The organism is Acidisoma sp. L85 (assembly GCF_009765865.1).
Lineage (GTDB): Bacteria > Pseudomonadota > Alphaproteobacteria > Acetobacterales > Acetobacteraceae > Acidisoma.
This window is the reverse complement of record NZ_LMUQ01000026.1, coordinates 65,751-110,862: the sequence shown is the minus strand read 5'-3', so window position 1 is coordinate 110,862 and position 45,112 is coordinate 65,751. Positions and strand designations below refer to the sequence as shown.

The window sequence follows — 45,112 nt, the reverse complement described above, 5'->3', positions numbered from 1 at the left end:
CCCCGCCGCATTGGCGCTTCTGGAAGCGGCACGGACCGAGGGCATCGATATCAGCTTCGACATGTATCCCTATCCCGCCGGCAGCAGCTATGTGCTGCAGCTTCTGCCGCCCTGGGCGCTGGAAGGCGGTGTGGCACAACTGCAATCCCGCCTCGCCGATGCGCAGGCCCGCGCCGAATTGCGAAAATGGGTCGAAGAGGGCAGCGGAGATGCCCATGCCCAATCCAAAATCGCGCTGATCGGCTGGGGTAATGTGCTGATCTCGGGCGTCGGCAATCCATCCCTCAAGGCTTTGGAGGGCCAGCGCATGGACGCCGCCGCCCTCAACCTCGGCATCACGCCCTTCGATCTTCTGGCGCGGCTGGTGGAGGAGGATGATGGCCAGACCGCCATCGTCATGTTCCAGCAGGACGAGACCGACCTCCGCACCGCTTGCTGCCATCGGCTGCACATGGTCGGTTCGGACGGTTTGCCACGCCCCGGCACGCGGCCCCACCCCCGTGCTTTCGGTACCTTCCCGCGCATCCTCGGCCCGCTGCGCCGCGACGCCCATTGGTACACGCTGGAGGATGCGGTGCGCCGCATGACCTCCGTCGCGGCACAACGTTTTGGCCTGACCGATCGCGGGGTAGTCCGCGCCGGCATGACCGCCGACCTCGTGCTGTTCGAGGAGTCCGTGACGGACCGTGCGACTTTCGAGGATCCGGTACAATCACCGAGCGGCATCACCCATGTCTGGGTCGCGGGCGAGGCGGTGGTGGCCGACAGCCACGTCACCGGCGCGCGCCCTGGCCGCGTTATCGGCGGCGCGGCAACAAGATGAACAACTCAAGCGGGAGAGACGGCATGCGCAAAGCAGTGATGGTGGCGGGCGCCGCGCCTGCGGGAGGGCACTACTCTCATGCCGTGGTGGCGAATGGCTTCGTCTTTGTCTCCGGCCAAGGCCCCGTTGATCCCGCGACCGGCCAGAAGCCGGACGGTTTCGCCGAGCAGGTGCGCAAGACGCTCACCAATCTCCGCACGATACTGGATGGTGCCGGCAGCGGCATGTCCCAGGTCGTTAAGATCAACGCCTATCTCAGCGATGTCACGCGCTTCGCCGAGTGGAACAAGGTCTATACTGAGTTTTTTCCCGAGGCCCCGCCTGCTCGCACAACCGTCGGCTGCCAGCTTGTCGGCATACAGGTCGAGGTCGATTGCATCGCAGTGCTGACCGATGCAGGTTGAAATGCTCGTCACCGATCTGGAAACGCCAGTTCCTGTCATCGACCTGGATCGGGTCGAGCAGAACATCGCACGGATGCAGGCCTATGCCGATGATCACGGCCTGGCGCTGCGGCCCCACATCAAAACCCACAAACTGCCACGCTTCGCGAAGGCGCAGATGGCAGCAGGCGCCACTGGCATCACCTGCCAGAAACTCGGCGAGGCGGAGGTGATGGCGGATGCCGGGCTCGCCGACATCCTCATCTCTTTCCCGCTCATTGGGGCCGCCAAGGCGGCACGGCTGGCGGCGCTCGCCGCTCGCGCCAAGATGCGGGTCGCGGTCGATAATCCGCTCGCGCTCGACACAGCCGCCGAGGCTGCACAGCGGGCTGGGCGGCCCATCGGCGTGCTGGTAGAATTCGACAGCGGCATGAAGCGTACTGGTGTTACCTCGATCGAGGACGCCCTCGCGCTGCTGCGCAAGGTGCGGGACACGCCATCACTTCGTTTCGACGGGCTGATGACCTATCCAAGCAATGCGGCGACCGCCGAATTCCTCAGGGCAATTGCCCCGCTTATTGCCGCGGAGGGTATGGCGGCCGCTGTGGTATCCGGCGGCGGCACGCCGGGTTTCGCGCATGCCCACGAGATCACGGGCGTCACGGAGTTGCGGGTCGGCACCTATATCTACAACGACCGTATGATGCTGGAAGCTGGCGCCGCGAGCCTCAATGATTGCGCTCTAGAGGTTCATGCGACGGTGGTCAGCCGTCCGTCCCCGGATCGCGCCATTCTCGATTGCGGCTCGAAGACACTCGCGATGGACCTGTTGCCGCGCGGCGGCGTCGCCGCCGGCTACGGCATGCTCCTCGACTACCCGGATGCTGTCATCGAGCGGCTAAGCGAGGAACACGGCATGGTTGATCTCAGCCGGTCCGACCGTGCCCCTGCCCTGGGCGAGCGGGTGCGGGTGCTTCCCAACCATGTCTGTGTCGTCACCAACCTTCACAACGATGTCGTGCTGGCTCGCGCGGGAGTTGTGGACTCTATCCTGCCAGTAGCAGCGCGAGGTCTCACGCGCTGAGACAATGGTAACGATTGCTTGCAAACCATTGCTACGCCTTGGCGCTTGTGAAACTCTCCGGACGCGCGGTGCAACCGCGTTAAAAAAGCACGGGAGAACAACGACATGAAGATGCTGCTTGCAGCGCTGTTGCTGACCGGAACCGCCAGCGCGGCCTTTGCCCAGACCGCCACGAACACCATGGCGCCTCCCGGCACCATGGCGCCAAAGGGACTGGACGAAGCCCATGCGCGCTACGCCGCCGAGGCGGCCGGCTATTCCAACGTTTCGAACCTCACCTCCGACAAGAAGGGCGACTGGATGGGCGCCGGCACCAAGGGCAATTTCATGATCGACACGTCGGGCAAGGTCACGCCGCAGAATTAGCCGCGACAAACCAAGCGAGGCGGGTCCGCCTCGCTTGGTGAGGTCCAGAGCGCCTGGTGCTAAAGCCGGGCGGACGCTAGGGCAGGATGTTTTCGAACCGTCTCATTCCACCATGTCATGCTCGGCGAAGGCCGAGCATCCACGCCTTTCCTTCGTGAGGTGAGCAAAGGCGTGGATGGCACGCCTTCGCGTGCCATGACGAGTGTTTGGATCGCCGCTCAAGCCAATGACGTCGCGCCCTAAAGCGCGCTCACCACGACCGGTGCCGTCGCCGCTTGTTCCATCTGATTTCGCAACGGCCTGCCGAATTCCGGGACGTCGATCTCGAACCGGTCGCCGGGCTTCGTCTTCACTCCATGAGCACAGCTCAATATCGCGGCGCCAAAGAAATAGGCGTGGAGATCGCCAGGGCGGCGGAACATCGGGTAGCGGAAATGGTAGTGCTCGAGATTGCGGATCGCGTGCGACATATTGTCCTCGCCGCTGAAGAAGTCGCCCTCCCAGACCAGCGCATCCTCACGCAGCACCCGAACCTTGCCGCGAATATCGCCAGGCAATTCGCCGAGCCTCAGCTCCGGCCCGATCGAGCAGGCCCGCAGCTTCGAATGCGCGAGATACAGGAAATTCAGCGCCTCCGTGACCTGATCCGAAAATTCATTGCCCAGCGCATAGCCTAGGCGGCGCGGATTGCCCTCCGCGTCGATCAGATAGAGCCCGACGATCTCGGCCTCCTCCCCGCCGGCGAGCGCGAAATCCGGCATGGGCAGCGGGTGCTCGGGCGGCACGACGCAGGTGCCGACGCCTTTGAAGAACCATTCGGGCTGCACACCGATCTCCCCGGGCGCCGGCTTGCCCCCTGTCAGACCCATGCGAAAGATCCGCATGGAGTCCGTCATCGCCTCCTCCGGCCCATTTTGCTCGATATGCATCTTGTCGCGCGCCTCGGCGCTGCCGAGATGGGTGAGGCCCGTGCCGGTAATCCAGAAACGCGCGGGCTCCGGATGATCGACGGGCGGCAGCAAACGGCGCTCAGCGACAAGAGTGTCGTAATCGGCGGTCCCAGTGCCGATCGCGCCGCGCGCCGTCACCGCGATGCTGGCGCCGCGCCCGATCGCGGCCTCGGCCAGAGCATATACGGAGCTATAGCCATCGATCACACGCACCGTCGCTTCATCGCCATTGATCGCGCCGACGCAGCGCGTGCCTGCGTCGTTCAGGAATTGTATCAGACGCATCATGGTCTCCGTTTGGCAGCGTGGCCGGGGCTTGCCCGAAGGCGCGGTTACAGAATTCCATAGCGGGAGAAGACCTCGCGCAGAGACGCGCCCTCGCGCAGTTCCGCCAAGGTCGTTCGCTCGCCGCGCAGTTTTTCCTCAGCGGCGCGCAGCACTTCTACCTCGACACGCTGGGGAATGACCACGAGGCCATCCGCGTCGCCGAATAGCAGATCGCCCGAGCAGACCCGCACGCCGGCGCAGCTAATCGGAATATCGATCGCCATCACCCGCGCGCGGCCCTTAGTGTCGAGCGGCGCGATGCCGCCGTGAAAAACCGGGAAGCCGGCCTTACGGATTGCCCTCGTGTCACGCACGCAGCCATCCATGACCGCTCCCGCCGCGCCGCGCGCCATCGCCGCGGTCGAGAGCAGATCGCCCCACGGCGCGACACGCCCAGAGTCACCGCAAGCAAAAACGGGAATCTCATCCGGCCTGAGGCTGTCGACGAGATCCATTTCCAACTCATAGGGGTTGGTGCCCTCCTCGACATGCCAAACTTCCATGAAAGCCGCGGTACGTGCGCGCCCGACCATGACGAGGCCGTCGTCAAGCGGCCGGATATGGAAGGGCATCGCCTTATCGCGCTCGCCGGCTGCATCGAGACAATCGGAAAGGAGTGCTGTGAAGAAGTCCTCGCGTATGCGTGCGATATGCTCGCGATCCGTCATCTGACTCTCCCGCCCGCCGCGCGGCGCAACCGCGCCACTTCCAGTTTCACCTTGCCCGCCCGCGCGGCCCTGGCTTCCGCCACGTCGCGCTCCGAGGCATCGACCAGTCGCAGCATGGCGGCGGATGCTTCCTCAGGCGCGCGGCGCTCCAAGGCAACAAGCACCGCCTCGTGCAAAGGCAGGGACTGCTGCTGGCCCTTCGGTGCATCGAGCGCCATCCGCAAGGTAATTTCGAGCGCCACCATCACTGTCTGCGCGAGCGCCAGAAACAGCGAGTTTCCGACCGCGCCCAAAATAGTGCGGTGAAAACGGCCGTCCGGCTCGAAGAACAACACCGTGTCCTCGCCCGCCCTCGCCATGGCTTCGTAGGCGTTCCGCAATTCGACAAGTTGCTCATCGGCGATACGCGCAGCGGCAAGTCCTGCCGCCGCAGGCTCGATAGTCCGCCGCAACTCGAATAATTCAGCCGCGAAGACGTCCTGATCCTCGCCATGGCCGTGCCACGAAAGAATATCCGGATCGAGCAGATTCCACTCCGACCGCTCGCGCACGCGACCACCGAGGCGGGAACGGATGGTGATGAGGTTCTTGCTCACCAGCACGCGCAAACCCTCGCGAAGCACGCTACGGCTGATGCCCAGCTGCTCGCACCATTCGGTTTCATTGGGCAAGGCGACGCCCGGCCGGAAACGCTGCGAGACAATGTCCTGCCCGATCCGCTGCACGACGCGATCGACCAATGTCTGGCCACGCAGGGAAGATGATGTGTCCTTCATGCGGAAGCCCGGCGATAGAGGCCCATGAGTGGCACCGAGACAAGGGCGATCACAACCAGCAACACGACACCAACGGTCGCGCCCATGCCGAAATCGGTCTGACCGAAAGCGAGACGGTAGATGTAGAACTCCATCGTCGTCGTGCTGAAACCGGGTCCGCCGCCGGTCATCACGAAGATCAGGCTGAACAAGGCTGTGAAGGCAGCGATCAGCGTGATGATCGTGGCGAAGATGATGAAGCGCGTCATGAGCGGCAGGATGATCGTCCGCACCGCGCTGAAGAATCCTGCGCCGTCGATAGTCGCCGCCTCCAACACGCTCGCATCGATGCTCGAAAATCCGATCAGGAAGATCAGCGTATTCTGCCCGATCTGCGACCAGACGAAGGTCAGTGCGATCGGGATGATCGCGGTATGCACGCTGCCGAGCAAATCCATCTGCAACCCGTCGAGTCCGATCGCTCGCAGCCCGGCATTCAGCATTCCGTCGGAGGAGAAAACACGCAGCCAGACGATGCCCGTGACGACCCAGGACAGCGTGGCCGGCAGAAAGATCAGCGCCCGGACCCAGCGCCATCCTGGCGGTTCCGCCGCGATAATCAATGCGATGAAGAACGGCACCATCACGGCAAAGGGGACTGACAACAACAGCAGCGCGTTGTTGATCAGCACATTGGCGAAATCCGCGCTGTGCAGCAGCGTGAGGTAGTTGCCGACGCCATTCCAGACCGCCGACAGCCCATCCCACTGCATGAGGCTGTAATACATCGTCTCGATGATCGGGACGATGAGGAACAGCCCCCATAGCAGGATGAGCGGCGCCAAAAACAGGAGCCCAGCGAACTGGCGCCCCTGCTGATGGCCACGCCGCCGCGCTCCGGGGAGGGAGCGCGCGGTCATGTCAGATCCTGCTCACTTCTTTTCCGAAGCCGGCAGATTGTCCCAGGTCTGCTGCATCTTCTGCATCGCCGCCGGTACCGGTGTCTGACCCGCGAAGGCAGTATTGAGAACGCTCTGTCCGGTATCGACCAGCGGACCCTGGATGACGTTGTCGATCATCGGATACTTCGTGTAGCCCTGATCCGACAGACCGAGCAGCCCGGCATAAAGCGGGTTGGTTGCCTTATATCCCTCGCGCGCCGGGATCAGCCCAGCCTTGGACAGAATGTTCTGACCGTCGCCGCTCATCATGAAAGTGAGGAAAGCCGCGGCGTCTTTCTTGTTGTCGGAGGATTTGAGCACGGAAATACCGTCGCCCGGCATCTGCACCACGCCCTTGATCGGTGTATCGGAGAAGGGCAGCGGGAAAACACCCAGATCCGGGCCGAGCTTGTCGTAAAGCTGCTGCAGGTTCCAGTTGCCATCGATAATCATCGCGGCTTTTCCGGCATCGAACTTGGTCAGGATGTCGGTCGAGGTCAGCACGTCAGGATTGGTGCATTTCGAGGCGTGCAGATTGGCCCATTTCGTGACCTGGGAGACAAGCTTCGGATCTGTCCAGGGGATCTTGCCATTGGCGAGGCCGGGCAGATCACCCGCCGGGTAAACTCCGGCCACGAGATAGCTCAGATCATAGAAGGGATAGAACTCGGAACTCAGCGCTTGGCTGTCGCTGCCGTAAAGCATCGGCAGGATGCCGGCGGCGCGGAGTTTGGTGCAGGCATCGGCAAGCTCGGACCAATCGGTCGGCACGGCATCGACGCCGGCTTTCTTGAACAGCGCCTTGTTGTAGAAACCGATATAGAACTGGTCCTCGAAAGGCACCAGATAAAGCGCCTTGCTGGTGTCGAAATCCTCCGATGCCCACTTCAAGCCCTTCATCTGGGCGAGATCTGAAGCAGCCAGCAGCGGCTTCACGTCGGCGAGGAGATGGGCGTATTTCTGGTCGAAGAGGCCCGTCCACATCACCGCGAGATCCGGCGCCTTATGCGAGATCGAGGCGGCGGTCAGCAGGGCGAAATAGTTGTCGGCGGGCTGGCTGACGACATTGACCTTGATGTCCGGGTTCTTCGCCTCGAAGGCGGTAACCAGCGCATTGAGCGCTGTGGCATTCACCTCGGTTCCGTAATTGTGCCAGATGGTGATGTCACCGGCCTGAGCGGCCGCGGTCCCCAGACATCCAACGGCGCTGAAGATTGCCGCCGCTAGAAGCGACTTTAAGCGGCGCGGCTTCCGGGCCGGAACGCGAGCCATGGCATCCTGATGTCGAGACACGGGATCTCTCCTTCGCTGCAGCGGTTGCGCCCTTCCCGGCATCGATCTGGCAAATCCACCAAATCGGCCTTGGAAAAATCATACGATATGTTTTAATGACTGTCGCCCGCTGTCAACGAAAATCGTCGGCAAGCCGCCGGACCGAAGGACTTTCATGGAAACGACGGACACGCGCTACCCCAGCCTGAAGGGCCGTTCGGTCATCGTGACGGGTGGCGCCTCCGGCATCGGCGAGAGCATCGTCGAGCATTTCTGTGCCCAGGAGGCGCGGGTAACGTTCCTCGACCTTCAGCGCGACGCGGGGGAAGCAGTGGCGGACCGCATCGCCCAAACGGGCTTGGAGCGGCCAAATTTCATCGCCTGCGACCTGACCGATCTCAATGCCTTGCGCGCCGCTGTTCGCAGCGGCACCGAGCGAAACGGACCGCCAACGGTGCTGGTCAATAATGCGGGTAACGACGATCGCCATCTGGTCGCCGATGTCACCGAGGAATACTGGCAGAACCGGATGGACACCAATTTGCGCCACCAGTTCTTCGCGGCGCAGGCCGTGCGGCCGGGGATGCAGGCGGCCGGTGGCGGCTCCATCATCTGCTTCGGCTCCATCGCCTTTCTCGCTGGTGAGGCTGGCTATATCGCCTATACCACCGCCAAGGGTGGCATCGCGGGCATGGTGCGCGGCCTTGCGCGGGAACTGGGGCCTGAGCGCATCCGGGTCAATTGCGTCGTTCCCGGCTGGGCAATGACAAAGCGGCAGGTCGATCTTTGGCTGAACGAAGAAGGCGAGCGCCAGATCCGCGAGCGGCAGTGCCTGCCGGACAAGCTCATGCCGGCGGATCTCGCGCTTATGGTGCTGTTCCTTGCGTCTGACGACAGCCGCATGTGTACCGCACAGAATTTCATTGTCGACGCCGGATGGGTTTGATCCCCGTCAGGCTGGCCTAGCCCATGCGCGTTTTTCTGGGTCCGACAGCACGGCGGCTGCTTTCTGTTGTGCTCACGCTGGTTTTGGTCGTGATGCTGTTTCCGTTCTATGTCATCGGCCGCAGCGCGATGCAGGTCGTGGGACCAACCGGCGAGCCGGAGTTTTCCTGGCGCAACTGGACCGTCCTCTTCGCGCATTTGCCGGTTGTGCGTCAGCTCATCAATTCAACCATCATCACACTGGGCTCTGTCGGCGTCATTTTGTTGGTGAGTTCGCTTGCCGCCTTCGCACTAACGAAACTGCGGGTTCGCTTCGGTGGTCCGCTGCTGGGCGCGGTCGCCGCCAGCATGATGATTCCGATGCAGTCCATCATCCTGACGGAATTCATCAACTTCGCGGGCTTCGGCCTGTCCGACAACTTCATTTCCGTCATCATCACCTATGCGGCGTTGGGCATTCCCTTCGGCACATTCCTGATGACGTCCTTCATGCGCGACGTGCCGGATGAGCTGGTGGAGGCCGCGCAGATCGACGGCATGTCCTACTGGCGCATCTTCCTCAACATCATTCTGCCACTCAGCACCCCGGCTCTGCTCGCCGTCGCCGTGCTGCAATTCATCCAAATCTGGGACGACCTGCTTGTCGCCCTGATCTTTCTGCAGGAACCGGCGGTACGCACGATCACCGTGGGGCTGGCGGTGCTGCAATCGGGGCGCGTGCTCGATATTCCCGTGTTGCTCGCGGGATCTTTGCTCAGCGCCCTGCCCGCCATGCTCGCTTATCTGCTGTTCCAGCGCTACCTCATCGGCGGGCTTATGCTCGGCATCGGCAAGTAGCCAGGAGTCCAAGCCATGACGAACAAACCCCTGAGATCGCAATCCTGGTTCGGCGGCGAGAGCAAGGATGCGATCATGCATCGCACCTGGATGAAGAATCAAGGTTTCACAGCGGACTCATTCGATGGCCGCCCGGTCATTGGAATTTGCAATACCTGGTCGGAACTCACGCCCTGCAACGCCCACCTTCGCGGCCTCGCGGAGCGCGTGAAACATGGCGTTTTGGAGGCTGGCGGCTTCCCGCTCGAATTTCCGACAATGTCACTCGGCGAGTCCAATCTGCGGCCGACCGCCATGCTGTATCGCAACCTCGCGTCCATGGATGTCGAGGAATCCATTCGCGGCAATCCAGTCGATGGCGTCGTGCTGCTTGTCGGCTGCGACAAGACGACGCCCGCGCTGGTGATGGGCGCTGCCTCATGCGATCTGCCGACGATCGTGCTGTCCGGCGGCCCCATGCTGAACGGTCGCGTGCGGGGCGAAACTGTTGGCTCCGGCACTTCCATCTGGCGCTACAGCGAGGATGTGAAAGCGGGGCGTATGACTCTCGCCGATTTCATGGGCGCGGAATCCGGCATGAGCCGCTCGGCCGGAAGCTGCAACACCATGGGCACCGCCTCCACCATGGCGAGCATGGTCGAAGCGCTCGGCATCGCCTTGCCGGAAAATGCCGCACTTCCCGCCGTTGATGCGCGCCGCTTCGCCCTTGCGCAGCTCACCGGACGCCGCATCGTCGATATGGTGCGGCAGGATATGCGGCTGTCCTCGATCCTCACACCCGCGGCTTTCCGCAATGCCATCCGCGTCAATGGCGCGATCGGCGGATCCACCAATGCTGTGCTGCATCTGATCGCGATTGCCGGGCGCATCGGCGTGAAGCTCGACCTAGAGGATTGGGATGAACTCGGGCGTGGCGTGCCGACGATCGTGGACCTTCAGCCGTCAGGCCGCTTCCTCATGGAGGAGTTCTGCTACGCGGGCGGCCTGCCCGTGGTGATGCGCGCACTCGCCGAACACGGGTTGCTGGAGAGGGATGCGCCGACCGTCACCGGTAAGACAACCTGGGAAAACGTCGCCGAGGCCGAGAACTTCGGACCGGAGGTTATCCGCGACTTCGACAACCCGCTGACACCCGAAGGCGGCATCGCCGTCCTGCGCGGCAATCTGGCGCCCGATGGCGCGGTGCTGAAACCCTCCGCCGCGACGCCGGCGCTGATGCGGCATCGCGGCCGCGCCGTGGTTTTCGACAATACGCAGGAATACAAGCGCCGCATTCTCGACCCCGATCTCGATATCGATGCGGACAGCGTCATGGTCCTGCGGAATTGCGGGCCGCGCGGTTATCCCGGCATGGCGGAAGTCGGCAACATGGGACTGCCGCCGAAACTTCTTGCTCAGGGCATCACCGATATGGTGCGCATCTCGGATGCCCGCATGTCCGGCACCGCCTATGGCACCGTCGTCCTGCATATCGCACCCGAGGCGGCGGCCGGTGGCCCCCTCGCCCTGGTCCGCGAAGGCGACATGATCGAGCTAGACGTGCCAGCACGCAGCCTGGTGCTGGATGTGCCGGAGGCGGAACTGGAGCGGCGCCGCGCGGAATGGCGAGCGCCCGTTGCGGCGGCGACCGGCTATCAGAGCCTCTATGTCCAACACGTCCTACAGGCGGATCGCGGCGCGGATCTGGATTTCCTCGTCGGCTGCCGTGGCGCGGATGTCCCACTCAATTCACATTGAACGGGCTGGCCTGGCTCGACGCCGCGCCGGCTTCGGATATGCTGGACGGCCGACCGCTTCAAACACGAGGAAAAGCTCATGAAAACGCAAGGCTCAGCCACCTGGAAAGGCGGCATCAAAGACGGCGTCGGCTCGATCTCGACCAAGAGCGGCGCGCTCAGCGCTTATCCCTACGGCTTCGCCAGCCGCTTCGAGGGTAAGCCCGGAACGAACCCCGAGGAGTTGATCGGCGGCGCCCATGCCGGCTGCTTCACGATGGCCCTCTCCCTCATCCTGGGCGAGGCCAAGCTCACCGCCGAACACATGGAAACCACGGCCGAGGTCTCCCTGGATCAGGTCGATGGCGGCTATGCCATCACCGCCGTTCACCTCACCCTCAAGGCCAAGATTCCCGGCACCGACCAGGCGACCTTCGAGGGTTTGGCCGCCAAGGCCAAGGCGGGCTGCCCGGTCTCGAAGCTGCTGAAGGCCGAGATCACGCTCGATGCGCAATTAATTTCTTGACACAAAAGGGCTGGCGATGACGCTCGCCAGCCCTGCGTCCGATGCGAGACACGGGACAAATCATCGGATCGGGGGTAAAACTTTCATCGAGCGGAGGATCGTCCCGGCGCACTTCTGATCGGACCATCTCAGAGGCAGCGGCCACGGCGGCGCGAACTCCCTGCGATGGAGGAACAAGATGGCAATCAGAAATCCGGGTACCTGGACCTGGGATAGCCTGAGAGATTCGGTGCATTCGGTCGGCTCCGCCACACCCGCCGATTACTGGGGGCAGGCCAAGGCGGCGGATGCGCCGATCATCGTACGAAAGATCGGCATCCAGGATATCCGAGACGCCCTCTCCGCTGGCCTGGCGGATTTCGCGGCGATCCGCACGGACGTCATTTTCGTCTGCATCATCTATCCGGTTCTCGGCATCGTCATGGCCTGCCTGGCTTTCGGCGGGATGCCGCATATGCTTCTGCCCCTCATTAGCGGCTTTGCGCTGGTCGGCCCCTTGGCCGCGATCGGCATCAACGAGATGAGCCGGCGGCGCGAACAAGGCCTACATGTTTCCTGGTTCGACGCCCTCACCATCGTTCGCTCGCCCGCGATCGGCGCCATCGCACTGCTCGGCTTGCTGCTCGTCGGGATTTTTCTCGTCTGGCAGGCCGTCGCGATCGGCCTGTACGACGCGACGCTCGGGCCGGCCTATCCGACGACTCTGCCGTCGCTGATCCGTGTCGTCTTCACCACGAGCGGCGGCTGGGCCTTGCTTATTCTCGGTCTCGGCATCGGCTTTCTTTTCGCGGTCGTCGTGCTGGCGATCACTGTCGTATCCTTTCCCATATTGCTCGACCGCAATGTCACAGCGAGGCAGGCGATCAGCACCTCGGTTCGCGCGACGATGACCAATCCTGGCCCGATCGCCATATGGGGACTGGTGATCGCGGTAGGCTTGATCTTGGGTTGCATTCCGATCTTCATCGGTCTCGCGGTCGTCATGCCGGTCCTGGGTCACGCCACCTGGCATTTGTACCGCCGCCTGGTCGCCTAATTCTCGCGCCGAGAGCGCGCTGAGCCGCCGCCGCGGGACCAACGCGGCGGCTTTTCCATGACCGGAGACCTCATGCAAAGCGCCCTGCGTCGCTTCATCGGTGATACGCTTTACGAGACCTTCGAGCATCTCGTGATGCTCGTTCTCACCATCCTCATCGTGCTCATGATTGCCTTCGCGACCTGGCATTTGGCGCTGGAGACGATTGGGCTGATCCTCGCCGGAAAACTCGATCCGACAGACCCCGAGATCTATCCGGATCTCTTCGCGATATTCTTCACCATTCTCATCGGCCTCGAATTCAAACGTTCCTTCCTGCTCGTCTCCTCGACGCAGACCAATGTCGTTCGGATTCGCTCGCTCATCCTCATCGGCATGCTCGCGACGCTGCGCAAATTCATCCTGCTCGATCTGAGGGAGATTCAGGTGGGCGAGACCGCGGCGGTCGCCGGCGCCATTCTCGCCCTCGGCGTCGTCTATTGGCTGGTGCGGGACAACGATCAGCCGCCGGCAACCACGTCCGCGTTATGGCGGGGCGCGGCCGAGGAGCGGGCGGACAAGGCGCCCTGAAGCAATTTCCGCTCCTTGATCGACGTTGATTCCAATGCGACGTCCAAGCGATCAGTCGCGGAGGACGCCGGAAACTACTCCGCCGTCTCGACGAGCTTGCGGAAAGCGGGCTGGCCCGTGCAGGCGCTGAGCCCGCCATCCACCACCAGATTGATGCCGGTGATATACGAGGCGTCCTCGGAGGCCAGGAAGGCGATAGCGCCGGCCATTTCCTCGGGCCGGCCCATGCGGCCCATCGGCAAGCGCTCCTCGAAACTGTCCATGATCACGCTGTGCTTGCGCATCCAGGCGGTTGAGCCGGTTCCCGTCACCCCCGGACATATCGCATTCACGCGCACACCGTCCGAAGCATGGTCGATCGCCAGTGCGCGCGTCAGGTTCACAACCCCACCCTTCGCCGCGTTGTAGACGGCGAAGCCGACATCGCCGCCAAGGCCGGAGATCGAGGCGGTATTGACGATGCAGCCGCCGCGCTCGATCAGATGCGGCAAAGCGGCGCGGCTCGCATAGAAAACCGAACTGAGCGTAACCGCGATCACCCGTTCCCACATCTGGGGAGCGATCTCACTGACATAGCCGAAAGCGCTGACCCCGGCATTGTTCACCAGCACGTCGATGCCGTCGAACGCGTCCACGGCATAGGCCACCAGCGCCTCGACTTCCGCCCGTTCCCCCATATCCACGCGCCGCATGCGCAAACGGCGGAGCGGCAAATCGAAGGACGCGGCCGCATGCTCCAGTTTCGCGAGATCACTGTCGGCGAGAACCAGAGTGGCACCCTCGGACGCGAAACGTCTTGCCGCAGCGAGGCCGATACCGGAGGCGGCGGCCGTCACAATGACGACCTTGTCGTCGAAGCGCTGCATGGCGTTCTCCCGTTACCGCAAAAAATGCTCGCGTAGCCGCGTCACTCCGGCGACCAGGATTAAGGTCGCGCCCCAGATTGCCAGCGTCAGGAACTGGCTGAAGTTTAGCAGATTGAAGGCGGTGGAGATCAGCTGAAGGATCACCAGGGCGAAAACCAACCCCGTCACCTTGCCGAAGCCGCCGGAGGGCGAGATGCCGCCCAGCACCGCCGCCAGGATGGTGACAAGCAAATAACTCTCGCCATAGGCCGCATTGGCTGAGTTGAAGCGTGCCATCATGACGACGCCCGCGACGGACGCCAGCACGCCCGACAGAATATAGACCTTCACCAAGGCGCGTCGCGTGTCGACGCCCGAATAGCGCGTCGCCGCCTCGTTCGAGCCAAGCATGTTGAGCACTTGTCCGAAAGGCGAGCGCGTCAGCATGATTCCGACCGGAATGGCGAGCGCTACGAAGATCAGCAGAACGATCGGCACGCCCCAGAGGTCGCCATTGCCGATGAAAACGATCGGCGCCGGGAAGCCGGACAGGACACCGCCATGCGTGAGGCCGATGCTTATGCCCTTGATCAGCGTCATCATGCCGAGCGTCGTCAGGATCGGTGACACTTCGAGATAGGCAATGATAAGGCCATTCAGCATGCCGACGATGGCGGCCAGCACCAGGCCCGCGACAATCGCCGCCACCTGCCACGCCACCCAGGCGAATCCAGGATGGGCCGGCACCATATGGGTAAGGATCCAGGCCATCGCGAGCGCCGAGAGATCCGCCGTCGCGATGATGGAAAGATCCAGGCCGCCGGAGAGCAGCGGGATCATCATGGCGAGCGATAGAATGCCAAGTTCCGGTAGCTGATAGGCCATCGAACGCAGCGACGCCGCGTTGAACAGCCGATGACCTAGCAGCAGCCCAAAGACGATGACGAGGGCGACCAGCAGCAGGATCAGCCGCCGATTGACCGGACCCAGGCGCGCGGTCGCGCGATTGAAAGGGCCGAGCGCGCTCATGCTGCGGTTCCGATCACGCGCCGTATCGCGAGGCGCTGCCGGCGCCGCTCCCAGGCGATGGTCGAAACGGCCACCAGGAACACGATCCCGGTAAAGCACTCCGTCCAGAACGACGCGACGCCAAGCAGGATTAGACCGTTCTGCAGGATCGCGAGCAGCGCTAGACCCAGGATCGTGCCGAGCACCGTGCCGACCCCGCCGAACAGGCTCGCCCCGCCCAGCACGACCGCGGCGAGCACATCAAGTTCCCGACCGACCAGCGCATTGGGCATCACGGTCTGCGCGACTTGCGCCTGCACCAGCGAGGCAAGGCCCGCCATGAAACCCATATAACCGTAGGCGACCATATTGAGCCGCAGCACGTTGAAGCCGACCCGCTTAGCGGCCTCCGGATTGCCGCCCAACGCACGCAATTGCCGCCCGACGCTGGTGCGATTGAGCAGCAGCCAGGTCATGATGAAGGCCAAAACCAGGCCAATCATCTGCATGTTGAGGATATAGGGATTCTGATGTGAGTCGAAGGCGACCACCCAGGATAGGCCATTGGCGAACCAATCCGGCAGCGAGTTGATCGTGTCTCCGCCAGTGACGAACATCAGCAAGCCATAATAGACATTCAGCATGGCGATGGTCACGATGATGCTCGCGATCCGTAAACCGGTGACCAGCAGCGCGTTGAGCAGACCGAGCGCGGTGCCCACCGCCAGCGCGATCCCGAACAGACCCAGCCAGCCGATGCCGTAGTGATTGGCCGCGAGCACCGCGAGATATTGCGCGATCGAGGCGACGGCGGTGAAGGATATGTCGAGCCCGCCCGCCACCAGCACAACCACCAGCCCCGCCGCCATCATGCCCGGAAAGGCATAGGAAGTGAGCAGGTCGAGCGCGTTCTGGATCGTGAAAAAGTTCTTCGTCGCGAAGGACAAGAAGATCATGAGCGCGACGGTGACGAGTAGTAGCCGCGCCTCATGCGTGCGGCCGAAACGACGAAGAGCGTTACGCATCCACGGCTTGCCGCAGCGCGGCCTCCGTCACCTGATGTGGCAGATATTCGCCGGCGATGCGCCCCTCCTGCATGATCAGGATGCGATCCGCGTGATACAGCACCTCTGGAATTTCATCCGAGATCATGATGACCGCGAGACCTGACGCCGCGAGATCACGCACGATCTGGTAGATGCCGTCCTTGGCGCCGATATCCACACCAACCGTCGGACTATCCAGGATGAGCAGGCTCGGCTCGGTCGCCAGCCATTTCGCCAACACCACGCGCTGCTGGTTGCCGCCTGACAGCGTGCGTACCGGGTTTTCAGGATCCGAAACCTTGATGCCGAGATCGGCGATCCAGCGCCGTACCGTCTCGCGCCATCGGCCGGCCTGCACGAGACCAAAGGGCCCGCGTAACCGTTCGAGCACGGGCAGCGCGATATTGGATGAAATCGGCTGCTCCATGATGAGGCCGAGGGAAAGCCGGTCTTCCGAGACATAGGCGATGCCATTCGCGATCGCCTCGCGGTTCGAGCTAAGCTGCAGCGGTCGATCCTTGATCCGGATTTCGCCGTGATCCGGCGGGCTCATGCCGAACAGCGACAGCGCGAGTTCTGTGCGGCCGGATCCAAGCCGTCCGGTAATGCCGAGGATCTCGCCGGCCTTCACCTCGAAGCTAATGTCGTCGTAATCGCCGGCGCGCGAGAGGTTTCGCACCGCCAGCACGACTGGCGCCGCCGAAAGATCGGTTTCGCTCAACTCGTAATTGAAGGACTTGCCGGTCATGAGTTCGACCAGCCGGCGATCGGTCATGTCGCGCGCCTCGAAGGTGCCTTTCTTTTCGCCGTTGCGCAGCACGGTGACCCGCTCGGCGATCTCCAACACTTCGTCCAGCCGGTGGCTCACGAAAACCACCGCCACGCCGCGGCGCTTGAGTTCGAGTGTCAGCGCGAGCAGCGCATCCACCTCGTGCCGGGTGAGTGAAGCCGTAGGCTCGTCCATGATGACGAGGCGTGCATCATTCGCGATGGCGCGGCAGATCGCGACCAACTGGCGCTGCGCGATCGACAGATCCGCGACGAAGCTTTGCGGATCGATCGAAACCCCGACGCGCTGCATCGCGGCCTGCGCGGTGTCGCGGATCGCGGACCAGTTGACGGCATGCAGGCCATGATGCCGCTCGACCGCGATATTCTCGGCGACGGTCAGATTGGGGAACAGCGAGAGATCCTGATAGATCACCTGGATACCCCGCCGGATGCTCTCGGCGGGTGTCAGCCCGCTGACCTCATGGCCGTCGATCATGATGCGGCCGCCGGGCTCGGGCGGCTGGACGCCCGAGATGATCTTGATCAGCGTCGATTTGCCGGATCCGTTCTCGCCCGCGAGGCAATGGACCTCACCCGCCGCGATGTCGAGATCGACATCGGAAAGCGCCCTCACGCCGCCGAATTGCTTCGAAATGCCGGTCATCTCGAGGAATTTTGGCACCGCGCTTCCGCACTCCCTATCGCCTGGCTTCCGGCACGAGGCCGGTTTTCCGGCCTCTTAACAGCGAAACGCTATCGCAAAGGGGAGGGGCTGACAAACTAGCACGGGCTGGACGAAGGACGCCGTCTGTTCGTGGTCTGCCGTTTCGGCGCCGGTCACGTGCACGGCCAACCACCGTCATCCTCGGCGAAGGCTGAGGATCCACGCCTTGACTTCGTCACGCAAGAAAGGCGTGGATGCCCGGCCTTCGCCGAGCATGACGATGCTGGTTAGTTCAACCGCAGGAGACCAGGACACACGCGCTTGTCCGAGCGGGATTTCCCACAACGTGTCTAAGGCTTCGCCACCGCGCAATCCGCCCGCGTGAAAATCCGCGCCGGCAGGTACACCGTGCGCGTTGGGATCAGCTTGCGCGGATCCGCGTTCTGGTCGGCGACCGCCTCAATCCATTCCGCCGACAGGGCGCCGAAAGTCTCGAACTCCTGCCGCGCCGTCGCGACAAGCATGCCGCCCGGCGCGCAAATCGCTCGCAGAGCCTGCGGCTCGCCGTCCATCCCGGTGACATAAGCGCGCAGCCCTGTCGCTTTCAGCGCCGCTACAACGGCCGCGGCCGACTTGTCGCTCGGCGTCCAGACCGCGGTGATCTTGTTGCCGAAGCGCGTCGCATAATCCTGCATCGCGCGTTCGGTGTCGGTATAGACATTGCGATCATCGATATCGTGGGTCGAGAGCACCTGCACCTCCGGCGTTTCCTTGAGCACCGCGCTCATCGTATCGACGCGCTCCCGCACATTGCGCGTGCCGTCCTGCGTGAACATGATGATGCCGCCTCTGTCGCCCATGAGATCGACGAGATAGGCCGAGACCTCGGCCGACATCTGCCAGTTGTTCGTGGTGACATTGACGAGAATGCCCGGCATCCAGCCGCTATCCACCGCGAAAGCCGGAATGTGCCGCGCGGTCGCCGCATCGATCGCGTCGCGCGCCGCGCCGAGATCGGCCATGCTGACGAGTATCGCATCCGGCCCGAGCGCCACCGCCGCCGCGAAATCCGCCGCCACTTTCTTGGTAGAGCCGCCAGCGTTGGATTCGCGCAGCGTCCAGTGCAGGTCATGGTCTTTGAGATAGGCGCCAAGACCGTCGCGCACCCGCTTCTCGGCCGGAGCGGCGGCATCCCCATGGACCCAGGCCACCGTCAGATCCTTGGCCTCCGCGCGTCCCAACGCCACGAGGAGGCTCGCGCCTATCAGCAGCATCGCACCGAGCCGCGCCACTATCTTGACCATTCCGCCTCACCCCCCAGTCCACGGCTTCTCGCGGGCCATACTCGCGCCGCCCGTAACACGGCGAAGCTTGCCGCCCTACCCCGCCCGTGGTGTACCTTTCGATAAACACGCGCCAATGCGCCGAGGAGACACGCCATGCTGCGACATATCGACCCCATCATCGGTCCGGAGCTTCTCGCTATCCTGCGGGCGATGGGCCATGGCGACGAAATCGTGATCGTCGACGCCAATTTCCCCGCCACCAGCATGGGCAAGCGCGTTGTCCGCGCGGATGGCGTCAGCGCCACCCATATGGCGGAAGCCGTGCTACGGCTCATGCCGCTCGATGGCTTCGAGAAAGAGGCCGCTTTCTGCATGAGACAGGTCCATGCGCCTGACGAACTCGCGCCCATCGCAAGCGAATTCGCGGGATTGATAACGAAATTCGGTGGCAAGGAATTCGCGCTCACGCCGGTGGAACGTTTCGCCTTCTATGAACGCGCGAAGACCGCCTATGCGGTCGTCGCCACGGGTGAACGGCGCCTGTATGGCTGCCTCATCCTCAAGAAGGGCGTCCTGCAGCCGGGCGAGTAGTATCACCAATTATTGTGATGCGGCAACGAGCGACCGAGCTCTGCACCCCGATCCTTGCCAAGCCGGGAAACCGATCCAGCTAACGTTTAGTTAATTATCGGAAAGAGGCACCCGGCGATGCGCCTGATTCTCATTATCCTGATCCTGCTACTGCTATTTGGCGGCGGCTACGGTTTCTGGGGCGGCGGCTTCACGAACTATGGCTATGGCCTCGGCGGCGGCCTTGGCCTCGTTGTCATCATCATCATCATACTACTCGTCGTCGGCTGAGTAGGCGTGCCGGCGGATGGTATTTCATGCCGCTTCCGGCACGCCTTTGCTGGTCGAATACTCGAAATGCAGCGCCACCCCCTCATGCACGAGGGGGTGGATCGCATGGGCGGCCATCGCCGCTTCCGAAAATCCCTGAAGAATAAGCTTCAGCTTCCCCGCGTAATGCGCGACGTCGCCAATGGCGAAAACGCCGGGCAGACTCGTTTCGCAGGTCGCCGCTGTCACGGGGACGTGATGACGCTCCAAAGCGATCCCCCATTCCGCGATCGGCCCTAAATCCATTGCCAGCCCGAAAAAGGGCAGCAACACATCCGCCGGCAGGCTGCGCACCTCGCCCTGCAGTGTCGCGACCTCGACAGCCGTCAAAGCGCCCGCCTCGCCCCGCAGGCCGTGTAGCTGGAACGGGATGACCATCTCGATCTCGCCGCGCGCCGCCGCCTCATCCAGCCGCGCCGCCATCTCGGGAGCGGCGCGGAATTTCGGCCGCCGGTGAATGACAGCGACGGAGGCCGCGATGTCCTTCAAAGCGAGCGCCCAATCCACCGCCGAATCGCCGCCCCCCGCGATCACCACCCGGCGGCCGCGAAAATCCTCGCGCCGCCGCACGTAATACTGCACGCCGCCTGTCGCCTCGTAGGCTTCGAGCCCCTCGATCGGCGGCCGGTTCGGGCCGAAAGCCCCAGCCCCCGCCGCAATGATCACCGCCCGCGCCAAAATCGTATCGCCGCGATCCGTGGTGAGGGTGAAGGCGCCCGCCTGGCCTGACAGACCGATCACCCGCCGCCCGAGCAGCCGGGGAGCCGCGAAGGGCTCGATCTGCGCCTCAAGCCGGCCAACCAGGTCGCCGGCCTCGATCGCGGGATAGGCCGGGATGTCGTAAATCGGCTTCTCCGGATAGAGCGCGGTGCATTGCCCGCCAACGGCGTCCAGCGCGTCGATCAGCACGCTGCGGATCTTGAGCATGCCGCATTCGAAAACCGCGAAAAGCCCGACCGGACCGGCGCCGACGATGGCAACATCCGTCTCGATAACCTCAGCCATGCCGCCAAACCCCGTCTTCATCGGACAAGGGCCGGACCTTAAAGCAGCACCCGCGCCACCGCCAAAACCGTCTTTCCTAGCTCGCAACCGAAGCATGATGAGACCGATCATCTCCTCCCCTGACGCGCTTCCGGTCCCATCACCCTTGAGGCATGGTCGCCGCCATGCTCGCACCACCCGACTCGACGACCCTCGCCCTGCCAACACTTGCGGCAACGGAGGCACTGGCGGCGCGGCTCGCGCCTCTGCTGCGGAGAGGCGATGTCGTTTTGCTGCAAGGTCAGCTTGGCGCGGGGAAAACCGCCTTCGCCCGCGCCTTGCTCCGCGCGCTGACCGGCGATCCGGCGCTCGACGTGCCAAGCCCGAGCTTCACCTTGGTGCAAACTTACGACACGCCTGCGGGTCCGGTGCATCACTACGACCTCTGGCGCATCGACCGCGCCGATGATCTCGCCGAGCTGGGCCTGGAGGAAGCGGTGCGGGACATCGCCCTCATCGAATGGCCGGAGCGCCTGGGCGAGACGCCGCCTGAGGCTCTGACGATCACGCTTTCCATCGGGCCGGACGACAGCCGGTTTGCCAGCCTGAGCGGATCGCCCACGCTGCTCGCGGGGCTCGCCAGCGCATGACCGGGCCAAAGATGCCGACCCACGCGATGGTTCTCGCCGCCGGCCTCGGCACGCGCATGCGGCCGCTGACCGATGGGACCGCCAAGGCGCTGCTCCAGTTGCAGGGCCGGGCCCTTCTCGACCATGCGCTGGATCGCCTTGCGGCGGTGGGGGTGCGACAGGTCGTCGTCAATGCCCATTGGCAGGCGAAAGCCGTTGCCGACCATCTTGCCGGGCGCGTGAATGGTCCCGCCGTGCGGGTGCTGGACGAGACGACGCTGCTGGGCACCGGCGGCGCCGTGGCCACGGCGCTGGCGCGCGGCTGGCTCGGCGAGGCGCCCTTCTACGTCATCAACGGCGACGCCTTCTGGCTCGACGGCCCAATTCCAATCCTCGACCGTCTTGCGGGTGCGATGACAGCGGAGACGGAGGCCGATGGCGTGCTGGCCTTTCATCGCGGCGCCCATGTTGTGGGCGAAGTCGGCGCAGGGGATTTCGCGCTGGATCGCTGGGGCATCCCCCGCCGTCCGCGTGAGCGCGAGATCGTGCCCTATGTCTTTGCCGGTCTCCAGATCCTCACGCCCCGCCTGTTCCAGGACGCGCCGCCCGCACCCTTCAGCATGAACCGGCTCTGGGATCGCGCCATGGCGAAAGAGCGGCTGCGCGGCGTCGTCCATGACGGGTTGTGGTTCCACCTCTCGAGACCCGCCGACCTCGCCTGGGCCGAAAACCGTCTGCGCGATCATGTCTCCGGGGAGCCTCGGTGAGGCCGCTCCAGCTTTTCGACATCCCGCCCGACCGCCCCTTCCTCGACACGCTGGCGGCAATCTGGCTCGACCGCCAAGGTCCATCTCCTCTGGCGCAGGCCGAGGGGCTTATTCTACTGCCCACGCGGCGCGCCGCGCGGTCCCTAGGCGAGGCATTCCTGCGAGCCACCGACGGGCGGCCGATGCTGCTGCCGCGCATCGCGGCGATCGGCGCGCCGGACGAAACGCCGCTGATCCTCGGTGGCACCTCGGACTTGCTGGCTCCGGCTATTCCTGAAGCGCAGCGCCTGGCCGCCCTCACCCGCCTCATTCTGGCGCTCGAACAGGCGATGGGTGTCGGCGCCGGACTGGACGCCGCCTGGCGCCTCGCCCGCGAGCTGGCCCGGCTGCTCGACGAGGCCGAGCGCGCCGAGGTGCCGCTCGCTCAGGCATTGGAAGCCGCGGTGCCCGAGGAACTCGCCGCACATTGGCAGAAGACCCTCACCTTCCTGACCATCGCGACGGAGCAATGGCCGGCCGTTCTTGCCGAGACTGGCTTGATGGATCCGGTCGCGCGACAGAACGCACTCCTGCGCGCTCAGGCCGAGGCCTGGAAGGCAGCACCGCCCGAGGCGCCGGTCTGGGTCGCGGGCGTGACCGGCGGCATTCCGGCGGTCGCCCGCCTCGCCCGGATCGTCGCTGGCCTGCCGCAGGGCGCGGTTATTCTTCCTGGCCTCGACCACGGCATGCCGGACGCGGCGTGGAAGAGCCTAACCCATGGTCATCCGCAACACGGGCTGGGCCATTTCCTCACCGCGATGGGCGCGACGAGCGGCGATGTGCGGGACTTCGAGAGTGGCGCGCCTCCTCGTCCGCCGCCTTCCCGCTTCGCTGTTTTCTCTCGCGCGCTGCTTCCCGCGGAAGCCCTCGGCGATTGGCGCCAGGGCGACACGGCGAGTCTGGAAGGTGCGACCGCGGGCCTGTCGAGGCTGCGAGCAACCGACCAGCAGCAGGAAGCGGTCGCCATCGCCCTCATTCTCCGCGACACGCTGGAAACGCCCCGCAGCCGCGCCGTGCTGGTAACGCCCGATCGCGCCTTGGCGGCGCGGGTGGCGGCAGAACTCGGCCGGTTCGGCGTCCTCGCCGATGACAGCGCCGGTGAAAGCCTCGCCGAGACACCCCCCGCGACCCTGCTGCGCCTGCTCGCCCAGGCGGTGGCGGAGGGTCTCGCCCCGGTGCCGCTGCTCTCTCTCCTGAAACACCCTCTCGCCGCCTTTGGCCTGCCGCCCGCTGAGTGCCGGGCCGCCGCGCGCAAGCTCGAAGGTATCTGCTTGCGAGGCCCGCGGCCTTCGCCGGGCCTGCCCGGCCTGCGCCAAGCTCTCGGTCTGGCACGGCGCGTCAAGGAGGCGGATGCGGTCATTGCGCGCGACTTGCTCGACCGGGTTCAGGCGGCGCTGCTGCCGCTGCTGCGTATCGCCGATGGCACTTTCGCCGCCTCTCCCGCCGCCCTTCTGTCGGGACTTTTAGCCAGCGCTGAAGCGGTCGCCGCGAATGACGAGGAGGACGGCGCGGATGTCCTATGGGCCGCCGAGGAAGGCGAAGCTGTCGCCACGCTGCTGGCCGACGCTTTGCCCGCCCTGGCGACGCTGCCGGATTGCCTGCCCGCGACCCTACCCGGCCTGTTAGACGCGCTTTTGGAGGGCGCCGTGGTGCGTAGCCGCCGCGCGCTGCGCGGCCGGGAACGTGGCAGCGGCGCCACGCTGCATCCCCGCGTTTTCATCTGGGGCGCCCTTGAGGCCCGCTTGCAAAGCGCGGAGCTGATCGTTCTCGGCGGCTTGGTCGAAGGCGTCTGGCCACCCGCCACCGACCCCGGCCCCTGGCTGAGCCGCCGGATGCGCGAGGAGGCCGGCTTGCCGTCGCCTGAGGAGGCGATCGGCCAGGCCGCGCATGACTTCGTGTCCCTCGCCTGCGCCGCCCCCACCGTCGTCCTGAGCACCCCGCGCCGGTTGAACGGCGCTCCGGCCGTGCCCGCGCGCTGGATCAAACGACTGGAGGCGCTGCTCGCTGGCGGCGGCATCACGCTTCCCGAACATCCCGCAGCCCGCTGGGCCGAGGCGCTGGATCAGCCACAAGGGGCGCCGCGCCCCGTATCGCCGCCCGCACCCCGCCCGCCGGTGGCGCAACGTCCGCGCAGGCTCAGCGTTACCCAGATCGAGACCTGGATCGCTGATCCCTACGCCCTCTATGCACAGCGCATCCTCCGCCTGCGCGAGCTGGACCCGATCGACCAGGCGACGGATGCCGCCGATTATGGCCGCCTCGTCCATCGCGGCATGGAACTGTTCCTCGCGGAGGCCGCTGCGACCTGGAACGCTGCCTCGCCGGAAAGGCTGCGCGTCGCGATGGAGCGCGCTCTCGGCGAGGCCCGCCTTCGACCGGCGCTGGCCAACTGGTGGCGCCCGCGCCTGCTCCGCATCGCCGATTGGATCGCCGGGGAGGAGACCCGCCGCCGCGCGCTGATCGAGATCGCCGCGGTCGCCACCGAACGCTCGGGCGAACTTGTGCTGCAAACGCCCAGCGGACCCTTCACGCTGACCGGCCGAGCCGACCGGATCGAGAGGCGCACGGACGGTACCCTCGCCATCATCGACTACAAGACCGGCGCGCCGCCGCCCGCGCAGCAGGTGATCGACGGCCATCGGCCGCAGCTCGTGCTGGAAGCGGCGATGGCCGCGCTCGGCGCCTTCGGCGATGAAGTGACCGGACCGGCTGGCGAACTCGCCTATTGGCGGCTCCAGGGCGGCCATGACCCGGGCAACCTCGTGATCATCGGCGACGGTGACGCGGCTTTGCTCGCCAATCTCGCGGCTCAGGCGGTCGAGGCGCTGGCTGCCTTAGTGGCGCGTTTCAACGACCCCGCCACGCCTTATCTCGCGCGTCCGCATCCCGGCCGCATCGTGCGTGACTCGGCATACGGCCAACTTGCCCGGCTCGGCGAATGGGGTGGCAGCGGGGAGGATGCGACATGAGCGCCCTCGCCGACGACAGCCCCACCGATGCGGTGGCCGAAGCGCGCGCTCGCGCCACCGGCCATCAGCAAGCCGCGTCCGACCCGAAAGTCTCGACCTTCGTCGCGGCCTCCGCGGGATCCGGGAAGACCAAGCTTCTCACCGACCGGCTGCTGCGCCTCATGCTCGCCGGCGTGCATCCCGGCCGCATCCTCTGCCTGACCTTCACCCGCAACGCCGCCGCCGAAATGGCGCTGCGGCTGCAAGACCGGCTCGGGCGCTGGGTAACGCTCGACGACACCGACCTCGATGACGGGTTGCGGGAGCTGGGCGCGGAACGATCGGAAGCGGTGCGGCAGCGGGCTCGAGCGCTATTCGCCACCGTGCTCGACCTTCCAGGCGGGATGCGGATCGACACCATCCACGCCTTCTGCCAGTCGCTGCTCCGTCGTTTCCCTCTCGAAGCCGGCATCTCCCCGCATTTCCGCCTGCTGGACGAGCGCGATGCCCAGCTCAGCCTGCGGGAGGAGCAGGAGCGCATGCTCGCTGGGATGCGCGATGAGGAACCCGCCCTGCGACACGCGGTGGATAGCCTCGCCGGCCAGATCAGCGCCGACGACCTCGACCGCCTGATCCGCGAAGTCGATGGCGCGCGGGAGCGCATGTCGGGACTGCTTCGCCATGACACGGAAGCCCTGGTCGCACGGCAACGGATAGCCCTCGGCGCCCACCGGTCGGAGGCAGAGCTTTGGGCGGCCGCGCTAAACTGGCCGCGTGAAAGCCACGTTCGGGCGGCGCTTGAGGGCATCGCCGCTGGCGGCACCGCCTCCGCGAAAGAGAGGGCGCTGCGCCTGCTGGATTGGCTCGCGCTGCCCGCACCTGAAAGAAAAGCGGCCTGGGACACCTGGCTGCGCGGCTTCCTCAACAAGGACGAGACCGCCACTGCCCAGAAATTCTTCGTCAACAAGGGCCTGGACGCCGCACGGCCTGAAATCTGGCCCATCATCGAGGCCGAGCAGAGCCGCCTCGTCGGCCTGACCGACGCCTTCGCCGCGACCCGGCTCGCGGATCTCTCCGCGTCCTTCCTGCGCCTGGCGCTGCCGGTACTGCGTGGTCAAACCAAGCGGCGGCAGCGCGAGGCGCTGATGGATTACGGCGATCTCATCACGCGCTCCAATGCCTTGCTGCATGATCCGGGCGCCGCCTGGGTGCTGTTCAAAATGGACCACGGCCTCGACCATCTGCTGCTGGACGAGGTGCAGGACACGGCGCCCGCGCAATGGACCATCGCCGGCAGCCTCACCGCCGAGTTCTTCGCCGGCACCGGCGCGCGGCAGGAGCCCCGGACGGTCTTCGCCGTGGGCGACCGCAAACAGTCGATCTACGGCTTCCAGGGCGCGGACCTCGCCTCCTTCGACGAATGGCGCCGCGTGCTCGCTGAGCGGGTCCGCGCGGCCGCCGAACCCTGGCATGACGGCGCGCTCGACGTCTCCTTCCGCTCGACTAGGCCGGTGCTGCAACTGGTTGACGCAGTCTTCGCCGATCCCACCGCGCGGCAGGGCGTGGTGGAACCCGGCGCCCCGCCGCTCGCGCATGTCTCTGCCCGGCCGGACGATGCCGGGCGCGTCGAGATCTGGCCGCTTGTCCCACAGCCGCAGAAGGCTCCGCCGCAAGCCTGGACCATTCCCGAGCGCAACCTCGCCCAGACCTCCGGCCCCGAGACCGTGGCGCGGGCAGTCGCCGCCTGGATCGCGCGGCAGATCGCCGAAGGCGCGATGCTGGAAAGCCAAGGGCGGCCACTGCGCCCGGGCGATATCCTCATCCTCCTGCGCAAACGCGCGCCGATGGCGAATGCGCTGGTCCGCGCGCTGAAGGCGGCGGGGGTCCCAGTCGCCGGACTCGATCGCCTCACGCTCGTGCGCCAGCCCGCGGTGCAGGACCTCATCGCCCTTTGCGACGCGCTGCTATTGCCCGAGGACGACCTCTCGTTCGCCTGTTGGCTCACCAGTCCGCTCGGTGGTCTGTCCGACGACAGTCTGATGGCGCTCGCCGCCGGACGGCCACAGGATCGCCTCTACGATGCGCTCCAGGCCCGTGCGATCGAGCGGCCCGAATGGACCGCCGCCCTCGCCCATTTTCGCGCCTTGCTCGCACGTGTCGATTACGCCTCGCCGCATGCGCTCCTCACCCAGGCGCTCGGCGCCCAGGGCGGACGCGCCAGGCTTTTCGCTCGGCTGGGACCGGAAGCCGCCGAGCCCGTCGATGAGTTGCTGGGCGCCGCCCTAGCCTATGCCGCCGCGCATCCGCCCTCGCTGCAGGGCTTTCTCCACTGGCTGCGCCAGTCCACCGCAGAGGCGAAGCGTGAGCCGGACGCGGCGGGCGATGCCGTGCGGATCATGACCGTCCATGCCTCCAAGGGTTTGCAAGCGCCTCTGGTCATTCTCGCAGATAGCGGCGCATTGCCCGCTGCGGATCGGGTGCAACTGCTCTGGATGCGGGACCAGATGGAGGACGAGCTCGATCTGCCCATCTTCTGCCCACGCAAGGATCTGCACTGCGACCGCAGCCGTGCTTTCCGTCAGACGATGCAGCAGCGCGCCACGGAGGAGCACCACCGCCTCCTTTATGTCGCGCTGACGCGGGCCGAGGACCGTCTCATCATCTGCGGCTGGGAAACGGCGACACGCGGCAACATGGCGTCCTGGCACAGCCTCGCCGCCAAGGGCTTCGCGGCGATCGGCGCGGAGACGGTGCCGTCCGCAATACCCGAAACTGAGTGGCCAGGCGCCTGGCTGGCGCTCGACTCGCCGCAGCGTCGGCCCATCAAGCGCAAGACGGCAGCAGCCGCTTCCGCTGTCGCCGCTTTGCCACAATGGGCGGGCACGGCGCCGTTCTGGCAAGCCGCCATGCCGCCGCCCGAGGCTGCCAGACCTCAGCCCCTCGCGCCGAGCCGGCCGGAGAACGTGTCACTTGGTCCGGTACCTCAGGCGGGTTCTCCGCTGCTGCGCGGCGTGGCGCCCGAGCAGCGGTTCGGGCGCGGCACCCTGATCCACGGACTGCTGCAGCACTTGCCCGCGCTGCCGGACCCGGAGCGGCTCGCCGCGGCGCGCGCCTATCTTGGCCGCAGCGGCACCGGCCTTGGTGGTGAAGAAGCTCAAAGCCTCGCGGCAAGCGTCGTCGCCCTCCTTCGCCATCCGGCGCTCGTCATGGCCTTCGCCCCCGGCAGCCGTGCCGAGGTGCCGCTCGCGGGCGAGGTTGCCGGGCTGGTGATCACGGGCGTCGTGGATCGCCTGGCAGTCTCGGATGGGGTGGTGCTCGCCATCGACTACAAGACGAACCGCCAGCCGCCCGAGGCCGTGGAGGCGACTCCGGTGCTGTATCTGCGCCAAATGGCGGCCTACCGCGCCCTCTTGCGGGCGATCTTCCCAGACCACCGTGTCCGCTGTGCCCTGGTCTGGACCGAGACCGCGACGGTCGCCGAGCTTGCCGAGTCGCTGCTCGATCCCCATGCGCCGGGCGCGCAGCGGCCTTCTACAACCCATGGACAAGGCTGACGCGCCGCAGCGAAAGCTTGCCCCGGAGCCGCCGAGGGACCAGATTCACGTCAACATCCCATCATCGCCGCTCCGCCCCAGGGCGTCGGCTCAAGCGAGGTTCCCATGGCTGGAAATACCAAGGCCGTTACGGATGCGAGCTTCAACGAGGACGTGCTGAAGGCCACGGGTCCCGTGGTTGTCGACTTCTGGGCCGAGTGGTGCGGCCCCTGCCGCGCAATCTCTCCGGCGCTCGAGGAGATCGCGGCCGAGTACGAGGGCAAGCTGACCATCGCGAAGGTCAATATCGACGAGAATCCCGAGACCCCGAACAACTACGCGGTACGCGGCATCCCGACTCTGATCCTGTTCAATAACGGCAAGCCGGCGGCGACCCAGGTCGGCGCGGCGCCGAAGAGCGTGCTGAAAGCCTGGATCGAGCGCAGCCTCTAGAGGAGGATGTCTCTGGTTGAACCGTTCTCACTCCATCACGTCATGCTCGGCGCAGGCCGAGCATCCACGCCTTGCTTGCCTCACTAAGGTAAGGCGTGGATGGCAGGCCTGTGCGTGCCATGACGGATACTTGGGGCGCGGTTCAGTAGTAGATCATCGCGCTCCAATCCCTACGCTATGACCGAGCGCGAGCCCCTCATCCGCGTCATCGCCATGCCGAAGGACACCAATCCCTCCGGGGATATCTTTGGCGGTTGGCTGATGGCGCAGATGGACCTCGCGGCCGGCAATCTGGCGCAGCGCCTCGCCAAGGGGCGCTGCGTGACGGCCGCGGTGGATGGCATGGCGTTTCTCGCGCCCGTCCATGTCGGTGACGAGGTGAGTTTTTTCGGCGAATTACTGTCGGTTGGCCGCACCTCGATGAAGATCTCTGTGGAGGCGGTGCGTCGCACGCGCTTCGAAACGGAGACGGTTCCAGTCACGAAGGCAGTCTTTACGTTCGTCGCGCTGGACGAGGATCGGCGGCCCCGCCTCATCAACCTGGGCTGACCTTTGGTAGCTGCCGGCTGCGCTGGGACCAACGTTTCTCTTTATTCAGCCCTGCGCTCCTTATCTAGAACGTGCTAATTGCGAAGGGCATGCCCGCGCGCCCCTCCTTCCTCAGTCGCCTGACACCCAGCGGGCTGCGCAGCCGACTCGTCCTCCTTACCGTCCTTGCCATGACGCCCCTCGTGGCTCTGCTGATCGTCCAGGCCGAGTCCAGCCGCGAGCAAGTCATCGCTTCCGCCCGTACCCATGCCGCGTCCCTCGCGCAGATCGGTGCGGCGCAGGAGAACGACGTCATCCAGGAAGTGCAGGACGTCTTCCGCGTGCTCGGCCGCGTGCCCGAATTCTCCAATCCCAGCAACGGCACCTCCTGCAACGCGGTGCTCCACGCGGTTGAGCGCGACCATCCGCAAATCCTCTTTCTCGCCACAACCGACATCAGCGGCCGCATCGTCTGCGCCAGCGTGCCGGCCGCTGTTGGCGCGGATCTTTCCGGCTGGGGCGAATTTCGCCATGTCGTGCAACCCCATGGCGAGGCTTTCGCGCTGACGCGCCCGCAGCCGATCGCCGGAGTGCGCGTGCAGCAAAGCATCGCCGCGATGGCGCCATTGCCGGGACTTGGCACGGACCCGTCCGGCGTTTTTGTCGCTGAGCTCGACCTCGGCTGGTTCGCCAAGCTCGCGAGCCAGATCGCGGGTGACCCCAACAACCGTGCCGTCATCATCGATTCGCAAACATCGACCTTGCTCGCTACCTCCTCCCCCATTGCGGGAATCAGCGGTGAGCAGGATCCCACCCACCCCGCTTTGCTCGCCTTCCGCAGCAATCCGCTCGGCGGTGTCGTCAATGGCGCGGGGCCGGATCGAAAATCCTGCATTTACGGTTACGCCCCGATGCAGACCGTCAGCGCCGGCACGCCGCATCCAGGTGCTATCCTGGCCGTCGGCATCGACTGGGAAGGCGTCACGCATGACGCGAACACGCATCTTCTGATTTCGCTGTGCTTCGCGCTCCTCGCTGTGCTCGCCGCCGTGGCGGCTGCCGCCTGGCTGGCGGAAAGCAGCGTCATCAGGCCGGTGCGGCTGCTGACCGGCGTCGCACGCCGCCTCAGCGAGGGCGAGCTTGGTGCGCGGGCCGATCTTCCCAGAGTGCCGGTCAGCGAGTTGCGCCTGCTCGGCAACACCTTGAACACGATGGCGACCGCACTGCAGCGTCTGGCGCTGACCGACGGCCTTACCAATGTCGCGAACCGGCGGCATTTCAGTCAGGCGCTGGAGGCGGAAATCGCGCGGGCGATCCGTGCCGGGCACTCGGTCGCACTTCTTATGATCGATGCTGACCGCTTCAAGGCTTTCAACGACCGTTACGGCCATGCCGCCGGCGATAGCTGTCTCCGCCGCGTCGCGGAGGCTTTGGAGCGCGTGCCGCGCCGTCCGGCGGATCTCGTCGCACGCTACGGTGGCGAGGAATTCGTCGTGCTTCTGCCGGACACCAATCTGACCGGCGCCACCGAGCTCGCCGCGAAGATCCTTGCGGCGATCAGAGAATTGAACTTGGTGCATGAGGATTCGCCGAGTGGCCTGGTCACCGTCAGCATCGGTGCCGCGTCTTGCCGTCCGCGTGATGCAACGGATGGGCTCCGCCTTGTCGAACGCGCCGACTTAGCGCTTTACGCCGCCAAAACTGCGGGCCGTGACCAGTTCAGCGTGGCGACGCCGGATGATGAGGGCGCGGCGGCCGAGTAGCCGATCTTCGCCTGGTGTCATTGGCGCGTTTTATTCCATCACGTCGATGGAACGCGCGGAATCATCGCCGACTTAGTGCGGGATGGGCCAATATCGAACCGAGTTCCGGAGATCCGTCATGGCACGCGAAGGCGTGTGGGCACTCCGTGCCATCCACGCCTTACGTTCGTGAAGCAAGCAAAGGTGCTCGGCCTTCGCCGAGCATGACGTGGCGGAACGAGAATGGTTCAAACCAAAGACATCCTGCTGTAGGTAGCAGCCGCCAACACCGGCGTCGCGATCAAGTCGGTCAGCCGGATAACGCCGCCGATCGGCCACCAACCCAGGTATCGCGCACCCCCAGCGTTTCGCTTAACAACACAAAATCCGCCCGCAAACCGGGCGCGATGCGGCCGCGATCGGTGAGGTGCATGAAGGCGGCCGGATAGGTCGATGCCATGCGCAATGCGCGCGCAAGGTCGAGGCCGAGAAGCGACACGCTGTTGTGCACCGCCGTCGCCATGTCGAGATCGGCGCCGGCCAATGTGCCGTCCGCGCGTTCCAGCCGGCCGCGGCGGCGGACAATCGTCTCGCCGTAAAGCTGGAAGCTTTCGTCGGTGGTTCCCAGCACCGACATCGCATCCGTCACCAGCAACATGCGCTCGGCCGGACGCGCCGCCAGCGCCAGCTTCAGCGATGCCGCATGGACGTGCACGCCGTCCACGATGAGCCCGCACCACAGCCCGTCATCGAGCAGTGCCGCTCCCACCGGCCCCGGCTCGCGCCCCACCAATGGCGGCATCGCATTGTAGAGATGCGTCACGCCCGTCAGGCCGAGCGCCACCGCCTCACCGATCCGCTCGAAGCTCGCGGCGGTATGGCCGGCGCTGAGAATGGCCCCTGCCCGCGCTAGCATCTCCAGGAAGTCGTCCTCAACTTCTTCCGGCGCGAGTGTCAGCAGAAGCGGCAACGACGGCGCCTGCGCCGTGATCCAGGACGCGTCCTCCGCCGCCATTCTGCGGATGAGCCGCGGGTCATGCACGCCGGGACGCTTCGGGCTGAGGAACGGTCCCTCAAGGTGAATGCCCGCGACACCGCCATCCGGATGGGTCATGGCCTCGCGCGCCGCCGCGACGGCTTGCGCCATCACCTCCGGCCGGTCGGTGATGAGCGTGGGCAGCAAAGACGTGGTGCCGTAGCGGCGATGCGCCGCCGCAATGGCAAGCGCCGCCTCGGCGGTCGGCGTCGTGTTGAACAGCACGCCGCCACCACCATTGGCCTGCACATCGATGAAGCCGGGTGCGAGGATGTCGCTTTCCGCCAGCCGCCGGATCTCCGCACCGCTCGGTGGGCGTGCCACGATGTCGAGAATTACTCCATCCATAACGAGCACGGTCGCGTCGGCACGCAGCCCTTCCGCGGTGAGGACTCGCCCGCCCGTCAGCGCCAGCACCGTCATACGCCGAGCCTGTCGCGCAGCCGCCCCCAGGCGATCGTTCCCTGGACCGCCAGCGGCCAGAGGGCATGCAAGCGCATCGGCGTGATCGCGGTCACCGGCATATCCAGCGTATCCGGCGCCTCGCCCGCGATGCGCCGCGCGATGATGCCGCCCATCGCGGTCGCCATCGCGACACCCCGGCCGTTGTAGCCGAGGGCGATCAAGACATCGGGCTCCGGCTCATGCAGATGCGGATAATGGTCCGGCGTCATCGCGAGTTGCCCGTTCCAGCCATGAGTCCAGCGAACGCCCGTGAGCGCCGGCCACAAACGCCGCGCGTAATCTTGCAGGAAGCCAAAGGCGTCCGGTCCAGCAAGATCGCGCGAGGCGCTCCGCCCGCCCATGAGCAGCCGTCCTTCGACATCGACGCGGTAATAGACGGTGATGTGGCCAAGCTCGTATAGCACGCCGCCCCCGGGCATGATCGTCGCGGCCACCGCTTCCGGTAATTTCTCGGTAGCCGTGATGCCGGAGAAAAGCGGCACCACGCTGCGCCGCAGTTTCGGCCAGAGGTCATCGGAATAGCCATTGGTGCCGATCACCAGCCGCTCCGCACTGAGAACGCCATTCGGCGTCGTAATGCGCCAGCCGCCCGCTTCCCGAAGCAGCGCCGTCGCCGGGCTGGCCGCGAAGATCCGCGCGCCCGCCGACGTGGCAGCCTTGGCAAGTCCCCGCGCATAGCCGAGCGGCTGAACCGAGCCGCCGGTCGGGTCCCGCAAGATCCCCGTATACCGAACCGTGCCGGTGGCCTCGGCTGCTGCCGCTGCGTCCAATAGCTGAGCGCTGAGGCCGCGTCGTTCATACTGCGCCGCCAGCTTGGCGAGGCCACTCAGGGTTTTCGCGTTGGTGGCGGCCCGCAATGTGCCAGCCTGCCGCGCCTCGCAGCGTAGCTGATGCCGCTCCACCAGGCGGAACAGCGCCTCCGGTGCCGCGTAGGAGAAGCGCACCATGCGCTGGCCAAGTTCTCCGAAGTCGCGCTCGACATCATCGGGATCCGGCTTGAGGCCAGGATTGACCTGCCCGCCATTGCGGCCAGACGCCCCCCAGCCCGGCTCATGCGCCTCCACCAGCGCCACATCGATGCCGCGCTCGGCAAGATGCAAAGCCGTGGACAGCCCCGTGATGCCGCCGCCGATGACGCCAACGGTGGCGCGCGCCTTCCCTTCCAGCCGCGGCAGATCGGGCGCCGCAATGGCGGTCTCGGCATAGAGGCTAGGCGGCAAAGGCCGGGCAGCGGAGGCGGACATATCGGGCGGAACTCCTTTGCCATCACCCTAAGGCGGATCAACCGCCGCATGAAGACGGGAGGCAATCGGCGCACGGCTACACGCCGAGGTCACGCTCTGCTAAGGCCGCGACAAGGAAGCGGCCAGTCATCAACAACAGCGGAAGCAGCGCCATGTATCTCGGCATCGATCTCGGCACGTCCGGCATCAAGGCGGTGCTGGTGGACGAGACGCAAACCGTCCTCGCGAGCCATGTCGTCCCGCTCGAAGTCCAACGGCCGCATCCCAGTTGGAGCGAGCAGCATCCGGAGGATTGGTGGCTCGCGACGCTCGCGGCGCTGGACGCCTTGGCCTCGCAGCAGCCGGCGGCGATGTCGGCGGTTCGCGGCATCGGCATCTCCGGACAACAGCATGGCGCAGTTTTGCTCGACGCCACCGGCGCGGCGCTGCGCCCTGCAATCCTCTGGAACGACACCCGCTCCGAACCGCAATGCCGAGAGCTCATCGCCGCCTTTCCCGATCTCGAAGCGGTCACTGGCAATCCCGCGATGCCGGGTTTCACCGCGCCGAAGCTGCTTTGGGTCCGCGCCCATGAGCCGGAGATCTTCGCCCGCACCGCCAAGGTGCTGCTGCCAAAAGCCTATCTCCGCTACCGCCTGACCGGCGAGATGATCGAGGAGATGTCGGACGCCTCGGGCACCTCCTGGCTCGATGTCGGCGCGCGGCGGTGGTCCGAAGCGGCGCTCGCGGCGACGGGCATGAGCCTCGCCTATATGCCACGCCTCGTCGAAGGCTCGGATCCCGCTGGCGAGCTGACGCCCGAACTCGCGAGACGCTGGGGCATGACGAAGCCGCCGATCTTCGCGGGCGGCGCCGGAGACAATGCCGCCGGCGCGGTGGGACTCGGCGCGATCAACCCGGGTCAGGCGTTCCTCTCGCTGGGCACCTCCGGCGTGCTTTGGGCGACGACTGACCGGTTTCGCCCCAACCCTGCCGCTACGGTGCATGCCTTCTGCCATGCTCTTCCCGGCCTCTGGCACCAGATGGGCGTCACACTTTCCGCCGCCGCCTCTCTCGCCTGGTGGAGCCGCGTCGCCGGGGAAAACGAGGTCGGGTTGCTGAAGGCTCTGCCCGCCGTGCCCGATCGGCCCTCCGAAGCGATCTTCGTGCCCTATCTCTCGGGTGAGCGGACACCGCACAATGACGGGCGCATCCGTGGCGCTTTCACCGAGCTTTCCCAGGACAGCGACCGGGCCGCGCTGACCCAGGCGGTGCTGGAGGGTGTCGCTTTCTCCTTTCGTGATTGTCTGGATGCGCTGCGCACCGCCGGCACGGTGATCGACTCCGCCGACGTCATCGGTGGTGGCTCGCGCAGCCCGACCTGGATCGCGATTCTCGCCTCAGTGCTCGGTATCACCCTCTACCGGCTCGCCGATGGCGAGCATGGCGGTGCCTTCGGCGCGGCGCGATTGGGCAGGCTCGCCGTCACTGGCGAGGACCCAGTTGCCATCTGCCTGCCGCCGCGGCGGCTTGAGACGGTCGCACCGGTTCCCCGGCTAAGGGACGCGTATGAGGAGCGTCTGCTGCGCTACAGGGCGCTTTATCCGGCGCTGCGCAGTTCACTCACGGCGTGATTTTGGGACACACCCTGTGTCATGAAAGTCACAGGTTCCATCACACTGAAGAAAGCCCATTGATTCATCGGGCGCGCCCCCACTTGGTTGACTACAGATCCGCTCACTGCTCGCGAGGCAGCGGGTTCATCATTGGGAGGAAGATCATGTCGATCATCGGCTGGATTGTGCTTGGACTGGTCGCCGGCTTCATCGCCAGCAAGATCGTGAATAAGCAAGGTGAAGGCTTTTTTCTGGACATCGTGCTTGGGATCGTCGGTGCGGTCATCGGCGGGTTCATCTTCGAGCAGTTCGGCGCGGCGGGCGTCACCGGCTTCAACCTTTACAGCATGATCGTCGCGGTCGTGGGCGCGATCATCCTGCTCGTGATCTACCATGCGATTTTCGGCCGACGGACGGTCTAAACCCGCGTCACCCTAAGCTGACGATCAAGCCGCGCCGGCAACGGCGCGGCTTTTCTCTGTTCAAGGTTTCGCGTGCGGCCTTTCGACGGTGATGCCGGATCCTATGTGTTTTACAGGCCGGTCGATCAACGGCGGGCCCAGACAGATCGGAGTAGTCACATGGACAAGGATCGCGCTGAAGGGATGGCTCACCAAGCCAAGGGTGCCATCAAGGAAGCCGCCGGAAAAGTGACAGGCGATGCTAAGCTTGAAGGCGAAGGCAAAGGCGAGAAAGTCGCCGGTAAAGTCCAGAACGCCGTCGGCGGCGCCAAGGATGCTGTGCGCGACGCCACCAAGCGCTGACGCCTAGGCTGGTAAACGTCGATGGGGTGGCGGGACACCGGGTCCCGCCACCCCATTTCTTTGCGTAGTGCTTACGATTTAATCGTAAACTGCCACCTGAAGTCGGTCATGCCACGCGAAAGCGTGCCATCCACGCCTTTCTGTGCGGAACAAAGCAAGGCGTGGATGCTCGGCCTTCGCCGAGCATGACATGGCCGGATGGAACCGGTTCAGGCAACGGAAGACATTCTGCCTAGTTGCTCTCAATGCGCGAGAAATCCGTGCGCGGCATTTCCGGCCGCTCGAAGCCCAGGTCATGCACAGGCAGCGAAGACGAGGTTCCGGTCGCCGTCGCGGAAGGGGCCGGGGCGTCGGTCAGCATTTCGATCTGACCCGTGATCTGCCCACCATCCTCAACCTGCAAGCGGCGGCAACGCGCGCGGCCGATCACCCGGCCGGTGGAGCGCACGAGCAGGCTGGTCCGCGCGGTGATCACACCGTCGATCGTGCCGGCGATCTCGGCCTCCTCGACCTCGACCTCGCCCTTGAAGACGCCGCCCTGAGAAACCGCGAGTTCGGTGGCGTGGATCATCGTCGCCTCGACCGTGCCCTCGACCACCAGCCGCTCAGCATCCGTGATGGTGCCCTGAACGCTGATGCCGCGCCCGACGACAAGCGTCCGCCGCTCGGACGGATCGGAGGACGGCGACATGCCGCGCGAAAGATGCTGCGGGTTCGGCAGTCCCGGCCGTGGCACCGGCGGCACCGTGGGCGCGCTTGTCGGATTGGGGGCGAAGGGCGGTCGAGCCATGGCAGTCTCCTTGTCCTTGGTGGGTGCGGCGCGGAAGGGCGGCACGCCAAGGCCGTCATCGGCCTTCGGACTGCCGTTACCGGCTGGAAAAAGCGGGCCGCCGAACTCGTTTGGCGCGCCCTCGCCCTCGTGGGCGTTGTCCTCGGGTCGGCTGCTTCGGCGCTTGAACACGATTACCTCGACTCTGCCCTAGCGGAGCGCGCGGCGTATCATGAACTCTTCCAGAGGAACAACCCAGCCCACGGGTTTATCTTTCGGTAAGTCGTCTCGCGCTTTGAGGGCACACTGGTTTGCGGGCAAAGCGCCTCGCTGCTACCCGACCGAACACAGCTTATTCGCAGGAGACGGCATGGCCGCGACTCGATTCGACATCCTCGGCATCGGCAATGCCATCGTCGACATCCTCACTGAGGTCGACGATGCGTTTCTCACCGAGCAAGGCATGGTGAAAGCCTCCATGGCGCTCACCGACGCCGCCGAGTCGGCCCGGATCTATCAGTTGATGCCCCCGGCCGTGCAGACCAGCGGCGGCTCCGTTGCCAATACCTGCGCCGTCGCCGCGGCGATGGGGGCGAGCGCCGCCTATCTCGGCATCGTCGCCGAGGACGAGTTCGGCCATATCTTCCGGCACGACATCACCGCCTCCGGTGTGCATTTCCCATCCGCCGCCGCGGCACCAGGCGGGGCGCCGACCGCGCGCTGCCTGATCATGGTGACGCCGGATGGGCAGCGTACGATGAACACCTACCTCGGCGCTTGCACTGGGTTCACCGTCGCTGATCTCGATCGGGACCTCATCGCCGAGTCGCGATTGCTCTACCTGGAGGGCTTCCTGTTCTACATGCCGGAGGCGCAGGAGGCTTGCCGCGAAGCCGCCCGGCTTTCTCGCGCGGCCGGGCAACGCGTCGCCCTTACCTTGTCGGATTCCTTTTGCGTGCAGCATAACCTCGCCGCCTTCCAGGCGATGGTGCGGGATCAGACCGACATCCTCTTCGCAAACCATGCCGAGCTGACGGCCCTCACCGGTCTCGATGACTTCGACGCGGCGGCGGAGGTGGTGCGCGGCCAGGTGGAGATCGCGGCACTCACTCGGGGCGCCGAGGGCAGCGTGGTCTATCGCGGCGCCGAACGCGTGGTGATCGCGGCGGAGCCCACCACCGTGGTCGACACCACCGGCGCCGGAGACGCCTATGCCGCCGGCCTGATGACGGGGATTGTCGCTGGCGAAAGCCTGGCCGTCTGCGGCCGGATGGCGAGCCGCGCGGCGGCCGAGACGATCAGCCGGATGGGCGCGCGACCGCCGGGCAATTTGCGGCATTTAAGGCGCTAAGTGCAAGTACGATGAATTTCACACGCTTATCCGATTCTTATGGTTCAGGTTCGAGTAAGATTCGAGTGGCTAAGCTTCTGCTGTTGTGACTCGAATTAGGAACACCCGATGATTACAAACGTCAGAACGCAGTGGACAAATCCTGGATGGTATGAGGAAGATCCCAACGCGCCTTTCGACTATTGCGGAACGCGGATCAGCCCGACAAACGATCCCAACGACTTCATGCGGCAATGCGTGGCCGCTGAGGCAACCTGCGCGCGGGGCCAGATCATTGCCGCGAACGCCTCCGAAGGTGCGGCCGCCTCAGCGAGATTGCGAGCTGCAGGGCGACAATTCTTCGCCCCTGGCGACTTCAATCCTAAGTATCGCGTGACCTGAAGGGATACGCGTGTCTCGCCGCCTACCGCCGATGCGCCGCCGCCAGACATCCGGCGGCGGCGATCAGGATCCCGCCCGAGAGCCTCTGGCGTAGCCTGCCCCTGCCCGAAAGCAGCCGCCGCGCACGGGAGGCGAGCAGCGCCCAAGTGCTATCGATCGCGCCCAGAACGAGCAGAAATGTCGCGCCGAGCACCAAGATCTGCGGCTGCGCGGGATAAGCCGCCGAAATGAACTGCGGAAAAAGCGCGCCGAGAAACAGCATGATCTTTGGGTTGGCGCAGGACACCAGAAACGCTTGGCGCAGCGTGTGCCGCCGCCCCGGCGGCTCGGGCCGCACCCGGCTTAGATCCTGAGACGGCGCGCGCCACTGACGGATGCCGAGCCACAGCAGATAGGCCACACCCAGCCAGCGCAGCAGGGTGAACCAGTGCCCGAGGCCGGCCAATAACGCGGCTAGGCCGCACAGGACCGCAAGCACTTGCAGAACGAGCCCGCCGAAAGCGCCGAGAACCGTGACGAGACCATGGCGCACGCCATAGGTCGCGCTGTTGACGACGATCAGTGCGACGTTCGGGCCGGGCATTAAACCCAGCAGCAGCGTGACCAGCAGGAAGCCCGCATAGAGGTGCCAGTTCATGGGGGCAGCCTAATGCTTTCCGTTGCCAGACTGGAAGAGTGGAATTGGCTCAACACAGAGGCGGCTACTGTTTCCTCGTTTGCCGTTCCAAGAAAGTGGAGACGTGGATCCTTGGCCCTTCGCCAAGGATGACGGCAACAGCAGCTCAGCCGCCTCGTCATGCTCGGCGTAGGCCAAGCATCCACGTCTTTATCCAGCAAGCAAAAAGAACGCCGCGCCGCTTCGAAAACGTTAAGCCCTGATCGTTTTGTACGTCTGATCGATCGCCCGCAGTGCGCTGTCGGCGAAAGCGTCGATCTCCGCGTCGGAAATGATCAGCGGCGGCGAGAAGACCATCGTGTCGCGTACCGCCCGCACCATCAGCCCATTCGCGATGCAGAAATCGCGGCAGGTTCCGCCAACCTTCCGCTTGCTGTCATAGGATTTGTGCGACGTGCGATCCTCGACCAGTTCGATCGCGCCGATCAGCCCGCGCCCTCTGATCTCACCGACCAAGGGATGATCGCCCAGCGCATCCTGTAGCTTCGCACGCAGCTTCACGCCCTGCCGCTCAGCCGCTCCCGGCAGATCCTCGTTCACAATGATGTCGAGGTTCGCGAGCGCCACGGCGCAGGCTACCGGATGACCCGAATAGGTGAAGCCGTGGTAGAATTCGCCGGCATCGTTGATGAAGCTCTCGGCCACCCGCTCGCCGACGAACAGCGCGGAAAGCGGGATATAGCCCGAGGTCAGCGCCTTCGCTGTCGTCATCATGTCCGGGACAAAGCCGTAGCTCTGCGAACCGAACATCGTGCCGAGCCGGCCGAAGCCGCAGATGACTTCATCGGCGATGAGCAGAATGTCGTGCTCGCGGCAGATGCGCTGGATCTCGGGCCAATAGCTGTCGGGCGGCATGATCACGCCACCGGCCCCTTGGATCGGCTCCGCGATGAAAGCGGCGATCTTGCTGGCGCCGACCTCCTCGACCAGACGCTCCAGGCTGCGTGCGGCATGCAGGCCGAAATCATGCTCGCTCATCTCGCCGGCGTCGCGATAGGCGTAGGGTGTCATGACCTGGCGGAAATCGGGCAGGTCACCGGCTTGGCGGTGCATATCCTTCATGCCGCCCGCCGAGGCGCCAGCCATGGTCGAGCCGTGATATCCGTATTCGCGGCTCACGATGATGCGCTTCTCGGGCTGACCCTTGGTCTGCCAGAAAACCCGCGCCATGCGCAGCGCGCTATCCACCGCCTCGGAACCCGAACACGCATAGAAAATATGCGAAAGTCCGGGCGGCGCGATTGACGCCAGACGCTCGGACAGCAGCGCGGCCGGCGGCGTCGTCGAGTTGAAGAAGGTGTTGTAATACGGCAGCAGGCTCATCTGCTTGGTCGCCGCATCCACCAGCTCCTGACGGCCATAGCCAGCAGCGACGCACCACAGGCCCGCCATGCCGTCCAATACGCGATTGCCGTCGCCATCGAACAACCAGACGCCCTCGGCCCGCGTGATGACGCGTACACGGCCGGCATGCAGCGCCTTGTGGTCGGTGAAAGGATGCAGGTGATGCGCGTTGTCGATCTCGCGCAGGCGATCGATGTCGTTCAGAAGATCCAGCATGGGAATGGGCTTTCCTGGTTTGACGGAGGCGAGACGCGGCAGCCGGCTTACTCAAGCGCTCCGCAGATAGGCGTCGTATTCAACCTCGGTGACATGGGCGCGGATTTCCTCGATCTCCTGCCGCTTGCAGGCGGCGAATAGCGCGCGGTAGCGCGTACCCAGCGCCTCGGCGATGAAATCCGATCGCTCGAAACGGGCCAGCGCTTCTTCCCAGGTCGAGGGCAGGCTCTCACAGCCGCTTTCGCTATGCTCACCGGTCAGCGGCTCCGGCGGCACGCTCTGCGCCTCCAAGCCACGCAGGGCGGCGGCGAGGATGACGGCGAGCATGAGGTAGGGATTGCTGTCCGACCCCGCCACGCGATGCTCGATGCGCGTCGCGCGGCCAGCCTCGATCACCCGCACCGCGGCCGTGCGGTTGTCGATCCCCCAGCTCAACCGGGTCGGCGCATGGGCAGCAGGTGTCAGGCGGCGATAGGAATTGGAGTGCGGCGCGAAGACCAGCATGCTGTCGCACATTGCATTCAGCATGCCGCCCACCGCCTGCCGCAATTTGCCACCGGAGGCCGCGCCATCCGCCACAAAAATGTTCTCGCCCGAAGCATCCAGCAGGCTCAGATGCGTGTGCATGCCGCAGCCCGCGAAACCGCCATATGGCTTCGCCATGAAGGTCGCATCCATGCCGTGCCGCCGCGCGGCGCCGCGCACGATGCGCTTGAGCATGATCGTCCAATCGGCCATCCGCACCACGTCATCGGTATGCGTGAAGTTCAGCTCGTATTGGTCCGGACCGTTTTCCCGCACGGTTCCGTCGAGCGGAATTTCCTGCTCCGCCGCGAAGCGCGTGATGTCCGCGAAGATCCCGTCGAAACGATGCAGCTCGTCGAGACAAAGCACGTTGGAGTGCCAGCCCTTCCATCGCGCATCATCGGCGCCGCGCGGTCGCGGAACATGCCCGGCCTCGGTCACTGGCGCGATGAGGTAGAATTCGAGCTCGGTCGCGACGATCGGGCGCAGCCCGGCAGCCGCGAAACGCGCCAGCACGCCCTCCAGCACCGTGCGCGGATCGGCGAAGAAGGGCTCGCCGTCCGCATCCACCATACGCAGCATGACCTGTGTCGCCGGCCGGCTCAGCCAGGACATCGGCACGATGCCGTGGCTCACCGGCACGCAAACGCCATCCGGGTCGCCGGTGCCATGTGCGAGGCCCGCCTCGTCGCAATCCCGTCCCCAGATATCCTGGGCATAGACCGAGCGCGGGATCAGCACGCCCTTGGCGGCAACCTCCGGCAGTTTCTCATGCAGCACCCATTTGCCGCGCGGCACGCCGTTCCCATCCGTCACAAAGGCTTCCACGATTCCGGGATCAAGTGAGGTCGGTACGGTTAACGCGTTCGGCTGGAACGTCATGATGGGCTTTCATTGCAGCGGCTTATATATAAGCGCATAATGTGATCACATTTTGCAAGCCTAATGGTGGCGGCTCCGGTCGTTCCCTCTCCGGAAGCCGCTGAAGGCATTGAAATGGCTGAGAGTCCCAGGCCGACCGTAACGATGCCGGACCGCGATCCGGGCGAGCCGATCCACCAATGGGTGTTCCGCGCTCTTCGTCGCGCGATCATGACCGGCCATTTTCCGCCGGGTCAGGCCGTCACCATCCGTGGCCTCGCGGAAAGCATGAACGTCAGCGCCATGCCGGTGCGCGACGCGCTGCGCCGGCTGGTGGCCGAGCGGGCCCTCGAACTTCTCGACAACCGCCGCGTGCGCGTGCCGAGTATGACCACTGAGCGCTTCGATGAATTGCTGACAGCCCGCATAACGCTCGAAACCGAGGCTGCCACCCGCGCACTGCCTTTGATCGACGACACCCGGCTGCGCGAGCTGCATGCGATCGATGACCGTATCAACCGTGCCGACGCGGCAGGCGCTCCGGATACCGTGGTGGAGCAGAATTTCCTCTTTCACCTGACGCTTTACACGGCGCGGCCCGGCAGCATTTTTGTGCCGCTCATCGAATCCGTGTGGCTGCAAACCGGCCCCTTCATGCGCGTGGCGCTGGAGGAGACCCCGTCGAAGGATCCGATCGACCGCCACATCGAGGCGCTCGCCGCCATCGCCGATCGCGATCCCGCGGCACTACGGCGCGCCATCGAGGCGGATATCCGCGACGGCATCGGCCATCTGGGAAATACAGGGCTGCTGGTGAGAAAACAGCGGCCACCCGGTCGGTTGCTCAGCCCTGGGCGATCACCGCGCAGGGCTGCAAAAATCGCATCGGAAACGACTCGGAATGCGCGAGAAGCGGGACTAACTTGATGAACACTTCGCGACAAAGGGAGTTCTAGGAATGGCACGCAAGCCGGTCATCGGTTTTGTTTGCGACGTTCTGCCGATGGGCGGGCACACGGCGCATCTCGTCTACGAGAAATATCTCTACGCCGTCACCGTTGGCGCCGACGCGACGCCGATCCTGATCCCCGGCCGGATCTCCGATGCGGACGGCAATGTCGCCCCCGGCAGTCTCGATATCCCTTCGATCCTCGCCATCGTCGATGGTCTATTCCTGCCCGGCAGCCCGTCCAACCTCAGCCCGGTGCATTACGGCTCGACCGAGGCGGAGCAGGTGCTTCCCTCCGATCCGCATCGCGACGCGCTGTCGGTCGATCTCATCCGCGCGGCTCTGGCTGCCGGGATCCCCATGCTCGGCGTTTGCCGGGGCTGCCAGGAGATGAACGCGGCCTTCGGCGGCACGCTGCATGGCAAGGTCCATGAGCAGACCGGTTACGCCGACCACCGCGTCCGCCCCGGCCTCGCGGTCGCCGAGCAATATGCCACGGTGCATGACGTGACACTGGCGCCGGACAGCACCCTCGCCCGCTGGAGCGGGGCGGAACAGTGGCGCGTGAACTCCCTGCATGGCCAAGGCGTGGACCGCCTGGCCCCCGGCCTGATCGTGGAAGCCCGCGCGCCGGATGGTCTGGTGGAGGCCTTCAGCAATCCGGCCGCGAAGCATTTCGCGATGGGGATCCAATGGCATCCCGAATGGCGTTTCGGCGCCGATCGCCTCTCCACCGCGATTTTCCGCGAATTCGGCGGCGCGGCGCGCGATTACGCAGCGGAGCGTGTTACAAAGAGACAACCCGCTTTCGCCGAGGCTTAGTCTCGGAAGGCTATTGGCGCGGAGGTCGTAAACAACTTCGCGACGGGTTTATTCCTTTGCCCTGTCGCGGATCTGGCCTGCGATGAAGAATGCGGTAACTGAGGTGGACGGCGCGCCGAATAGCTCCTCTTCTTCAACCAAGGCTCGGCACTTCGCTGGGCCGGCCAGAAGTAGGACCGAACATGCGGATAGTTCCCATCGCAGCCGCCGCCCTCGCCGTTTCTCTCATCGGTGGAACGGTCATCGCCCAAGCAGCGCCCGTCCGCACCCGCGGCACCATCGCCTCCGTGACCGCCAGCGAGATCGACGTCACCACCCGCACTGGTGAAAAGAGCTACAAGATCACCGATGCCACCCATATCGTCGGCGCCAAGACGGCCACGCTCGGTGACATCCAGAAAGGCAGCTATATCGGCAGCGCCGCCGTGCCCGCCGGCGGCGGCAAGCTCCGCGCGCTAGAGGTGACAGTCTTCCCGGCCAGCATGAAGGGCGCCGGTGAGGGCCATTACCCCTGGGATCGCGGCCCCTCCAGCAGCATGACGAATGGCACCGTCGGCAGCCTGATCAGCTCCCAGGGCAGCACCATGACCGTGACCTATAAGGGCGGCCAGAAGATCATCGAGGTGCCGCCGGACGTTCCCGTCGTCTCGGTCGAGCCGAGCGACAAGACGGCGCTTCAGGCCGGGCAGAAGGTTATTGTCTTCGTCGCCCCCGACGGCGGCACAGCCGGCGCGATCGTCTATGGCGAGAACGGCATCACGCCGCCGCAATAG

The 45,112-nt window shown here is 65.2% G+C and carries 44 protein-coding genes; 27 read left to right on the top strand and 17 right to left on the bottom strand.

Going from position 1 to position 45,112, the window contains the following annotated elements:
* The 4 genes from GSQ83_RS06430 to GSQ83_RS06415 all read left to right on the top strand — a co-directional run.
* On the top strand, positions 1 to 823 hold an 823-nt coding region (locus tag GSQ83_RS06430), incomplete at its 5' end, for an amidohydrolase family protein (RefSeq protein WP_158802063.1).
* Positions 824 to 846: 23 nt separating this feature from the next.
* The gene (locus tag GSQ83_RS06425; protein WP_158802062.1) at positions 847 to 1,227 is read left to right on the top strand and encodes a RidA family protein; all 381 of its coding nucleotides are present in this window, start codon (positions 847 to 849) and stop codon (positions 1,225 to 1,227) included.
* A gap of 1 nt (position 1,228) precedes the next feature.
* The gene (locus GSQ83_RS06420) at positions 1,229 to 2,290 is read left to right on the top strand and encodes an alanine racemase (RefSeq protein ID WP_158802061.1); all 1,062 of its coding nucleotides are present in this window, start codon (positions 1,229 to 1,231) and stop codon (positions 2,288 to 2,290) included.
* Between the two features lie 105 nt (positions 2,291 to 2,395).
* Positions 2,396 to 2,656, top strand: a complete 261-nt coding sequence (locus GSQ83_RS06415) for a hypothetical protein (RefSeq protein ID WP_158802060.1) — start codon at positions 2,396 to 2,398, stop codon at positions 2,654 to 2,656.
* A 239-nt stretch (positions 2,657 to 2,895) separates the two neighbouring features.
* On the opposite strand, the gene araD1 is transcribed toward GSQ83_RS06415, so the two are convergent.
* Genes araD1 through GSQ83_RS06390 form a run of 5 tightly spaced genes read right to left on the bottom strand, consistent with a single transcriptional unit; the run spans position 2,896 to position 7,590 of the window.
* A complete protein-coding gene (gene araD1 / locus GSQ83_RS06410) occupies positions 2,896 to 3,894 on the bottom strand; it encodes an AraD1 family protein (RefSeq protein ID WP_254065526.1) in 999 nt (332 codons plus the stop codon).
* Positions 3,895 to 3,938: 44 nt separating this feature from the next.
* Positions 3,939 to 4,601: an RraA family protein gene (locus tag GSQ83_RS06405; protein WP_158802059.1), complete on the bottom strand. Its 663-nt coding sequence runs from the start codon at positions 4,599 to 4,601 to the stop codon at positions 3,939 to 3,941.
* Complete coding sequence (locus GSQ83_RS06400) at positions 4,598 to 5,377, bottom strand: FadR/GntR family transcriptional regulator (protein ID WP_158802058.1); 780 nt, start codon at positions 5,375 to 5,377, stop codon at positions 4,598 to 4,600. The genes GSQ83_RS06405 and GSQ83_RS06400 overlap by 4 nt, the downstream gene beginning before the upstream one ends.
* Complete coding sequence (locus tag GSQ83_RS06395; protein ID WP_158802057.1) at positions 5,374 to 6,276, bottom strand: carbohydrate ABC transporter permease; 903 nt, start codon at positions 6,274 to 6,276, stop codon at positions 5,374 to 5,376. The genes GSQ83_RS06400 and GSQ83_RS06395 overlap by 4 nt, the downstream gene beginning before the upstream one ends.
* Positions 6,277 to 6,288: 12 nt before the next feature.
* A complete protein-coding gene (locus GSQ83_RS06390) occupies positions 6,289 to 7,590 on the bottom strand; it encodes an ABC transporter substrate-binding protein (protein WP_158802056.1) in 1,302 nt (433 codons plus the stop codon).
* A 154-nt stretch (positions 7,591 to 7,744) separates the two neighbouring features.
* Between GSQ83_RS06390 and GSQ83_RS06385 the strand changes: the two genes are divergently transcribed.
* The 6 genes from GSQ83_RS06385 (at position 7,745) to GSQ83_RS06360 (ending at position 13,198) form a co-directional block, all read left to right on the top strand.
* Positions 7,745 to 8,515, top strand: coding sequence for an SDR family NAD(P)-dependent oxidoreductase (locus tag GSQ83_RS06385; protein WP_158802055.1), 771 nt, complete (start codon positions 7,745 to 7,747; stop codon positions 8,513 to 8,515).
* 23 nt (positions 8,516 to 8,538) lie between these two features.
* A complete protein-coding gene (locus GSQ83_RS06380; RefSeq protein ID WP_158802054.1) occupies positions 8,539 to 9,351 on the top strand; it encodes a carbohydrate ABC transporter permease in 813 nt (270 codons plus the stop codon).
* Between the two features lie 15 nt (positions 9,352 to 9,366).
* On the top strand, positions 9,367 to 11,088 hold the full coding sequence (locus tag GSQ83_RS06375; RefSeq protein WP_158802053.1) for an IlvD/Edd family dehydratase: 1,722 nt from the start codon (positions 9,367 to 9,369) through the stop codon (positions 11,086 to 11,088).
* A 78-nt stretch (positions 11,089 to 11,166) separates the two neighbouring features.
* Positions 11,167 to 11,592 (top strand): OsmC family protein, encoded by a 426-nt coding sequence (locus GSQ83_RS06370; RefSeq protein ID WP_158802052.1) that lies wholly within the window; start codon positions 11,167 to 11,169, stop codon positions 11,590 to 11,592.
* Between the two features lie 178 nt (positions 11,593 to 11,770).
* Positions 11,771 to 12,628, top strand: a complete 858-nt coding sequence (locus tag GSQ83_RS06365; protein WP_158802051.1) for a DUF2189 domain-containing protein — start codon at positions 11,771 to 11,773, stop codon at positions 12,626 to 12,628.
* Between the two features lie 72 nt (positions 12,629 to 12,700).
* Positions 12,701 to 13,198 carry a phosphate-starvation-inducible PsiE family protein gene (locus GSQ83_RS06360; RefSeq protein ID WP_254065525.1) on the top strand — a complete coding sequence of 166 codons (498 nt, stop codon included), beginning with the start codon at positions 12,701 to 12,703 and terminating at the stop codon, positions 13,196 to 13,198.
* 74 nt (positions 13,199 to 13,272) lie between these two features.
* Here the strand turns inward: GSQ83_RS06360 and GSQ83_RS06355 are convergent, their stop codons facing one another.
* The 5 genes from GSQ83_RS06355 to GSQ83_RS06335 form a co-directional block, all read right to left on the bottom strand.
* A complete protein-coding gene (locus tag GSQ83_RS06355) occupies positions 13,273 to 14,064 on the bottom strand; it encodes an SDR family NAD(P)-dependent oxidoreductase (protein WP_158802049.1) in 792 nt (263 codons plus the stop codon).
* A gap of 12 nt (positions 14,065 to 14,076) precedes the next feature.
* Positions 14,077 to 15,072 carry an ABC transporter permease gene (locus tag GSQ83_RS06350; protein WP_158802048.1) on the bottom strand — a complete coding sequence of 332 codons (996 nt, stop codon included), beginning with the start codon at positions 15,070 to 15,072 and terminating at the stop codon, positions 14,077 to 14,079.
* Positions 15,069 to 16,076: an ABC transporter permease gene (locus GSQ83_RS06345; RefSeq protein ID WP_158802047.1), complete on the bottom strand. Its 1,008-nt coding sequence runs from the start codon at positions 16,074 to 16,076 to the stop codon at positions 15,069 to 15,071. The genes GSQ83_RS06350 and GSQ83_RS06345 overlap by 4 nt, the downstream gene beginning before the upstream one ends.
* The gene (locus GSQ83_RS06340; protein WP_158802046.1) at positions 16,069 to 17,550 is read right to left on the bottom strand and encodes a sugar ABC transporter ATP-binding protein; all 1,482 of its coding nucleotides are present in this window, start codon (positions 17,548 to 17,550) and stop codon (positions 16,069 to 16,071) included. The genes GSQ83_RS06345 and GSQ83_RS06340 overlap by 8 nt, the downstream gene beginning before the upstream one ends.
* Positions 17,551 to 17,882: 332 nt before the next feature.
* Entirely contained in the window at positions 17,883 to 18,836 is a 954-nt protein-coding gene (locus GSQ83_RS06335) for a sugar ABC transporter substrate-binding protein (protein WP_158802045.1), read from the bottom strand.
* Positions 18,837 to 18,971: 135 nt separating this feature from the next.
* On the opposite strand from GSQ83_RS06335, the gene GSQ83_RS06330 reads away from it, so the two are divergent.
* Both GSQ83_RS06330 and GSQ83_RS06325 read left to right on the top strand, forming a co-directional pair.
* On the top strand, positions 18,972 to 19,409 hold the full coding sequence (locus GSQ83_RS06330; RefSeq protein WP_158802044.1) for an RbsD/FucU family protein: 438 nt from the start codon (positions 18,972 to 18,974) through the stop codon (positions 19,407 to 19,409).
* Between the two features lie 117 nt (positions 19,410 to 19,526).
* The gene (locus GSQ83_RS06325) at positions 19,527 to 19,679 is read left to right on the top strand and encodes a DUF3309 family protein (protein WP_158802043.1); all 153 of its coding nucleotides are present in this window, start codon (positions 19,527 to 19,529) and stop codon (positions 19,677 to 19,679) included.
* Between the two features lie 24 nt (positions 19,680 to 19,703).
* On the opposite strand, the gene GSQ83_RS06320 is transcribed toward GSQ83_RS06325, so the two are convergent.
* Complete coding sequence (locus GSQ83_RS06320; protein WP_158802389.1) at positions 19,704 to 20,723, bottom strand: NAD(P)/FAD-dependent oxidoreductase; 1,020 nt, start codon at positions 20,721 to 20,723, stop codon at positions 19,704 to 19,706.
* A 164-nt stretch (positions 20,724 to 20,887) separates the two neighbouring features.
* On the opposite strand from GSQ83_RS06320, the gene tsaE reads away from it, so the two are divergent.
* The 7 genes from tsaE (at position 20,888) to GSQ83_RS06285 (ending at position 31,362) form a co-directional block, all read left to right on the top strand.
* Complete coding sequence (tsaE, locus tag GSQ83_RS06315) at positions 20,888 to 21,352, top strand: tRNA (adenosine(37)-N6)-threonylcarbamoyltransferase complex ATPase subunit type 1 TsaE (protein ID WP_158802042.1); 465 nt, start codon at positions 20,888 to 20,890, stop codon at positions 21,350 to 21,352.
* A complete protein-coding gene (locus GSQ83_RS06310) occupies positions 21,349 to 22,098 on the top strand; it encodes a nucleotidyltransferase family protein (protein ID WP_254065524.1) in 750 nt (249 codons plus the stop codon). Before tsaE ends, GSQ83_RS06310 begins: the two co-directional genes overlap by 4 nt.
* The gene (gene addB / locus GSQ83_RS06305; RefSeq protein WP_158802041.1) at positions 22,095 to 25,106 is read left to right on the top strand and encodes a double-strand break repair protein AddB; all 3,012 of its coding nucleotides are present in this window, start codon (positions 22,095 to 22,097) and stop codon (positions 25,104 to 25,106) included. The genes GSQ83_RS06310 and addB overlap by 4 nt, the downstream gene beginning before the upstream one ends.
* Positions 25,103 to 28,639 carry a double-strand break repair helicase AddA gene (addA, locus tag GSQ83_RS06300; RefSeq protein WP_158802040.1) on the top strand — a complete coding sequence of 1,179 codons (3,537 nt, stop codon included), beginning with the start codon at positions 25,103 to 25,105 and terminating at the stop codon, positions 28,637 to 28,639. Before addB ends, addA begins: the two co-directional genes overlap by 4 nt.
* A 105-nt stretch (positions 28,640 to 28,744) precedes the next feature.
* Entirely contained in the window at positions 28,745 to 29,071 is a 327-nt protein-coding gene (gene trxA / locus GSQ83_RS06295) for a thioredoxin TrxA (RefSeq protein ID WP_158802039.1), read from the top strand.
* A gap of 177 nt (positions 29,072 to 29,248) precedes the next feature.
* Entirely contained in the window at positions 29,249 to 29,620 is a 372-nt protein-coding gene (locus tag GSQ83_RS06290; protein WP_158802038.1) for an acyl-CoA thioesterase, read from the top strand.
* Positions 29,621 to 29,709: 89 nt separating this feature from the next.
* Positions 29,710 to 31,362, top strand: coding sequence for a diguanylate cyclase (locus GSQ83_RS06285; RefSeq protein WP_158802037.1), 1,653 nt, complete (start codon positions 29,710 to 29,712; stop codon positions 31,360 to 31,362).
* Positions 31,363 to 31,651: 289 nt separating this feature from the next.
* Here the strand turns inward: GSQ83_RS06285 and nagA are convergent, their stop codons facing one another.
* Both nagA and GSQ83_RS06275 read right to left on the bottom strand, forming a co-directional pair.
* The gene (gene nagA / locus GSQ83_RS06280; protein ID WP_158802036.1) at positions 31,652 to 32,800 is read right to left on the bottom strand and encodes an N-acetylglucosamine-6-phosphate deacetylase; all 1,149 of its coding nucleotides are present in this window, start codon (positions 32,798 to 32,800) and stop codon (positions 31,652 to 31,654) included.
* Positions 32,797 to 34,086, bottom strand: coding sequence for an FAD-binding oxidoreductase (locus GSQ83_RS06275; protein WP_158802035.1), 1,290 nt, complete (start codon positions 34,084 to 34,086; stop codon positions 32,797 to 32,799). Before GSQ83_RS06275 ends, nagA begins: the two co-directional genes overlap by 4 nt.
* A gap of 152 nt (positions 34,087 to 34,238) precedes the next feature.
* Here GSQ83_RS06275 and xylB point away from each other — a divergent pair, with 152 nt between their 5' ends.
* The 3 genes from xylB to GSQ83_RS06260 all read left to right on the top strand — a co-directional run bounded on the left by xylB (position 34,239) and on the right by GSQ83_RS06260 (position 36,445).
* Positions 34,239 to 35,699, top strand: coding sequence for a xylulokinase (xylB, locus tag GSQ83_RS06270; RefSeq protein WP_158802034.1), 1,461 nt, complete (start codon positions 34,239 to 34,241; stop codon positions 35,697 to 35,699).
* Between the two features lie 146 nt (positions 35,700 to 35,845).
* Positions 35,846 to 36,103, top strand: a complete 258-nt coding sequence (locus tag GSQ83_RS06265) for a GlsB/YeaQ/YmgE family stress response membrane protein (protein WP_158802033.1) — start codon at positions 35,846 to 35,848, stop codon at positions 36,101 to 36,103.
* Positions 36,104 to 36,262: 159 nt separating this feature from the next.
* On the top strand, positions 36,263 to 36,445 hold the full coding sequence (locus GSQ83_RS06260; protein ID WP_158802032.1) for a CsbD family protein: 183 nt from the start codon (positions 36,263 to 36,265) through the stop codon (positions 36,443 to 36,445).
* Between the two features lie 232 nt (positions 36,446 to 36,677).
* Here GSQ83_RS06260 and GSQ83_RS06255 read toward each other — a convergent pair whose 3' ends face one another.
* Positions 36,678 to 37,235 carry a polymer-forming cytoskeletal protein gene (locus tag GSQ83_RS06255; protein WP_158802387.1) on the bottom strand — a complete coding sequence of 186 codons (558 nt, stop codon included), beginning with the start codon at positions 37,233 to 37,235 and terminating at the stop codon, positions 36,678 to 36,680.
* 349 nt (positions 37,236 to 37,584) lie between these two features.
* Here GSQ83_RS06255 and GSQ83_RS06250 point away from each other — a divergent pair, with 349 nt between their 5' ends.
* Both GSQ83_RS06250 and GSQ83_RS06245 read left to right on the top strand, forming a co-directional pair.
* Positions 37,585 to 38,565 (top strand): adenosine kinase, encoded by a 981-nt coding sequence (locus GSQ83_RS06250; protein ID WP_158802031.1) that lies wholly within the window; start codon positions 37,585 to 37,587, stop codon positions 38,563 to 38,565.
* Between the two features lie 108 nt (positions 38,566 to 38,673).
* Positions 38,674 to 38,946 (top strand): hypothetical protein, encoded by a 273-nt coding sequence (locus GSQ83_RS06245; protein ID WP_158802030.1) that lies wholly within the window; start codon positions 38,674 to 38,676, stop codon positions 38,944 to 38,946.
* 22 nt (positions 38,947 to 38,968) lie between these two features.
* On the opposite strand, the gene GSQ83_RS06240 is transcribed toward GSQ83_RS06245, so the two are convergent.
* From GSQ83_RS06240 to GSQ83_RS06230, 3 genes are all read right to left on the bottom strand, one after another.
* A complete protein-coding gene (locus tag GSQ83_RS06240; protein ID WP_158802029.1) occupies positions 38,969 to 39,583 on the bottom strand; it encodes a LysE family translocator in 615 nt (204 codons plus the stop codon).
* Between the two features lie 231 nt (positions 39,584 to 39,814).
* Positions 39,815 to 41,182 (bottom strand): aminotransferase, encoded by a 1,368-nt coding sequence (locus GSQ83_RS06235; RefSeq protein WP_158802028.1) that lies wholly within the window; start codon positions 41,180 to 41,182, stop codon positions 39,815 to 39,817.
* Between the two features lie 51 nt (positions 41,183 to 41,233).
* The gene (locus GSQ83_RS06230) at positions 41,234 to 42,589 is read right to left on the bottom strand and encodes a glutamine synthetase family protein (RefSeq protein ID WP_158802027.1); all 1,356 of its coding nucleotides are present in this window, start codon (positions 42,587 to 42,589) and stop codon (positions 41,234 to 41,236) included.
* A gap of 114 nt (positions 42,590 to 42,703) precedes the next feature.
* Here GSQ83_RS06230 and GSQ83_RS06225 point away from each other — a divergent pair, with 114 nt between their 5' ends.
* From GSQ83_RS06225 to GSQ83_RS06215, 3 genes are all read left to right on the top strand, one after another.
* On the top strand, positions 42,704 to 43,495 hold the full coding sequence (locus GSQ83_RS06225) for a GntR family transcriptional regulator (RefSeq protein WP_254065522.1): 792 nt from the start codon (positions 42,704 to 42,706) through the stop codon (positions 43,493 to 43,495).
* Positions 43,496 to 43,526: 31 nt separating this feature from the next.
* Entirely contained in the window at positions 43,527 to 44,339 is an 813-nt protein-coding gene (locus tag GSQ83_RS06220) for a gamma-glutamyl-gamma-aminobutyrate hydrolase family protein (RefSeq protein ID WP_158802026.1), read from the top strand.
* A 182-nt stretch (positions 44,340 to 44,521) separates the two neighbouring features.
* Entirely contained in the window at positions 44,522 to 45,112 is a 591-nt protein-coding gene (locus tag GSQ83_RS06215) for a hypothetical protein (RefSeq protein ID WP_158802025.1), read from the top strand.

Excerpts from the sequence above, each read along its gene's own strand:
- GSQ83_RS06425 (WP_158802062.1), top strand. The coding sequence starts at position 847 with ATGCGCAAAGCAGTGATGGTGGCGGGCGCCGCGCCTGCGGGAGGGCAC.
- GSQ83_RS06420 (WP_158802061.1), top strand. The coding sequence starts at position 1,229 with ATGCTCGTCACCGATCTGGAAACGCCAGTTCCTGTCATCGACCTGGAT.
- GSQ83_RS06415 (WP_158802060.1), top strand. The coding sequence starts at position 2,396 with ATGAAGATGCTGCTTGCAGCGCTGTTGCTGACCGGAACCGCCAGCGCG.
- araD1 (WP_254065526.1), bottom strand. The coding sequence starts at position 3,894 with ATGATGCGTCTGATACAATTCCTGAACGACGCAGGCACGCGCTGCGTC.
- GSQ83_RS06405 (WP_158802059.1), bottom strand. The coding sequence starts at position 4,601 with ATGACGGATCGCGAGCATATCGCACGCATACGCGAGGACTTCTTCACA.
- GSQ83_RS06400 (WP_158802058.1), bottom strand. The coding sequence starts at position 5,377 with ATGAAGGACACATCATCTTCCCTGCGTGGCCAGACATTGGTCGATCGC.
- GSQ83_RS06395 (WP_158802057.1), bottom strand. The coding sequence starts at position 6,276 with ATGACCGCGCGCTCCCTCCCCGGAGCGCGGCGGCGTGGCCATCAGCAG.
- GSQ83_RS06385 (WP_158802055.1), top strand. The coding sequence starts at position 7,745 with ATGGAAACGACGGACACGCGCTACCCCAGCCTGAAGGGCCGTTCGGTC.
- GSQ83_RS06380 (WP_158802054.1), top strand. The coding sequence starts at position 8,539 with ATGCGCGTTTTTCTGGGTCCGACAGCACGGCGGCTGCTTTCTGTTGTG.
- GSQ83_RS06375 (WP_158802053.1), top strand. The coding sequence starts at position 9,367 with ATGACGAACAAACCCCTGAGATCGCAATCCTGGTTCGGCGGCGAGAGC.
- GSQ83_RS06370 (WP_158802052.1), top strand. The coding sequence starts at position 11,167 with ATGAAAACGCAAGGCTCAGCCACCTGGAAAGGCGGCATCAAAGACGGC.
- GSQ83_RS06365 (WP_158802051.1), top strand. The coding sequence starts at position 11,771 with ATGGCAATCAGAAATCCGGGTACCTGGACCTGGGATAGCCTGAGAGAT.
- GSQ83_RS06360 (WP_254065525.1), top strand. The coding sequence starts at position 12,701 with ATGCAAAGCGCCCTGCGTCGCTTCATCGGTGATACGCTTTACGAGACC.
- GSQ83_RS06355 (WP_158802049.1), bottom strand. The coding sequence starts at position 14,064 with ATGCAGCGCTTCGACGACAAGGTCGTCATTGTGACGGCCGCCGCCTCC.
- GSQ83_RS06350 (WP_158802048.1), bottom strand. The coding sequence starts at position 15,072 with ATGAGCGCGCTCGGCCCTTTCAATCGCGCGACCGCGCGCCTGGGTCCG.
- GSQ83_RS06345 (WP_158802047.1), bottom strand. The coding sequence starts at position 16,076 with ATGCGTAACGCTCTTCGTCGTTTCGGCCGCACGCATGAGGCGCGGCTA.
- GSQ83_RS06335 (WP_158802045.1), bottom strand. The coding sequence starts at position 18,836 with ATGGTCAAGATAGTGGCGCGGCTCGGTGCGATGCTGCTGATAGGCGCG.
- GSQ83_RS06330 (WP_158802044.1), top strand. The coding sequence starts at position 18,972 with ATGCTGCGACATATCGACCCCATCATCGGTCCGGAGCTTCTCGCTATC.
- GSQ83_RS06325 (WP_158802043.1), top strand. The coding sequence starts at position 19,527 with ATGCGCCTGATTCTCATTATCCTGATCCTGCTACTGCTATTTGGCGGC.
- GSQ83_RS06320 (WP_158802389.1), bottom strand. The coding sequence starts at position 20,723 with ATGGCTGAGGTTATCGAGACGGATGTTGCCATCGTCGGCGCCGGTCCG.
- tsaE (WP_158802042.1), top strand. The coding sequence starts at position 20,888 with ATGCTCGCACCACCCGACTCGACGACCCTCGCCCTGCCAACACTTGCG.
- GSQ83_RS06310 (WP_254065524.1), top strand. The coding sequence starts at position 21,349 with ATGACCGGGCCAAAGATGCCGACCCACGCGATGGTTCTCGCCGCCGGC.
- addA (WP_158802040.1), top strand. The coding sequence starts at position 25,103 with ATGAGCGCCCTCGCCGACGACAGCCCCACCGATGCGGTGGCCGAAGCG.
- trxA (WP_158802039.1), top strand. The coding sequence starts at position 28,745 with ATGGCTGGAAATACCAAGGCCGTTACGGATGCGAGCTTCAACGAGGAC.
- GSQ83_RS06290 (WP_158802038.1), top strand. The coding sequence starts at position 29,249 with ATGACCGAGCGCGAGCCCCTCATCCGCGTCATCGCCATGCCGAAGGAC.
- GSQ83_RS06285 (WP_158802037.1), top strand. The coding sequence starts at position 29,710 with ATGCCCGCGCGCCCCTCCTTCCTCAGTCGCCTGACACCCAGCGGGCTG.
- nagA (WP_158802036.1), bottom strand. The coding sequence starts at position 32,800 with ATGACGGTGCTGGCGCTGACGGGCGGGCGAGTCCTCACCGCGGAAGGG.
- GSQ83_RS06275 (WP_158802035.1), bottom strand. The coding sequence starts at position 34,086 with ATGTCCGCCTCCGCTGCCCGGCCTTTGCCGCCTAGCCTCTATGCCGAG.
- xylB (WP_158802034.1), top strand. The coding sequence starts at position 34,239 with ATGTATCTCGGCATCGATCTCGGCACGTCCGGCATCAAGGCGGTGCTG.
- GSQ83_RS06265 (WP_158802033.1), top strand. The coding sequence starts at position 35,846 with ATGTCGATCATCGGCTGGATTGTGCTTGGACTGGTCGCCGGCTTCATC.
- GSQ83_RS06260 (WP_158802032.1), top strand. The coding sequence starts at position 36,263 with ATGGACAAGGATCGCGCTGAAGGGATGGCTCACCAAGCCAAGGGTGCC.
- GSQ83_RS06255 (WP_158802387.1), bottom strand. The coding sequence starts at position 37,235 with ATGGCTCGACCGCCCTTCGCCCCCAATCCGACAAGCGCGCCCACGGTG.
- GSQ83_RS06250 (WP_158802031.1), top strand. The coding sequence starts at position 37,585 with ATGGCCGCGACTCGATTCGACATCCTCGGCATCGGCAATGCCATCGTC.
- GSQ83_RS06245 (WP_158802030.1), top strand. The coding sequence starts at position 38,674 with ATGATTACAAACGTCAGAACGCAGTGGACAAATCCTGGATGGTATGAG.
- GSQ83_RS06240 (WP_158802029.1), bottom strand. The coding sequence starts at position 39,583 with ATGAACTGGCACCTCTATGCGGGCTTCCTGCTGGTCACGCTGCTGCTG.
- GSQ83_RS06235 (WP_158802028.1), bottom strand. The coding sequence starts at position 41,182 with ATGCTGGATCTTCTGAACGACATCGATCGCCTGCGCGAGATCGACAAC.
- GSQ83_RS06230 (WP_158802027.1), bottom strand. The coding sequence starts at position 42,589 with ATGACGTTCCAGCCGAACGCGTTAACCGTACCGACCTCACTTGATCCC.
- GSQ83_RS06225 (WP_254065522.1), top strand. The coding sequence starts at position 42,704 with ATGGCTGAGAGTCCCAGGCCGACCGTAACGATGCCGGACCGCGATCCG.
- GSQ83_RS06220 (WP_158802026.1), top strand. The coding sequence starts at position 43,527 with ATGGCACGCAAGCCGGTCATCGGTTTTGTTTGCGACGTTCTGCCGATG.
- GSQ83_RS06215 (WP_158802025.1), top strand. The coding sequence starts at position 44,522 with ATGCGGATAGTTCCCATCGCAGCCGCCGCCCTCGCCGTTTCTCTCATC.